General features: G+C 64.7%; 54 protein-coding genes, 1 tRNA gene and 3 pseudogenes (2 of these 58 cut by a window edge). 31 read left to right on the top strand and 27 right to left on the bottom strand.

The window, feature by feature from the left end; translation table 11 throughout:
* On the bottom strand, positions 1-750 hold the 5' portion of the coding sequence (locus B586_RS18395; RefSeq protein ID WP_236971330.1) for a DUF7847 domain-containing protein. 423 nt of this gene lie to the left of the window's left edge; 750 of the gene's 1,173 nt are visible here — the first part of the coding sequence; its start codon is at positions 748-750; its stop codon lies beyond the left edge, outside the window.
* A 103-nt stretch (positions 751-853) separates the two neighbouring features.
* Here B586_RS18395 and B586_RS18390 point away from each other — a divergent pair, with 103 nt between their 5' ends.
* Positions 854-1,318 (top strand): GatB/YqeY domain-containing protein, encoded by a 465-nt coding sequence (locus tag B586_RS18390; RefSeq protein ID WP_047316226.1) that lies wholly within the window; start codon positions 854-856, stop codon positions 1,316-1,318.
* Positions 1,319-1,400: 82 nt separating this feature from the next.
* On the opposite strand, the pseudogene B586_RS18385 reads toward B586_RS18390, so the two are convergent.
* Positions 1,401-2,020 (bottom strand): annotated as a pseudogene (locus tag B586_RS18385) (iron-containing redox enzyme family protein); the annotation flags it as partial.
* Between the two features lie 79 nt (positions 2,021-2,099).
* On the opposite strand from B586_RS18385, the gene B586_RS18380 reads away from it, so the two are divergent.
* Positions 2,100-2,657, top strand: a complete 558-nt coding sequence (locus tag B586_RS18380) for a chloramphenicol phosphotransferase CPT family protein (protein ID WP_211141524.1) — start codon at positions 2,100-2,102, stop codon at positions 2,655-2,657.
* A 54-nt stretch (positions 2,658-2,711) separates the two neighbouring features.
* On the opposite strand, the gene B586_RS18375 is transcribed toward B586_RS18380, so the two are convergent.
* The 5 genes from B586_RS18375 to B586_RS18355 are packed head-to-tail and all read right to left on the bottom strand — an operon-like array spanning position 2,712 to position 7,310.
* Complete coding sequence (locus tag B586_RS18375) at positions 2,712-4,964, bottom strand: SpoIIE family protein phosphatase (RefSeq protein ID WP_047316228.1); 2,253 nt, start codon at positions 4,962-4,964, stop codon at positions 2,712-2,714.
* Complete coding sequence (locus tag B586_RS18370; RefSeq protein WP_054879188.1) at positions 4,961-5,587, bottom strand: SpoIIE family protein phosphatase; 627 nt, start codon at positions 5,585-5,587, stop codon at positions 4,961-4,963. Before B586_RS18370 ends, B586_RS18375 begins: the two co-directional genes overlap by 4 nt.
* Positions 5,580-5,996 (bottom strand): anti-sigma regulatory factor, encoded by a 417-nt coding sequence (locus B586_RS18365; RefSeq protein WP_231584656.1) that lies wholly within the window; start codon positions 5,994-5,996, stop codon positions 5,580-5,582. Before B586_RS18365 ends, B586_RS18370 begins: the two co-directional genes overlap by 8 nt.
* The gene (locus B586_RS18360; protein WP_047316230.1) at positions 5,989-6,387 is read right to left on the bottom strand and encodes an STAS domain-containing protein; all 399 of its coding nucleotides are present in this window, start codon (positions 6,385-6,387) and stop codon (positions 5,989-5,991) included. The genes B586_RS18365 and B586_RS18360 overlap by 8 nt, the downstream gene beginning before the upstream one ends.
* Before the next feature lie 20 nt (positions 6,388-6,407).
* Positions 6,408-7,310 (bottom strand): STAS domain-containing protein, encoded by a 903-nt coding sequence (locus B586_RS18355; RefSeq protein WP_054879189.1) that lies wholly within the window; start codon positions 7,308-7,310, stop codon positions 6,408-6,410.
* A gap of 169 nt (positions 7,311-7,479) precedes the next feature.
* Here B586_RS18355 and B586_RS18350 point away from each other — a divergent pair, with 169 nt between their 5' ends.
* Positions 7,480-7,848, top strand: coding sequence for an STAS domain-containing protein (locus tag B586_RS18350; protein ID WP_236971328.1), 369 nt, complete (start codon positions 7,480-7,482; stop codon positions 7,846-7,848).
* A gap of 64 nt (positions 7,849-7,912) precedes the next feature.
* Here B586_RS18350 and B586_RS18345 read toward each other — a convergent pair whose 3' ends face one another.
* From B586_RS18345 to B586_RS18335, 3 genes are all read right to left on the bottom strand, one after another.
* Positions 7,913-9,292, bottom strand: a complete 1,380-nt coding sequence (locus B586_RS18345) for a cytochrome P450 (protein ID WP_054879191.1) — start codon at positions 9,290-9,292, stop codon at positions 7,913-7,915.
* Between the two features lie 89 nt (positions 9,293-9,381).
* On the bottom strand, positions 9,382-9,864 hold the full coding sequence (locus B586_RS18340) for a nitroreductase family deazaflavin-dependent oxidoreductase (RefSeq protein ID WP_047316234.1): 483 nt from the start codon (positions 9,862-9,864) through the stop codon (positions 9,382-9,384).
* Between the two features lie 282 nt (positions 9,865-10,146).
* A complete protein-coding gene (locus B586_RS18335) occupies positions 10,147-10,575 on the bottom strand; it encodes a MerR family transcriptional regulator (protein ID WP_236971326.1) in 429 nt (142 codons plus the stop codon).
* Between the two features lie 338 nt (positions 10,576-10,913).
* Here B586_RS18335 and B586_RS21505 point away from each other — a divergent pair, with 338 nt between their 5' ends.
* Positions 10,914-11,255 (top strand): hypothetical protein, encoded by a 342-nt coding sequence (locus B586_RS21505; protein ID WP_168162488.1) that lies wholly within the window; start codon positions 10,914-10,916, stop codon positions 11,253-11,255.
* A 29-nt stretch (positions 11,256-11,284) separates the two neighbouring features.
* Here the strand turns inward: B586_RS21505 and B586_RS18325 are convergent, their stop codons facing one another.
* A complete protein-coding gene (locus B586_RS18325; protein WP_054879193.1) occupies positions 11,285-12,487 on the bottom strand; it encodes a PPE family protein in 1,203 nt (400 codons plus the stop codon).
* A gap of 581 nt (positions 12,488-13,068) precedes the next feature.
* Between B586_RS18325 and B586_RS18320 the strand changes: the two genes are divergently transcribed.
* Together B586_RS18320 and B586_RS18315 are read left to right on the top strand one after the other, a co-directional pair.
* Positions 13,069-14,442, top strand: a complete 1,374-nt coding sequence (locus tag B586_RS18320) for a cytochrome P450 (protein ID WP_082607693.1) — start codon at positions 13,069-13,071, stop codon at positions 14,440-14,442.
* A 424-nt stretch (positions 14,443-14,866) separates the two neighbouring features.
* Entirely contained in the window at positions 14,867-15,241 is a 375-nt protein-coding gene (locus B586_RS18315; RefSeq protein ID WP_047316239.1) for a VOC family protein, read from the top strand.
* A gap of 63 nt (positions 15,242-15,304) precedes the next feature.
* Here the strand turns inward: B586_RS18315 and B586_RS18310 are convergent, their stop codons facing one another.
* Positions 15,305-17,206 (bottom strand): neutral ceramidase, encoded by a 1,902-nt coding sequence (locus B586_RS18310; protein WP_054879194.1) that lies wholly within the window; start codon positions 17,204-17,206, stop codon positions 15,305-15,307.
* 150 nt (positions 17,207-17,356) lie between these two features.
* Here B586_RS18310 and B586_RS18305 point away from each other — a divergent pair, with 150 nt between their 5' ends.
* The gene (locus B586_RS18305; protein WP_054879195.1) at positions 17,357-18,049 is read left to right on the top strand and encodes an SDR family oxidoreductase; all 693 of its coding nucleotides are present in this window, start codon (positions 17,357-17,359) and stop codon (positions 18,047-18,049) included.
* 145 nt (positions 18,050-18,194) lie between these two features.
* Here B586_RS18305 and B586_RS18300 read toward each other — a convergent pair.
* The 4 genes from B586_RS18300 to ponA2 form a co-directional block, all read right to left on the bottom strand.
* Positions 18,195-18,268 (bottom strand) — tRNA-Pro (locus B586_RS18300).
* A 70-nt stretch (positions 18,269-18,338) separates the two neighbouring features.
* Positions 18,339-19,454 carry an L-cysteine desulfhydrase Cds1 gene (gene cds1, locus B586_RS18295; protein WP_047316656.1) on the bottom strand — a complete coding sequence of 372 codons (1,116 nt, stop codon included), beginning with the start codon at positions 19,452-19,454 and terminating at the stop codon, positions 18,339-18,341.
* Complete coding sequence (locus tag B586_RS18290) at positions 19,451-20,473, bottom strand: metallophosphoesterase (RefSeq protein WP_054879196.1); 1,023 nt, start codon at positions 20,471-20,473, stop codon at positions 19,451-19,453. The genes cds1 and B586_RS18290 overlap by 4 nt, the downstream gene beginning before the upstream one ends.
* Positions 20,474-20,539: 66 nt before the next feature.
* A complete protein-coding gene (gene ponA2, locus B586_RS18285) occupies positions 20,540-22,960 on the bottom strand; it encodes a transglycosylase/D,D-transpeptidase PonA2 (RefSeq protein ID WP_054879197.1) in 2,421 nt (806 codons plus the stop codon).
* A 358-nt stretch (positions 22,961-23,318) separates the two neighbouring features.
* Here ponA2 and B586_RS18280 point away from each other — a divergent pair, with 358 nt between their 5' ends.
* Positions 23,319-23,669, top strand: coding sequence for a WhiB family transcriptional regulator (locus tag B586_RS18280; RefSeq protein ID WP_047316659.1), 351 nt, complete (start codon positions 23,319-23,321; stop codon positions 23,667-23,669).
* 43 nt (positions 23,670-23,712) lie between these two features.
* Here the strand turns inward: B586_RS18280 and B586_RS18275 are convergent, their stop codons facing one another.
* Positions 23,713-24,858, bottom strand: coding sequence for an ATPase BagB (locus tag B586_RS18275; protein ID WP_047316660.1), 1,146 nt, complete (start codon positions 24,856-24,858; stop codon positions 23,713-23,715).
* Positions 24,855-25,880 (bottom strand): ATPase BagA, encoded by a 1,026-nt coding sequence (locus tag B586_RS18270; RefSeq protein ID WP_047316661.1) that lies wholly within the window; start codon positions 25,878-25,880, stop codon positions 24,855-24,857. Before B586_RS18270 ends, B586_RS18275 begins: the two co-directional genes overlap by 4 nt.
* Positions 25,881-25,999: 119 nt before the next feature.
* Here B586_RS18270 and B586_RS21200 point away from each other — a divergent pair, with 119 nt between their 5' ends.
* From B586_RS21200 to B586_RS18260, 3 genes are read left to right on the top strand one after another with little or no spacing between them, the layout of a single operon-like run.
* The gene (locus B586_RS21200) at positions 26,000-26,161 is read left to right on the top strand and encodes a DUF4177 domain-containing protein (RefSeq protein ID WP_156147256.1); all 162 of its coding nucleotides are present in this window, start codon (positions 26,000-26,002) and stop codon (positions 26,159-26,161) included.
* On the top strand, positions 26,158-26,613 hold the full coding sequence (locus B586_RS18265) for a RidA family protein (RefSeq protein ID WP_168162561.1): 456 nt from the start codon (positions 26,158-26,160) through the stop codon (positions 26,611-26,613). Before B586_RS21200 ends, B586_RS18265 begins: the two co-directional genes overlap by 4 nt.
* Positions 26,614-26,618: 5 nt before the next feature.
* A complete protein-coding gene (locus B586_RS18260) occupies positions 26,619-27,407 on the top strand; it encodes an MBL fold metallo-hydrolase (RefSeq protein WP_047316663.1) in 789 nt (262 codons plus the stop codon).
* 179 nt (positions 27,408-27,586) lie between these two features.
* Here B586_RS18260 and crp read toward each other — a convergent pair whose 3' ends face one another.
* Both crp and B586_RS18250 read right to left on the bottom strand, forming a co-directional pair.
* Positions 27,587-28,261 carry a cAMP-activated global transcriptional regulator CRP gene (gene crp, locus B586_RS18255; RefSeq protein ID WP_047316664.1) on the bottom strand — a complete coding sequence of 225 codons (675 nt, stop codon included), beginning with the start codon at positions 28,259-28,261 and terminating at the stop codon, positions 27,587-27,589.
* 108 nt (positions 28,262-28,369) lie between these two features.
* Entirely contained in the window at positions 28,370-28,765 is a 396-nt protein-coding gene (locus tag B586_RS18250) for a hypothetical protein (RefSeq protein ID WP_054879198.1), read from the bottom strand.
* 115 nt (positions 28,766-28,880) lie between these two features.
* On the opposite strand from B586_RS18250, the gene nth reads away from it, so the two are divergent.
* The 4 genes and pseudogenes from nth to marP all read left to right on the top strand — a co-directional run bounded on the left by nth (position 28,881) and on the right by marP (position 32,482).
* The gene (gene nth, locus B586_RS18245; protein ID WP_156166535.1) at positions 28,881-29,618 is read left to right on the top strand and encodes an endonuclease III; all 738 of its coding nucleotides are present in this window, start codon (positions 28,881-28,883) and stop codon (positions 29,616-29,618) included.
* A gap of 49 nt (positions 29,619-29,667) precedes the next feature.
* Entirely contained in the window at positions 29,668-30,315 is a 648-nt protein-coding gene (locus B586_RS18240) for a TlpA family protein disulfide reductase (protein WP_047316666.1), read from the top strand.
* Positions 30,312-31,151 (top strand): annotated as a pseudogene (locus tag B586_RS18235) (NUDIX hydrolase); the annotation flags it as partial. The gene B586_RS18240 and the pseudogene B586_RS18235, both read left to right, overlap by 4 nt.
* A 137-nt stretch (positions 31,152-31,288) precedes the next feature.
* Entirely contained in the window at positions 31,289-32,482 is a 1,194-nt protein-coding gene (gene marP / locus B586_RS18230) for an acid resistance serine protease MarP (RefSeq protein WP_168162602.1), read from the top strand.
* Here marP and B586_RS18225 read toward each other — a convergent pair.
* Together B586_RS18225 and B586_RS18220 are read right to left on the bottom strand one after the other, a co-directional pair.
* On the bottom strand, positions 32,475-33,449 hold the full coding sequence (locus B586_RS18225; RefSeq protein WP_047316669.1) for an alpha/beta fold hydrolase: 975 nt from the start codon (positions 33,447-33,449) through the stop codon (positions 32,475-32,477). The genes marP and B586_RS18225 overlap by 8 nt on opposite strands.
* Positions 33,450-33,995, bottom strand: a complete 546-nt coding sequence (locus B586_RS18220) for a phage holin family protein (protein ID WP_047316670.1) — start codon at positions 33,993-33,995, stop codon at positions 33,450-33,452.
* Between the two features lie 198 nt (positions 33,996-34,193).
* Here B586_RS18220 and B586_RS18215 point away from each other — a divergent pair, with 198 nt between their 5' ends.
* The gene (locus tag B586_RS18215) at positions 34,194-34,892 is read left to right on the top strand and encodes a chymotrypsin family serine protease (RefSeq protein WP_197079976.1); all 699 of its coding nucleotides are present in this window, start codon (positions 34,194-34,196) and stop codon (positions 34,890-34,892) included.
* A gap of 7 nt (positions 34,893-34,899) precedes the next feature.
* Here the strand turns inward: B586_RS18215 and acs are convergent, their stop codons facing one another.
* Positions 34,900-36,852, bottom strand: coding sequence for an acetate--CoA ligase (gene acs, locus B586_RS18210; protein ID WP_047316672.1), 1,953 nt, complete (start codon positions 36,850-36,852; stop codon positions 34,900-34,902).
* Positions 36,853-36,916: 64 nt separating this feature from the next.
* On the opposite strand from acs, the gene B586_RS18205 reads away from it, so the two are divergent.
* The 6 genes from B586_RS18205 to B586_RS18180 all read left to right on the top strand — a co-directional run bounded on the left by B586_RS18205 (position 36,917) and on the right by B586_RS18180 (position 43,466).
* Positions 36,917-37,477 (top strand): DUF4232 domain-containing protein, encoded by a 561-nt coding sequence (locus tag B586_RS18205; RefSeq protein ID WP_082607763.1) that lies wholly within the window; start codon positions 36,917-36,919, stop codon positions 37,475-37,477.
* Positions 37,478-37,577: 100 nt separating this feature from the next.
* A complete protein-coding gene (locus B586_RS18200; protein WP_156406921.1) occupies positions 37,578-39,221 on the top strand; it encodes a peptide ABC transporter substrate-binding protein in 1,644 nt (547 codons plus the stop codon).
* Between the two features lies 1 nt (position 39,222).
* Positions 39,223-40,149: an ABC transporter permease gene (locus B586_RS18195; RefSeq protein WP_054879201.1), complete on the top strand. Its 927-nt coding sequence runs from the start codon at positions 39,223-39,225 to the stop codon at positions 40,147-40,149.
* Positions 40,142-41,005, top strand: coding sequence for an ABC transporter permease (locus B586_RS18190; RefSeq protein ID WP_054879202.1), 864 nt, complete (start codon positions 40,142-40,144; stop codon positions 41,003-41,005). The genes B586_RS18195 and B586_RS18190 overlap by 8 nt, the downstream gene beginning before the upstream one ends.
* The gene (locus B586_RS18185) at positions 41,002-42,684 is read left to right on the top strand and encodes a dipeptide ABC transporter ATP-binding protein (RefSeq protein ID WP_054879203.1); all 1,683 of its coding nucleotides are present in this window, start codon (positions 41,002-41,004) and stop codon (positions 42,682-42,684) included. The genes B586_RS18190 and B586_RS18185 overlap by 4 nt, the downstream gene beginning before the upstream one ends.
* Positions 42,685-42,695: 11 nt before the next feature.
* Complete coding sequence (locus B586_RS18180) at positions 42,696-43,466, top strand: hypothetical protein (RefSeq protein ID WP_047316677.1); 771 nt, start codon at positions 42,696-42,698, stop codon at positions 43,464-43,466.
* Between the two features lie 444 nt (positions 43,467-43,910).
* Here B586_RS18180 and B586_RS18175 read toward each other — a convergent pair whose 3' ends face one another.
* Positions 43,911-44,768, bottom strand: a complete 858-nt coding sequence (locus B586_RS18175) for an HAD-IB family hydrolase (RefSeq protein ID WP_054879204.1) — start codon at positions 44,766-44,768, stop codon at positions 43,911-43,913.
* A 500-nt stretch (positions 44,769-45,268) separates the two neighbouring features.
* Here B586_RS18175 and ssd point away from each other — a divergent pair, with 500 nt between their 5' ends.
* From ssd to B586_RS18140, 7 genes are all read left to right on the top strand, one after another.
* Entirely contained in the window at positions 45,269-46,336 is a 1,068-nt protein-coding gene (gene ssd / locus B586_RS18170) for a septum site-determining protein Ssd (protein WP_082607762.1), read from the top strand.
* The gene (locus B586_RS18165; RefSeq protein ID WP_047316679.1) at positions 46,333-47,496 is read left to right on the top strand and encodes a TadA family conjugal transfer-associated ATPase; all 1,164 of its coding nucleotides are present in this window, start codon (positions 46,333-46,335) and stop codon (positions 47,494-47,496) included. The genes ssd and B586_RS18165 overlap by 4 nt, the downstream gene beginning before the upstream one ends.
* Positions 47,493-48,296: a type II secretion system F family protein gene (locus B586_RS18160; protein WP_054879206.1), complete on the top strand. Its 804-nt coding sequence runs from the start codon at positions 47,493-47,495 to the stop codon at positions 48,294-48,296. The genes B586_RS18165 and B586_RS18160 overlap by 4 nt, the downstream gene beginning before the upstream one ends.
* Positions 48,297-48,469: 173 nt before the next feature.
* Entirely contained in the window at positions 48,470-49,072 is a 603-nt protein-coding gene (locus B586_RS18155; RefSeq protein ID WP_211141521.1) for a type II secretion system F family protein, read from the top strand.
* Positions 49,073-49,096: 24 nt separating this feature from the next.
* Entirely contained in the window at positions 49,097-49,288 is a 192-nt protein-coding gene (locus tag B586_RS18150; RefSeq protein WP_047316687.1) for a DUF4244 domain-containing protein, read from the top strand.
* Positions 49,288-49,614, top strand: coding sequence for a TadE family type IV pilus minor pilin (locus B586_RS22310; RefSeq protein WP_082129644.1), 327 nt, complete (start codon positions 49,288-49,290; stop codon positions 49,612-49,614). Before B586_RS18150 ends, B586_RS22310 begins: the two co-directional genes overlap by 1 nt.
* A gap of 16 nt (positions 49,615-49,630) precedes the next feature.
* A complete protein-coding gene (locus B586_RS18140; RefSeq protein ID WP_047316681.1) occupies positions 49,631-49,975 on the top strand; it encodes an Rv3654c family TadE-like protein in 345 nt (114 codons plus the stop codon).
* Between the two features lie 133 nt (positions 49,976-50,108).
* Here B586_RS18140 and B586_RS18130 read toward each other — a convergent pair.
* From B586_RS18130 to B586_RS18120, 3 genes and pseudogenes are all read right to left on the bottom strand, one after another.
* Positions 50,109-51,595 (bottom strand): annotated as a pseudogene (locus B586_RS18130) (PE family protein); the annotation flags it as partial.
* A gap of 396 nt (positions 51,596-51,991) precedes the next feature.
* Positions 51,992-53,029: a PAS domain-containing protein gene (locus B586_RS18125; protein WP_047316420.1), complete on the bottom strand. Its 1,038-nt coding sequence runs from the start codon at positions 53,027-53,029 to the stop codon at positions 51,992-51,994.
* An 892-nt stretch (positions 53,030-53,921) separates the two neighbouring features.
* Positions 53,922-56,249 carry a DEAD/DEAH box helicase gene (locus B586_RS18120; RefSeq protein ID WP_054879209.1) on the bottom strand — a complete coding sequence of 776 codons (2,328 nt, stop codon included), beginning with the start codon at positions 56,247-56,249 and terminating at the stop codon, positions 53,922-53,924.
* 348 nt (positions 56,250-56,597) lie between these two features.
* Between B586_RS18120 and cspA the strand changes: the two genes are divergently transcribed.
* Entirely contained in the window at positions 56,598-56,801 is a 204-nt protein-coding gene (gene cspA, locus B586_RS18115; protein ID WP_007166602.1) for a cold shock protein CspA, read from the top strand.
* Between the two features lie 170 nt (positions 56,802-56,971).
* Positions 56,972-57,330 carry the 5' portion of a hypothetical protein gene (locus tag B586_RS18110; RefSeq protein WP_047316418.1) on the top strand. It continues 241 nt past the right edge of the window, so the window shows 359 of its 600 coding nt (coding positions 1-359); the start codon lies at positions 56,972-56,974; its stop codon lies off the right edge, out of view.

Here is a 57,330-nt window from a genome sequence, read left to right as displayed (position 1 = left end):
GGTGTACAGGTACACCAGCAATGCGATCATGGCCAGCACGACCGGGAAGCCCACAAGCAGAGCTAACGCTACGTGACCGACCGCGGCCACGATCGCGACGACTATCGCCACCAGCCCGACTAGAGTCGCCACTGCGGCGGCTTCCAACACGGCCAGGCCCAGCAAGGCAAGCAGCCGGCCACGAATCTTGGCCCACGTCTCGCGGATGGTGATTGACGATCCGAATACTGCCCGCCCGACGATGACGGTGAGCATTCCGCTCAGCAGCATGCCGCCCAGCCACGTGACCAGGACGCTGGCAGTCATGGAGGCTGTCCACGCACCCACGACGCCCAATGTCAGCTCGTTGTGTCGATGGGTGGATATCCTGCCGTAGGCCTCCAATGGCCCGAGCGTGGCGACCAGGGTGATGGTCTGCATGACCACAACCACCATCGCAGTCAATCCCAGTGTCGCCTTGGGATTGGCGCGGATGTAACTGACCGCGCCGTTGAAGATGTCACTCAGGGTCAACGGCCGCAGCGGGATAATCCCGGGTTTGGCCACTCCCGGGACCGGCCCATAGCCGGGCGGCGCCCCGTGCCCCAATGCTGGGCCGTAGCCAAACGGCCCGCTGTAACTGGGCGGCGTGGGATACCCCAGCGCAGGATAGGCGGCCGGCGGATACCCGGGCGGCCCGGGCGATGGGCCCACCGGATAGCCAGGGGGCGGCGTGCTCACTGTGGGGTAGCCGCCGTGGTCGTTGGTCATGGCTCCATAGTGTCGGCGGTCGGTGCTTTTCTCAACGTCTGTTCATGCAGGTCTGCTGCTGTCGGATAATTTCGCAAGTGATGTGGCGGGTAGCGTCTGGGGGATGGCCGAACTCAAATCCCGGCTCCGGGCGGACTTGACCGGGGCGATGAAGACCCAGGACAAGTTGCGAACCGCGACTCTGCGCATGCTGCTGGCCGCGATACAGACCGAGGAACTCTCTGGCAAACAGGCGAGAGAGCTCTCCGACGACGAGGTTATCAAGGTGCTGGCCAGAGAATCCCGCAAGCGTGGCGAGTCCGCCGAGATCTACACCCAAAACGGGCGCGGTGAGCTCGCCGCCAACGAGCACGCCGAGGCGCGGATCATCGACGAGTACCTGCCGACGCCGCTCACGGAAGCTGAGTTGGCCGACGTCGCCGACACCGCGATCGCCGAGGTGGCCGAGAAACTCGGGCATCGACCCAGCATGAAGGAGATGGGGCTGGTAATGAAGGCGGCCACCGCGATCGCGGCAGGAAAGACTGACGGGGCGCGCTTGTCCACGGCGGTCAAAGAGCGCCTCTAGTCAACAGATCACCCGCGTGTTGGCGTCTGGTGCTGGATCCGCGGTGCGAGTCAGTGTCAAAACTGTTGTGCCAAGGGAGTTCCCTGCTCCCGAATACGACTCCGCGGTCGAGCTGCGGCTCGCGAGCGACGAGGTCGCCGACCACGTAGCGCACCATCTGTTCATGTACCGCGTCGGCCTCCACGTGCTCGCGGTAGAACGTGATACAGGCGGGCGGTGCGTCCATCCGCTGCAGAGCCTGGACCATCCGTCGAGAGCCTGGCGGCGAGGTGATTTCCGTCGACGCGAAGTGCCCAATTGCGGCGCCGCGCATCCAGCGATGCAAGCCGAATAGCGACATTAGGTTCACCGCGTCACTAGCGATTCCGCGGGAACGACGTCGAGATAGCCCAGATACGCCGAATCCAGATCGGCCGCGGCCAATAGATCAGCGAAGAGCTGTTGGTACAGCCTCGGGCCGTGCCCCGCGGGGGGTTCGATTGGACCGACGTCGTGGCGCACGCCTGCCAAGAAAGCCCGCTCCAATTCCGCACGTAGCTACAGGTCGAGGCCGTAGGGGTCCGAATCACGTGCGGATGCGCTGATGCCGGCGAGTTGGTTGCGTGGCGCGGGGCGGGTCAAGATGCGACGCACGGCCGTCGATAGCGGTCCGTTTGCCGCCGGCAGGAAGGGCTCGGCCTGGGTAATCGATGCGTGAGTCACATTCGTCTGGTACCCGCTGCGCGTCCACGCAAACGGTTTGCTCGTGCGGTAGCGTCGGAGGAGCTCATATGATCACGGCGTGACCGCACGCTATGACGTGATCTTTCTGCATGGCGGCTCCAGTTCAGGAAAGACGGGCATCGCTCGGTGCCTGCAAGCGCTCCTGCCTCGACCGTGGTTGCGCACCGGAGTCGACGTCTTGCTTGACACCATCCCAGCGCGCCTGCAGGGAGCCGAGGACGGCATTCGCTTCCGTCCCGACGGCGGGATCGAGGTGGGTGCGGCGTTTCGGCAACTCCGCCACGCCTGGCGAGCTGGCGTGGTGGCCACCGTGTGTGCCGGTGTTCCCATGATCATCGATGAGGTTTTCCTGCGAGGCTGCGCCGAACAACTCGAATGGCAGCAGGCTCTTGCTGGTCTTCGCACGCTGTGGATCGGGGTGCAGTGTGCAGCTGATGTCGCCGAAGGACGAGAGCTAGCCCGTGGCGACCGCGTAGTGGGCATGGCCCGCGCGCAAGCCGTCCTAGTCCACGCCGGCGTTAGCTACGATCTGGTAGTTGACACCACCCACACCGAAGCCCTGGAATGCGCTCAGCGGATTGTCAACGAGCTCAACGAGACAACAAGCCAGCTCTGACTAACTACCTCGTATGGCGGTGACTGCATCGAAATCAGTTGTGCTGCTGTTTTTTCAGTGAGTGACCGGCTCGGCTGCCGCCGGCAGTTGAAAGCGGATATCGAGCGTGGTTCCGGGTGGGGACTTGTCCAGTTCTACCGAGTCGCTGATGGTCCTGATTAGTATCAAGCCTCGTCCGCCGCTCCTCGGGTCGACGGCCGGTTCCTTCCACGAACCGGAATCGGCCACCCGAGCGTGGACTTCGCCATCGACGGCCTCGACTTCGATCAGCATTGTCCCGACATTATGTCCGCGGTATGCGTGCTCGACGCTGTTGGTGCATGCTTCGTTGACAGCGAGCACGATGTCGGCTGCCAGTGCATCGGGAACGCCAGCGGCCAGCAGCCACCGGGCAAGCCGGTGCCGGATCGTCGCTAATTTATCAGGGGAGGCATCGCTTTCGATTCGAAGCGGCGCCTGTTGGTGTCGGTATATCACCATCGCGACATCGTCGTCATATCCCGCCGTTGGAGCCAGCTCGCGAAGCACCGCATCTGCCACGGCATTTAGCGGCAACTTCATCGTATCTACTAATGCGTTTGCTGCGCGGGCGATTCCGTCGTCTATCGACTCGTGCTTTCGCTCGACCAAGCCGTCGGTGAAGAGCATCAGTGTCGAGCCAGACGGTAGTATCTGAAAGGCTTGCGGACGAGGTTCATCGCGGCGGACCGCGAGCGGCACGGACGTGGCACCGGTCAATACCGCTGTGCCGACGCCGGAACCGGACCCCGACCCAACCCCAGCGAGCACGGCGGGCATGTGGCCAGCGTTGCTGTACTGCAGGATCCCGGATTCGGTATCCAGGGTCGCCAGGAACACCGTGGTGCAGTACGCATTTGGAATGAGCGATGCCGCCGAGTCCAGTTGTTCGAGTAACACTGCGGGTTGGGCGCCGGTGAGCAACAGCGCGCGCGCAGAACTGCGTAACTGGCCCATGATCGCGGCGGCTGGCAAACCGCGACCTACACAGTCGCCGACCACGATGCCGATGCGGTGATCGTCGACCGACAGCACGTCGTACCAGTCGCCCCCGATTTCCAACGGTGGGACAGCGGGTTCGTAACGCACCGTAAAACCCGGCGGCGGTTCGACGGGCGGCAGCAACGCGCGCTGCAACGTCATCGACGTCTCGCGCGCACTTTCGAACTGACGGACGTGCTGCATGGCCAGACTGAGGTGGCCGACGAGTACCGTGATCAGCAGCCGATCCTCCGCGCTGACCCAGCGAGGCACGCGAAGCTCCAGCCATAGCGCGACGTCCCCGGCGCCGGAGAGCATCGCGACCAATCCTTGTGCCTTACCCGGAGAGTCCGGCCGCTCGACCGTCTTGGCTGTCAATGGCAACTGGTGGCGTGCATCTTGAAGTGTCCTTCGCAACCACGGATCGAGTTCGCGCCACGTCGACTCGGAGCCCTCGCCCGCCACCTGGATGGTCGGCTCGCCTTGAAAATGCTGGTCCGGCGGCCACATGACCGCGATCACGCGCTGCACGTCGACCGCTGCTCGGCACTCGTCGAGCGTGATCGACAGCACCTCCGCCACGCTTTTGGCCACAGCCACGGCCGTAGCCAGGCGCAGGACTGCGCTTTCCCGAGCCGCAAACGCGCGTTCCGCGGTGATGTCGCGCACCGTCCCCACGTAGAAATCTTGATCGACTCCCGTTCCCCGGACCACATTGATGCTCACCGTCACCCACACGAGATGGCCGTCTCGATGGCGGATCGGTGTCTCGTACTCGGCGCTACCGTGCTTACGGACCAAGGTTTGTTGTTGGCTCGCCGCCTTTGTGTCCACCAACCACGGGTGGGGCCAGGGGTAGGGCACACCGTCCGCCGGATAGCCGATGATCTCAGCCAAGGCGTCATTCAATTCGACTACCGTACCCTCGTGATCGGCAACAAAGAACCCATCCTGCAAGGCATTCACCAGGGCGGTGCGGAACTTGTCGCGATCGGCGAGACCCTCGGCCCGGGCGCGCTGTTCCGCGTAACGTTTGGTGCCGTCGAGAAATCCCCGAGTTGCCACGTCGAGCGGCGCGAGGGCCTGCAACAGAAATTCCAGTGCGATCAGCGTGTCGACTCGGGCGTCCTTGGAGAGTTCTAAGATCAGCTGGACGTGATGCTCGATGATATCGAGCATGCTGATCCGTTCTTGCAAGGCTCGGCGCCCCAGCTCATGGCCGACGGCCAGGCTGTCCTCATCACGTGCAGTCAGATAGGACTGCAGCGCGGCGAAGTAACGGGCGTGAAAGTTGTCGGTGTCGGTCATCTCGAGGCACCTCGATGACGTGCGGCCAGCACCATCGCGTCGTCGGTTTCCTTGGCATGTTTACCCAGGATCTGTTCGGCTATAACCATCGTGGAGGCAGCAAAATCGATATTGTCCAGGTAATCGTCGGAAATGCCGTCGCTGGTAATGATGAGTAGGTCGCCGGTGCGCATCGAAACCACTTGTGCGGGTGAAATTTCCGGTATCCGGTAACCGACGATGCCGGCGGCCAGGCGCGCCGACGACCGGACGTAGATTCCGCGGGCAGTCTTGGCGACGAGGTTGGCGGTAACGTTTCCCACCCCTGTCCAGGACAGCATGTTGGTGTCGAAATCGACGCGCGCCAGGGTCATCGTGGCGCCCCGGGTGCGGCCCAGCACACGGTGACAGAGTTGGACCAAGACTTCGAGCCGTTCCTGGTGGGCGCGCTCCAAGGCCTCCATCGCGGCCAGTGCGGCGCCAGCGGCAGCCGGCCCGTGACCGAGCCCGTCGAGCACGCCGAACAGGGCAGCCCCACCCTCGACGCCGACTGCTATCGACCGGTCGCCACACAGTTGCTCCCCGGGCCGTGGACGTCCCGCCGTCGCCCACTCGATAGGCCCCAGTCGGCCGTGACTATGCATGAGCCGGAACCCATTTCCACATCTCGACGACAGTTCCGTGGCCGAGTGCGGATTCCACCATCAGCCGGTCCATCAGGCGGCGGGCCCCAGGCAAGCCCAGGCCCAGCCCGCGCGCGGTCGAGTAGCCGTCTTCCATTGCACGCTCGATGTCGGCGATGCCGGGACCATCGTCCTCGGCGCGGACCACCAACGCCTTGCGGCCCTCCCGGTCCTCGACCGCAACCCGAACCAAACCGTGGCCGGCGTAGCTGGTGATATTGCGTGCGACTTCTGAAATTGCCGTGGCGATCATGGTGACATCCGTCAAGGAGAACCCGAGATCAAGCGCGAGTTGATGTCCGGCCTTGCGCGCCGCGACAATGTCGTCGGGGTTGTCTATGTCAACGACCACAACTCCTGGGTCATCCACCACCGTCGCGCCCGATCGTTGATTTCGCCGACTTTGGAAGTCGCATTTGCCGATTCAGCAGCGCGATTCCTTCTTCTAGGTCCAACGCGGTGTTCATGTCGTCGAACTCGAGGCCGAGTTGGACCATCGCAAACGCTACCTCTGGCTGCAGACCCACAATCACGGTGTTTGCCCCCCGCAGCCGCGTCATGTGTGCGATCGTCCGCAGCGATCGGGCCGCAAAAGAATCCATCACATCGATGGCGGTGACGTCGACAACGATCCCCTGTGCGCGGAACCGGCTCACTTGTTCCATGAGATCGTGCCGAAGCCGCTCGGTGTCGGAGTCGGTGAGCGCGGCCTGCACCGAGGCGATAAGAATCGCGCCCTGTTTCAGGATTGGTACTGGCATGGGGTGCCCGTGCTATGCGTTCACCCGGTGGCCTCGCCAGCGCGCGTGACCTCGTAACCCAGCAGGCGTTCGGCTTCTTCGATACCGCCTTGCAGGTCACCGACCGCGTTCATCTTCGACAAATCCAATCCGATCGTCACCAGCGTTAGGGCAATTTCGGAGGACAGTCCGGTGATGATCACGCTTGCCCCCATCAACCCCGACGCGTCGACGGTCTGCACCAGGTGGTTTGCCACCGTCGAGTCAATGGTGGGCACACCTGTGATGTCGATGACGACGACTTTTGCGCGATTGGCTCGGATGGCGCGCAGCAGCTGTTCGGTGACCTGCCGCGCGCGCTGACTGTCGAGCACGCCGATGATTGGCAAAATCAGCAGCTGCTCACGCACCTGCAGCACTGGCGTTGATAGCTCGCGAATTGCCTCCTGCTGCTGGCGGATGATCCGCTCGCGTTCCTGCACGAAGCTGACGGCCACGGTATTGGCGATGCGGTTGGCCGCCGGCTCGTAGGCGTCCAGCACCCGGTTGAGCATGTCGAACTCGGTCTGGTACTTCTCGAACAGCGAGCGCGCGAGCACGTCACGCAGCAGCAGCACGATCCCGATCACCTCGTCCGTCTCCACACCCCGCGGGATAATGCGCTCTGACAGGTCGCGCGCGTAGGCCTGCAACGCCTCGACGCTACCGGTCTCGAGTACCTCGACATAATTGTCGTACACCGCGGTAGCTTCCGAAAACAGCTCTTCCGGTGTCATCGCGGTGAGCAATTTGGCCTCGGTAATTCTGCGGGCCCACTCTTCGCGCAGCGCGGTTCGATTGCGCCGCAAATGCTGGACCAGCTGTGGCAGCAAACCCTCGGTGGAAACGCTGACTGTCTGGGTGGCGGCGTTGGTACTGCTGCGATCCGTCGGCGAATCAGACATGTGGCCTCCCCAGGCCTCCAAATGCGTGTCGCGCTCTGCAGGGCGCGTGCTATAACGCGAGACTAGCCTGGGCCGCGCTAATGCGGAGTGTTGAGGTGTTCGTCTTCTCGCAGTTCGCAACGCGGGTTAGGCTTGCAGCACACCTAAAGACCCGGACAAAGGATCGCCATTGTCAGCACCTGATTCCATTACCACCGTGGTTGCGGACCACGACGGGGTGTCCGTGGTCAGTGTCAGCGGCGAAATCGATTTGGTTACCGCGCCGGCGTTGGAGCAAGCCATCGGCGCAGTGCTTGCGGACAGTCCGACGGCGCTGGTCATCGACCTGTCCGGGGTTGAGTTCCTCGGTTCGGTGGGGCTGAAGATCCTGGCGTCGACCTACGAAAAACTCGACAAATCCATCGAGTTTGGGGTGGTGGCACGTGGTCCGGCGACCAGAAGGCCGATCCATCTGACCGGTCTGGACAAGACATTTGCGATGTACCCGACGCTGGACGACGCGTTAACCGCCGTGCGGGACGGCAAGTTCAACCGCTAGCGCCGCGTGCGCCGAGATTTCCCGGTCGGTGTCGCTTCGATCAGCGACACGTTACCGCCGCGTGTCACGCCTGGTATTGCGGTCCATCGTCTGCGTGGTTGCGCCGCGACACCAGCCGCATTGGTACCGGACCGCGGGGCCGCAAGGTGATCTCCGCTTGCGCGGTGGGCATACCGCTAGATACCAGATCCAGGCGATATTCTTGGGTGATGCTGGCCAACAACAGTTTGGCCTCAAACATTGCGAAGCCAGCGCCCACACATATGCGGCGCCCGCCGCCAAAGGGCATAAACGCGTACCGGGGCCGGTCTGTGTCGGTCAGGAAGCGCTGTGGATCAAAACCTTCAGGGTCTGGCCAGAACTCCGGGTGCCTGTGCAGCAAATACGGTGGTACCACGACTGTTGTTCCGGCAGTAACCGGAATTCCGGCGACGTCGTCGACGTCGATGGCGTCGCGCTCTAGGGTCCACGCAGGCGGATAAAGCCGCATCGCTTCGTTGATGACCGCTTCGGTGAAACAGAGTCGATCGACGTCGTCGGCGTCGGCGGGGCGGCGGCCGGCGAGCACGTCGTCGGCCTCGGCCTCCAACCGACGCCGGGCGGCGGGGAAGCGGGACAGCAGCGCGAGAGCCCAGGTGAGCGCGTTGGAGGTGGTTTCGTGGCCGGCAAGCATCAGCGTCAGCACCTCATCGCGGAGCTCGGCGTCATCGAGTGTGGAATTGCCGCGATCGCCCGCGGTGAGCAGGAGGTCGAGCAGGTCACCGCCGCCGCGACGCGGTTGGGAGCGGCGCTGAGCGATGATCTCGGACACGATGCCATCGAGCCTGTTGGCGGGGCCAGCGACGCCGGGTATGCGGCGCAGCCACCCCCAGCTGAGCCGTTGCGGCGTGGCGCCTGCTAGCAGCACTCCGACGACCGTCGCATGTTGCACGGCGGCCAGAGCGTCGCCAACCCGCTGCGCGAAGCCGCCTAGCGGCGCGCCGAACAGCACTCGGCCGACGATCTCGAGGGTAAGGGCACGCATCTGGGCGGACACATCGACGATGTCGCCGTCGCGCCACATGGCCGTGCGGTGTTGGGCTGCCGCCACGATGTCGGGGGCGAACCCGCTGAGCTGACGGCGGGCGAAGACCGGCTGGATGATGCCGCGGTGCCGCTCCCATATCTCTCCCTCGCTGGTCAATAGCCCGGAGCCGAGGAAGGCGCGCAGCGGGCGATAGGTGATTGCCTTGACGTAGTTGCGCTGGTGCGCCACTAAGACATGTTCGGCATGTTCAGGCCGGCTTAGCAGCAACAGTGGCCGGTTGCGGCGAAATGGGATGCGCACCGCGTCGCCATAGGCTCGCTGAAGTCCGAGGTAGGTGGCCAGTGGGTTGCGGACCATGCGTGCCCACCATCGCAGCGCCTCGGCGCCACTGGGCCCGGGAACAGTCCCGCATTTCATCCGTTGTCCTAACTTTCCGGGCTACCAGACGACCCACGCCATTGCCTGTTTGCCCTCAGTTCGCATCCGGGCATCGCGGACCTGTCGGCTTAGGGCCGTGGGACGAATCGGATGAATGGCAGGTGCCTCCCCACCGCTTGGAAGTCGGCCTCGGAGCCATCGACCGAGAAGCCGAGCACCCGGGGGAGCAGATATTTCGCGGCCCTGCGGTGTTTCATCCCATACCTGGCAAAGGTTTCCGCGCCTTCGTCCTTGGTCAGCTGCACCGCTGTCACCGGTATGGTTCGCTGGCCGACCTGTATCGTGACCTCGGGCATGTGTACGACGTTGCGGTACCACGCGGCGGTCGGCCCCCATCCCGACGCGACGACAAAGCTGTCATCGGCTGGATCATGTTCGGCAACTTCGAGGATCGTTTGACGCTGTTTCCCCGATACTCGCCCGACATGACGAAGAAGCAACAGGCGTTGCCCGAATATCGGGCCGAGCCCCGCGCGATACAGGTAGATCGGAACGCGAAACAGCAACCGGGTCAACCCTGTTGGCGGGTGGACATTCTTGACGATCTGCACGATTCCGTCCTTTCAGCAACCGACTACGGCCGCTTCGCATGCGACGGCAACGACCGCCCGGGGCAGCCGCGACCAATTCTCGCCATTGGCGGGCGCCAATTCCACTATCGACTCTATTGCAACTATTGCCTAGAGCTATAGTAAGCCCCAACAGCGTCCGAAGCGTGGTCCAACGGGTACCGGGTCGTCGAAGAGTCGTTGTGGCGTAACGGATGTGCACAACTAACCGTCCGCCATCGAGCGGCTCAACACGCCGGATCGTCTTAGTCGCGATCCAGCCGGTCAACTCGGGTACGGTTCCGCCGGTTTGGAGAGGTCTTCAAGCACAACGCAGTCGGCGCCAGATCCACCGCGGCAGAACGTGTCCGAGGTTTCGATCAACCCAGCGATACGGTGCTCGAGCGCGCGCAGGTCCAGCAATTTCTCGCGCACTGCTCCAAGATGGGCCTCCGCTATGTCACGGGCCTCCTTGCAGGAACGGTCGTTGTCCTGATTCAGCGTTGCCAGGGTTCGGATCTGCTCAATCGAAAATCCGAAGTCGCGACAGCGCCGGACGAATGTCAGTCGCCGCACGTCATCTTCGCCATAGCGGCGCTGGCAGCCTACCCGGTGCGGGTGAGGTAGCAGGCCGATCTCCTCGTAGTAGCGGATGGCAGGTGCGGTCGTGCCGGCCGCCCGGGCGAGGTCACTGGTGCGTGAAGATCGCTGCAACCGTACTGATGGCCGGCGAGATGCGGACATTTCGCCTCGAGCAACTAACACCGAGGCATGGGAGTGGCTGTACGCGTGAGCGCGACCAAGCAGGGCACTACCTGGCCGCGTTAGCCACGCCGCTGCGCGCGTTGGCATTGCCGGCCACCCTTCGACCCCTCGCCATGCTGCCAGGTACACTCGCGGCCAGCGGCTCGAGAGCCAGGGCCGGAACAACAGCAATTTGAATAGTGCAGAAACAGTATCTCTGGGATATAGTTGCTGCGAAGCGTTCCCCAATGCGGTGGCATCGGTGAAGGCGGCGGCGCAACACCGGGTGCTTCTCCTGCACTTTCCTGTTGGCGGATATTAGCCGTTCGAATGGCGTTGTCTGGCAACCTATCTCGCTGGGAGTGATGATGGTTTATACCGGAAACAGCCTCGTCGACCCCGCGCCTGCCGCACCCGGCCGCACCAATGAATCCATCGAGAGCGGTGTCAGCGTGCCCGGTGTGATAGCGGCGGCGAGCTGGGCGGCCGGCCTGCTAGTGGGTCTTTTTGCGCTGGCAACCGGACATGCCGTGGTCGCGACCGTGGCCCTGGTGCTGGCCATAGTGGCGCCTTGGGTTGGGCTGGCCCGGGTGCAGCATGCCCGTCGTCGGGACAACCACGCGAAACTGTCCGACGCCGGCGGGCTGTGACTCGCGGCGCGGGCCGCACGTGACCGTGGTCATCCTCCGGCGAGGGGGCGTGACATTACGGTGACTTTTACCCCGTATCGGGGCACCACGCCGCCGCGCCCCGTCCCCGACGATGGCGTCCCGGGCAGTCCGGGCATCCCGGTCGCCGCAGTGTCGCCGGTATCCAGAGTGGTCAGCGGGGTGGCCTGAAATGTCTTGACATTAGTGACCGTCGCCGGTGCGCTCCACGAGGCCGGCACAGACATCTGTCCGATCGAACCCGCGTTGCGGTACGACGCGGACACCTCGCCCAGCCGTGCGCGCAATCCAGCGCCGGCCATCGCACGGTCGATGGAGTTCACCGAGGCAACTATTGGGTCCAGTCCTTCGGCCAGGGATTCTCCCGCCGCGGGCGCAGTGGTGCCAATAAGGCCCAAATTGTTCTCGGCGCCGATGAATCCGGTGCCCATCGAGAAGATGTTTTGGGTCGCAGAGATTGTTGCGTAAACAGCCAATATGCCATCAAGCATCGTGAAGTCATCAGCGAGGAAACTCGGAAAAGGTATTGCGTTAATGGCCTCGCCTGCCGCGATGAATATGGGCGACAACTCAGGGGCAATAGGTATGAGAAATGTTCCGATCTCTACCAGGAGGTTGCCCAGCCAGTTGCCATCGTCAGCGGCGGCCCGAGCGACCGCAGCGCTTTGCGCGAGCAGACCCTCGGGGTTGGCGTCTTGCTGCGGAGACGTGAACGGCGGCAACGTCGCCGAGGCGGCCGCTGAGGCGGCGGCGTAGTCGGTCATCGCGGCGCTGTCCTGGGCCCACATCTCCTGGTAGGCGAGCTCCGTGCTCGCGATCGCCGCGGTGTTCTGGCCGAAAAGGTTCGTCGCTATCAGCAAGACCAGCTGGGCGCGATTGGTCGCGATCACCACCGGGGGCACCGTCATTGCGAATGCATTCTCAAATGCTGTCGCTGCCGCCATGGCCTGGATGGCTGTTTGCTTTGCCTGGGCGGCGGTGGTGGCCAGCCACTGCGTGTAGGGGATGGCCGCAGCCGCCATCGCCGCCGACGAGGCACCTCGCCACTGCATGCTGGTCAGGCGCGACACCACCGACTCGTAGGTCTCGGCCATGGAGTGCAAATCAGCAGACAGTCCCTCCCAGATCGCCGCGGAGGCCCGCATCGAACCCGACCCCGGGCCGGCGTACATCCGGGCGGAGTTCACCTCCGGCGGCAACATCGTGAAACTCATCGAAGTGCTCCATCTCATGGTTGTGCAGGCAGTGGTGGGCCTCGTGGCCGCATTGCGTTCAGCGTCGATATCGCACCGGCAGCTGTGCAGCCGAGAAGGTCAGGAGATCCGTAGCCCCCGTTGCCCGATCAGCCGCTGACGGCGCCTGTGCCTAAAATCAACTGCTGCGCCCTAATCAGGGTCAGCGGTCGTGTCGCGACGCCGCTACCACCGCGCTCATCGCCGCCTACCTTGGCGAAGCCACTGCAACGTCACTAACGATCTTTGGTTCTTCTCCTCCCGAGGCGGTTCACGGGTCAAGTTACGAACCGACTGCGCAGCCGCGCGCGGCAATGTAACTCAAGGACATTATATCCTATAGGATATAATGTCCTTGAACGACTATTGATTGATGCAGTAACAAAGGCTACCGGATATTTTTGCCTCGTGCGACTCGGTTGAGCCATCGGCTCATGGGCGATGGATTGCCGGAAGTAGGGTTGGCGTTCGCTGATCCGACGTAAGCGGAATGTCGTTGCCTTGACCCGTCAGAAACGCCGTGTTTCGCTGTGATTAGAAACGGGTCATTTCTCGTTACTTTGATGGGAGCCGTTGGCGTGACATCATCCGCACTTCGGCGGAAGAGCGCACCGGATTGGTTGCCCTGCCCACCGGGCCTACCCGCCCCGCGCCTGTTTCGTCCGGCGTTTGCCGCAGCGTATGCGGTCGCCTATCTGGTGGGCGGCGAACGCCGGATGCTGCGGTTGATACGTCGGTACGGACCGATCATGACGATGCCCATCCTCAGCCTAGGCAAGGTGGCGATCGTGTCAGACCCGGAGCTGGCTAAGGAGGTTTTCACCGCGCCGGCAGATGTTCTGCGTGGGGGAGAAGGCGTGGGACCCGCGGCGGCGATTTACGGGTCCGGTTCGATGTTTGTGCAGGAGGAGCCAGAACATCTGCGGCGGCGCAAACTCTTGACGCCTGCGCTGCACGGTGCTGCGCTGCGCAGTTATATGCCGATCATGGAGAACTCCGCCCGCGCGGCTATGCGCAGCTGGCCCGTTGATCGTCCGTTCGAGATGTTGCAGGCAGCGCGGTCGCTGATGCTGGACGTGATCGTCAGGGTCATCTTTGGAGTTGATGATCCCGACGAGGTGCGACGAGTGGGCCGGCCATTCGAACGTCTCTTGAATCTGGGTGTTTCGGAGCAATTGACTGTCCGCTACGCGCTACGTCGCCTCGGTGCGTTGCGGGTATGGCCTCAGCGGGACCATGCCAACAGGGAGATCGACGACGTCGTCATGCCGCTCATCGCTCGGCGGAGACGCGATCCGCGACTGAATGAGCAAGTCGACATTCTGGCGTTGCTCCTGTGCGCTCGTGGAGACGACGGAGAACGGTTGACAGACAGCGAAATTCGAGACGATCTGATCACCCTGATGCTGGCCGGTCACGAAACCACCGCGACCACGTTGGCATGGGCGTTCGATCTTCTGTTGCACCATCCCGATGCGCTCCGACGCGTGCAATCCGAAGCCGTAAATGGTGACGAGGCCTTTACGACTGCGGTGATCAACGAGACTCTGCGGATACGTCCACCCGCGCCCTTCACGGCCCGTGTTGCTGCGCAGCCGTTTCCCATTGGCGGCTACTGTGTCGATGCCGGCACGCGAATTGTCATCCATATCATCGCTATTAACCGCAACTCCGATACCTATCAGCAGCCAAACGAGTTCCGTCCCGAGCGGTTCCTTGGCATCCGACCGCAAACCTATGCGTGGGTTCCGTTCGGCGGCGGCCTCAAACGCTGTCTGGGCGCGAGCTTTTCCATGCGGGAGTTGATCACCGTGCTGCATGTGTTGCTGCGCGGCGGCGAATTTATCGCTGTCAACGAAAAGCCCGAGAAGATCGTGCGCCGCTCCATCATGCTTGCACCCCGCTGCGGCACCATGGTGCAGTTCCGTCCGCTTTAGAGGTAGTTGCGAACCAAGTTGGAAACCGCCACCGCGGTCTTTCGATTGCTACGGGTCGTTCCCCTGCCCCGCTACCGCCGATTGAACAGCCGGCGGTCAATGGGGCCGGCGATGTTGGGGCTGGTCCCACAGTTACCCACCACCACAGGCCCGAGTGCTCCTAGGTCGCAGCGCCGGGGCTTCAGCGTGATGAAACAGTATCTGCAGCAACTACATTGACACTGAGATATCTCAGACGAGGAGTCTTCATATCGTCGGCGGAATTGTGTGCGATGGAATGCCGTCGATGATGAAAACGATGATGGGACCCGGGATGATGGGGTCCCACTAAGTCATCAAGCCGGGTAGGGCAACCGACGGCGGTTTCTTGGCGGTTTTCTTAATCTGCCAGCGAGCCAGCGACGTGTAGGGAACAATCCAGAGCATGTTCGGGGGGCTGCATCACGTACAGCTGGCGATGCCTGCGGGCCAAGAAGACCGTGCACGGCATTTTTTCATCGACGTTCTCGGGATGACCGAGATCGCTAAACCTTCAGTTCTCGCCGAGCGTGGTGGCGCCTGGTTTCGGGCCGGTGACCTCGAACTTCATCTTGGCGTCGAGTCCGAGTTCCGGCCAGCCCGCAAAGCGCACCCAGGCATCCTCGTCAGTGACATCGATGCGCTGGCTCGGCGAATCGCGGCCTCCGGCCATCAAGTGCAATGGGACGACGACTTTCCCGGTCTTCGGCGTTTCTGCGCCGCAGACCCGTTCGACAACCGGTTGGAGTTCCTCCAACCGGTTCCAGGGCTGATCGCTTGACTCTCAACGTGATCGGAGATTTGCGACGGTGGGCTCCGTGGCCGGGGCCCTTGGGCGCCGCCCTCAGGAAACCGTGAATTCGCGAGTCCTGCCGGTGAATGCCTGCCGCCTGCCATCGCGGTTGCGTGCGGTCCCGTGATGGACGATGCGATATTGCCCGGGCGTGGCCGCGCTGGGAATCTCCCAGCGGATGGTGACGCGCGACCCGGCCCGTCCTTGTCGCTGCCACCGAAAACTCGTTGACCAATCACCATCGTCAGCGATTCGCACCCAACTTGCGCCCACCTGACGGATCACTTCGAGGTAGGTGCCGTTGCGCCGTAAATCGTTATTCGGTAGCGCGCTGACGAACACGGCTTCTACCACCTCGCCGGCTCGGTAGGTCGCCGACGGCTCAGCGATGACGGTGCCAAAACGACCGTTATCGGCTGGGGCGTCGCGCACCCAGCTCAGTGGTTGATGGGGTGGCGGCCGGTCGCCGGGTAACGTCGGACGGCCGTCTCGCATTGCCTCGGCTAGTCCGGCCACGGTTTGCATGAGAGCGGGCAGCTCCCATCGGCCAAACAGTGTGCTGCCGCCCTCGTAGCGTTGTTCAAGATACTCTTCAGGTGTTGTCACGTAATGGATGTAGGCGTTGCTGTAGCCCACGCAGAGCACGTCGGCAAGTTTGGCGCCCACAATTGAAGCGACGGTGCGACGAAGCCGAAGCCCCGCGACAATGGTCGGTTCGCCGGGGATGCCAATCAAATAGAGCCGACCGATCCGCATGAGGTGAACAGGAACGACCTCCTGGACAAAGGGATGCATCCGGTTCAGCAGGCGGGCGGGTATCACGATGCCCTTCGGGGCATGTACCGCCCGTACTGATGTAGCCAACCGGTAGATAGCGTTAGATATCCTGTCCCAGAACGGGTTTCGTCCTTGATAGAAGCCGCCGAACCCGGCGCCGTCATCGGTACCCGCGATGGTGGCGGCGGCAATCATTGGGCGCCCGGTACGGTGCGGTTGGCGGTCGGGGGTGTATTCGCCCTGCGCGAGAACACAACTGAGATCGACGTAGGTGAACCGCGCATCAACACCTGTGCCGATGGGTGCCGCGCTGCCCAACTGCTTGACGGCATCCTCGAACTGGCGTAACCCCACCCGGCGCGTGCCCTCTATCCCATGGTCCGGGCTGGCGGCGGAAGTGCTGGCCCCATCGACGCGCGGGCTCATGTCGCCGGGGTTGGTCTGTGCGAAGGCCGCGATGAAGTCGGGCTGACCGGCGAGGTAATCCCCGCCACCGACGCTGCGCTCCCAATGGTAGGCGGCGAAGCCTTTGTTGTCTCCGGAGATGAGGCGGTTGCGGTTGGTCATACTCGTGCCGTGGGTGGCGAAGAAATGGATAGCGCCCACCGGGCGGTCGCCCCTTTCGATACCGACCAGCGTGGTGTGCGGATCGATGCGGTGTGGGAAGAAGGCCCTATCGGTTGCGGGGTTGCGGTCGAACGACGATGGCGAACGGTTGATGCTCGCGTTGTGCAGCTCCCCGTGCGACAGCGTCACCGTGGCGGGTGCCATGTCGCGGTGCGCATGTCCCACCGATTCGACGATTCCGTCAACGATCGCGGCGAATGTCACCGGCCTAAAGCCGCTCGTCGTCAGGTTGTACAGCAGCTGTCCGCAGTACCCGCCGGGCCCGGAGTGGGTATGCGTCGTCGTGATCAGCGTGTTCTGCTCCGAGTAGGCGCCGCCATACAGATCGGCCAACTGGCGCAGCACCTCGTCAGTCACGCTTTGCATGGGCAGCGGTAGGTCGGCAACAACCAGCAGTAACCGGGCATGTCCGTCGTCGAAAATGAACGCCCGGGACCGAAGTCGAAAGTGGATACCGGCGGTGCGCTGATCGGACTTGCCGTAGCCGAGCATGCCGCAGTCCGCTGACTCACCGGTGATGTCGGCGATACCGCGGCCCACATTGAACATGGCCTAGCCTATCCAGCCGCGAAAGTGCAGTTGCCGACCTATTCCTTCCTGTGGGCGTCGCCAGTTGCACTCTCGCGATTCAAGCGGCTCTCTGCGTATGATCGGAGCCAGCCTCCAGCGTCTCGGCAACGATTCCGACAGGAGGAAACCGTGAAGATCGTCGTGATTGGTGGCACTGGGGTCCTCGGGGCGCACGTGGTCGACAAATTGCGCGACCACGGCGACGAGGCGGTGGCAGCGTCGCCCAGGACTGGAGTCAACACACTTACCGGGGCAGGTCTTGCTGACGCGCTGACTGGAGCCGACGTGGTCGTTGATGTCTCTAACTCGCCCTCATTCGACGACGGACCGGTGATGGAGTTTTTCACCAAATCGACGGCTAATTTGGTGGCTGCCGCGACGGTAGCTGGCGTCGGACACTACGTCGCGGTGTCAATCGTTGGTGCCGACCAATTACCCAAAAGCGGCTACCTGCGGGCGAAGCTCGCCCAAGAGAAGCTCATCGAAGAATCCGGGATTCCCTACTCGATCGTGCGCGCCACCCAGTTCGCAGAATTCACCGATGCGATCACAGCGTCGCTCACGGTCGGCGATGAAGTACGGGTACCGGACGCGCTGATCCAGCCCATCGCTGCCGCAGAACTCGCGGCCGAGGTCGCCCGCGTGGCAGCAGGCGAACCACTGAGCGGCATCGAGAATGTCGGAGGGCCGAGGAAGATCTCGTTCGAGCAGATGGCTCAGGAAGTCTTGGACCGGCAAGGCGAAGCCAAGACCGTCGTCGTCGACCCCGAAGCGGCTTACTTCGGGACGCCGCTGTCGATGAACAGCCTGGTCACCGCATAGGCGTGTCCGGCTTGCGCCGGCCGAGCTAGCGGTCATGGACGCGACGAGGCAGTCACGTTCACCGACGGTTAGCTAAATGAGGCCGTCGATGGCAACGATCGGCCGGGAAAGCTACCCAGGTACGCCTGCTACCAGGATCTTTGGGTCGGGGTGGCGGGATTTGAACCCACGGCCTCTTCGTCCCGAACGAAGCGCGCTACCAAGCTGCGCCACACCCCGCTTGAAGCCACGACAGCCTATCGCACCGGCCGCCCGACTGGCCAAATCCCGGTGCCCTGGGCAGTGCGAGTCAGCTCCAACGGCACGAGCGTTCGAACTCCACCAGCGCCTCAGCAGGCCCGTTGAGATCGAGTCCCTGGGCGCTGACCCAGTCGTCGTTGAAGTAGGTGTCAACGTAGCGGTCGCCACTGTCGGCGAGCAGAGTGACCACCGAACCGCTGCGGCCTGCGGCCACCATCTCGGCGAGCAGGCCGAACGCTCCCCACAGGTTGGTACCCGTCGACGGGCCCACCCGGCGCCCGAGCACGGCGCTGGCGTGGCGGGCGGCGGCGATCGACGCCGCGTCGGGAACCGCGACCATGCGGTCGACCACCCCGGGCAGGAATGATGGCTCGACTCGCGGCCGTCCAATGCCCTCGATGCGGGACGACGCGGGCATGACGATGTCGTATCGGGCTTCGGCGTAGGCGGGAAAGAACGCGGAATTCTCCGGGTCGACAACACACAATCGGGTCTGGTGTCGCCGATAGCGGATGTAGCGGCCGATCGTCGCGCTGGTTCCGCCAGTGCCCGCGCCGACCACAATCCATTCCGGGATGGGGTGCTGCTCTTCGCGCATTTGCATGTAGATCGACTCGGCGATGTTGTTGTTGCCGCGCCAGTCGGTCGCACGCTCGGCGTTGGTGAACTGGTCCAGATAGTGCCCGCCGGTCTGCTGCGCGACACGCTGAGCCTCGGCGTAGACCTCGCTTGAGTTCTTCACGAAATGGCAACGGCCGCCTTGTGATTCGATGAGCGCCACCTTGGAGGCGCTGGTCGCCTCCGGCATCACGGCGATGAACGGCAGACCTAGCAACGCCGCGAAGTAGGCTTCGGAGACCGCCGTTGAACCCGACGACGCCTCCACCACCGTGGTGCCGTCGTTGATCCACCCGTTGCACAGCGCATAGAGGAACAACGAGCGTGCCAGCCGGTGTTTGAGGCTGCCGGTGATGTGGGTCGTTTCGTCTTTGAGGTACAGCTCGACCTGGACACCGAGGCCATCGGTGCACCAGGCCGACGGCAGCGGGTACCGCAGCAAGTGGGTGTCAGCGCTGCGCCGGGCGTCGGCCTCGATCAGCCGGATTGCGTTGTCGGCCCAGTTTCGTGGCAGGCTGCGGACCACGATCTCGGTGCGCCCGTTCAACGCACTGCAGCCGTTGGTTGCGAACGGCCCAGATTCCTCCTGGACTCTCGACCGCCCATCGGGGCGGCGATCAACGTCAGCAGGGTGGCTTCGGGTCGGCAGCAGAATCGCACCGGCGCAAACGGTGAGGTGCCTATCCCCGCGGAGACATGCAACCGCATATCCGCACCCCAGCGTGATATCCCCTTCGCCCGAGACCGGTCCAGGCCGCAGTTGGTTACCAGGGCTCCGTAGAACGGCAGGCACAATTGGCCACCGTGCGTGTGGCCGGCCATCACCAGCTGATAGCCGTCGGCGGCGAAGCGGTCCAGCACCCGCGGTTCCGGCGAATGGGTCAACCCCAGCCGCAGGTTCGCGGCCGGGCTGGCTGGGCCCGCGATAGTGTCGTACCGGTCCCGGCCGACGTGCGGGTCGTCCACGCCTGCGGCGGCAATGTGCAGTCCAGCCACCTCGAACTCGCGGCGGGTGTGGGTCAGGTCGAGCCAGCCACGTTCGGTGAACGCCGCCCGCAGATCCTGCCACGGCAACGGTTCACCACGGACCCGGTGCCTCGGGTTGGTCAGGTAGTTCACCGGGTTCTTTAGGCGTGGCCCGAAGTAGTCATTGCTGCCGAACACAAAGACACCCGGGCGGGACAACAGATCACCCAGGGTTTGGATGACCGCGGGTACCGCCCTGGGATGCGCCAAGTTGTCACCGGTGTTGACCACCAGGTCGGGCTCCCAGGTGGCCAGGTCGCGGAGCCAGGCTTGTTTGCGGCGCTGGTGGGGCAGCATATGCATATCGCTGATATGCAGCACTCGCAGCGGCGTGGAGCCCGGTGTTAAGACCGGGATGGTCAGCTCACGCAGGACGAACGCGTTGCGCTCGACGATCGAGGCATAACCGATCCCTGCGGCGGTGGAGCCGAGCACAACGGCGCCGGTGCGGATCAGGATGGGCCACGCCCGGCGACCGCTAACTTTCGAGCGGGCCGCAGGACCGGTGCTAAACGGGGTAGTCGGGCGCGCGTCAGCCATGCAGGCAGCCTACTGCCGGTCGCGGACCGACAACGCAATTCCGGTGGTACATCGCCTTTTGAGGGTCTACGGGGGCGGCGGGGGCGCTAGTAACGGAATGGTGATCGGCGGCAGGCCAGGAATCTCGATGACCTGCGATCCGACTGGGGGCGGCATCGGCGGGCCGCCCTCCGGCGGCGGTGGCGGAGCCGGCGGGATGCCGTTGCTGGTTTGAATTGTGATGATCGAACCCGGAATTGTTTGGCCGCTGGGTGTGGTGCCGACCACCTCGCCGAGCTTGGCGTTGCTGTTGACCGAGGTGGGTTGATCGGCAACCTGGAAACCCGCCCCCTTCAGGCGCTGACGCGCCGCGTCCAGATCCAGTCCGGCCACGCTGGGCACCCGTGAACCGGGAGAGCCGTCGACGTAGCGCGGATCCGTCGGTGGCAAGCGCACCTCACCGAAGTTGGTGGCGATCGGCTTCATTGCGGTGAACCAGGTGCGGGCAGGCTCGTTACCGCCGTATAAGTCACCGTCACTGCAGTGGCGCAGCGGACCGGAGCACAGATCCGTTGGCGAGGTGGAGTCATCGTAGATGTAGTTGGCCGCCGCATAGTGGTTGGTGAAGCCCACGAAGCCGGCGGACCGGTGGGCTTCTGTGGTGCCGGTCTTGCCTGACATTGGCAGGTCCCAGCCCGCTGCCCCGGCCGAACCCGCCGCGGTGCCGCTGCCCACTGCATCTTTACTCATCGCGTTGGCCAACGTGTTGGCCAAACCCTCAGGCACCACCCGATCGCAGGTCTCAGTAGTAACCGCAACTTCGTTGCCGTTGCGGTCGAACAACTTGCCGATGGGGTTCGGCGGGCACCACACCCCACCGGATGCCAGCGTCGCCGCGACATTCGATAGCTCCAGCGCGTTGACCTCGATCGGTCCCAAGGTGAACGAACCGATGTTCTGCCGTTTGACGAAGTCCGCCAGGCTCTCGTTGCTGTCCGGGTTGTAGTCGCGGGCGGTGCCGGGGTTTGCATAGGACCGCAAGCCGAGTTTGATCGCCATGTCCACCGTGCGCGTCACCCCGACCTGCTGGATCAGCTTGGCGAACGCGGTGTTGGGCGAGGTGGCCAGCGCGTCGGTGACGTTCATCGACCCTCGGTAGTTACCGGCGTTGATCACGCACCAGGTTTCCTTGGGGCACCCTTTGGCTCCGCCGCTTCCCATCCCTTTGGCCTGGAACCGGCCCGGGACCTCGAGGGTGGCGTTGATGCCCATACCCATGTCCAGCGCGGCGGCTGCGGTGAAGATCTTGAAGACGGACCCGGCGCCGTCGCCGACCAAGGAGAACGGCTGCGGTCGCATGGTTTCGCCGGCATCGGTGTCCAGCCCGTACTTGCGGTTGCTGGCCATCGCAACCACGCGATGGGAATCCTTGCCCGGCGTGATGACGCTCATCACGCTGGAGATGCCCGCCAGGTTTGGGCTGGCGAACTTGTCGATGGCCGCCTTGACCGGGGCCTGCACGTCTGGGTCAAGCGTGGTGCGGATCAGGTAGCCGCCCTTGGCCAGCTGATCCTTGCTGATCCCGGCACGTGACAAATACTCCTGGACATAGTCGCAGAAGAATGCCCGGTCGCCTGCCGCGATGCAGCCCCGAGGCAGCTCGTTGGGCTGCGGCAATATCCCCAGTGGCTCGGCCTTGGCGGCGCGCAACGCGTCGGCATCGTGCGGCAGATTTTCAATCATGGTGTCCAGCACCACGTTTCGCCGGGCCAACGCACCTTCGGGGTTAGTGTACGGGTTGAGCGTGCTGGTCGACTGCACCATGCCCGCCAGCAGTGCCGCCTGTTGCCAATTCAGGTCGGACGCATTGACGCCGAAGTAGGTCTGCGCCGCATCTTGCACGCCGAACGAGTTGTTGCCGAACGACACCAGGTTCAAGTAGCGGGTCAGGATCTCGGGTTTGGTAAACGTCTTGTCCAGCGTGAGCGCCATCCGGATCTCGCGCAGCTTGCGCGCCGGGGTGGTTTCGACGGCCGCACGCTTTTCGGCGTCGGTCTGGGCGGTAACCAGCAGCTGGTAGTTCTTCACGTACTGCTGCTCGATCGTCGAACCGCCGCGAGTGTCCACGTCGCCGGACGCGTAGCCGGCCAGCCCGGTCAGGGTGCCCTTCCAGTCCACACCGCTGTGGTCGGCAAAACGCTTGTCCTCGATGGAAACGATGGCCAGCTTCATGGTGTTGGCGATCTTGTCGGTGGGTACCTCGAATCGGCGTTGCGAGTACAGCCACGCGATCGTGTTTCCCTTCGCGTCGACCATTGTCGATACCGCGGGCACCTCGCCCTCGAGAAGTTGGGCCGATCCGTTGGCGACCACTTCTGAGGCGCGATTAGACATCAGCCCCAGTCCGCCGGCCAACGGGAACATCATTGCGGTGGCGACGACGCCGGCCAACAGGCAACACCCCGCAAGCTTGAGGACCGTGAGGACGGCTGGGGGGCGCTCCGACATGCGTACTACACTAACCACCCCCAGTTGTGGCGACACGCGGTGAAGCCGCATAGAAATTTGAGCGGCCGGTGATCAGCGGCTTTATCGAGGCCCGCACCGAAGTTTTCGCTCGCGTCACTGGTCAGCCCCCTAAACGGGCCCGCAATGTTACTTCAATGTCCCAGGATCAGGGCGGGACGGCACGCGCGTCCCAAAAAAACCGTTATCAGACTGTTGCGCAATTGGCGGCTGACCACCTAACTTAGACACACAGTGAGATGTAGATAACAGCAATGAGGATGGTGTGGCGTAGATCGCAGCAGGGTCTGCACCCGAGGAGGGCGGCCGTGAATTGCGGCCGGGAGGAAGGGAACAGCTCGTGTCAGAATCACGACCGGCCGCGCGTAGAACAAACCTGTCCGCCGCCAGTGCCCCTCTCCACAGCGTCGACGCTGAGGAGCGCATTGCCTGGGTCTCCAAGGCGCTGTGCCGGACGACAGATCCGGATGAGCTCTTTGTCCGGGGTGCCGCCCAACGTAAAGCCGCGGTGATCTGTCGTCACTGCCCGGTAATGCAGGAGTGTGGCGCGGACGCGTTGGACAACAAGGTTGAGTTCGGTGTTTGGGGAGGCATGACCGAGCGCCAGCGCCGGGCACTGCTCAAACAGCATCCCGAGGTCGTGTCGTGGGCAGATTACTTCGACAAGCGCAAGCGCCGCAGCGTTGGTTAGATCCCGCACTTCTCATTACTTGATTGTTACGACTGCCCGGCTCCTAGCGGGCCGCAGTGAGCTGATCGGCGAGGGCGCGCAGCGCCTCTAGGTCCGAGACGTCGAACGGCAGCGACGGCACCCCGATGACCGGCACGTGTGGGTTAGCTCCGGTGAAGCGAGACAGCAACCGAATCTCGCGCTTGGCGGTTTGCCCGCGATCGGCATGAATCCTCAGCACTGCTGCCGCCAGTGATGCGGCCGCCGAATCGGTGACCTCGGCCCGCAGCGTCTCGCTGGCGTCGATCGCCCGCTCCACCGGCAACGCGCACAACGTCGGGTGGGTGCGATTCAACACCAGCCCGGCCAGCGGCATGTCTTCTTGCGACAGCCGGTCGACGAAGAAGGACGCCTCGCGCAGTGCGTCGGGTTCGGCCGCCGATACCACCACAAACTGGGTGCCGCGCCGCTTCAGCAGCGCGTAGGTGCGGTCGGCTTTTTCCCGGAAACCGCCGAATGTGGCGTCCAGCGATTGCACGAAAGCTGCTGCGTCGGCCAGCATCTGTGAACCGAGCACAGTAGACAGGGCCCTCATCGCCAATCCCATAGCGCCGGTCACCAGCCGCCCGATACCTCGCCCGGGGGCGAGCAGTAGCCGCCACAGCCGGCTATCCATGAAGCTGCCCAACCGTTTCGGCGCGTCCAGGAAGTCCAGCGCGTTGCGTGACGGAGGGGTGTCGACCACCACCAGGTCCCAGCGGTCCTGGCTGAGCAGCTGACCGAGCTTCTCCATCGCCATGTATTCCTGCGTGCCGGCAAGCGAAGTGGCGACTGTCTGATAGAATTGATTATTCAGAATCGCTTGTGCTCGTTGCGTTCCGGAGTATTGGACCACCATTTCGTCGAACGTGCGGCGCATGTCAAGCATCATCGCGTGCAACTCGCCAGGGACTTCGGGTGCCAGCGGCACCCGCTGCGGGGTGTTGCCGAGGTCGTTGACTCCCAACGCTTGTGCTAGACGCTTGGCTGGGTCGATCGTCAAAACGACTACGGTGCGGCCATATTCGGCCGCCCGTAATGCCATCGCGGCCGCAGTGGTCGTTTTGCCTACACCCCCGGCTCCGCAGCACACCACCACTCGATTGGAAGTGTCGGCCAAGATCGTTGCCATGTCGAGGGTTGGCGGCTTGTGGGAAGTGACGCCAGTCATCGAACCCCCTGTTGCGCAAGCGATTCGGAGAGCTCGTACAGGCTACCGAGGTCGACCCCGTCGGATATTGCCGGTAATTCTAGCCGTGGCACTTGTAACGCGTCGAGCTGTTGAGCCGCCTCGGCGCGCGTGGTGATTACCGTCGCATGCTGAATGGTCTCGGTCAGCAGGCCGGCGAAGTCTGCGTCGTTGAGCTTGATTCCGGCCATCGCTAACCCCTCCCGCACCGCGTCGGCGTCGACATCGCCCTCGGCCGCCTTTGCCAGGTCGTGGGGCTCTAGGTAGCACGGGATATTGCGGTTGACGATCACGCTGCCGATCGGCAGCTCCATGTCGGCGAGCTCCTCAATGGCTTCCAGCGTCTCCTGCACCGGCAACGCCTCTAGCAGGGTGACCAGGTGGATAGCCGTCTGGTCGGAGTGCAGCAACTTCACCACGCTCTGGCTCTGCGAGTGCACTGGTCCGCCCTTGGCTAAATCGGACACCGCTTTGGTGACGTCCAGGAAACGCGCGATGCGGCCGGTCGGCGGCGCATCGACGACTATCGCGTCATAGACCGGGTTCTTGGTTTCCTTGTTTATGCGCACCACGGACTCTTTGATCTTGCCGGTGAGCAGCACGTCGCGCAGGCCGGGCGCGATCGTGGTCGCAAACTCAATCGCACCGATGCGACGCATGGCACGCCCGGCGAGGCCGAGGTTGTAGAACATGTCGAGGTATTCCAAGAACGCGGCCTCGATGTCGATGGCCAAGGCGTTGACCTGGCCGCCGCCCTCAGCGGTTGCGATCTTTAGCTCTTGGTACGGCAGGGGCGGGACATCGAAGAGTTGCGCAATCCCTTGGCGCCCTTCGACTTCGATGAGAAGGACTTTGCGGCCTCCTGCCGCCAGGGTTAGCGCCAAAGCGGCCGCAATCGTCGACTTTCCGGTACCGCCTTTGCCTGTCACAAAGTGCAAGCGCGCCTTGGACAAGCGGGTGGGCCAGCCGACGGAACTACCGCCGCTCGAGGTGGGTGCCACCATCGCATGCTAGCCCGCTCGCGCTGCGTTCCTTGCGAAGCGGGTAGGGACTTCCAACACGGGTACGTGGCTGGCCACCGGGTTGACCAGAGTTGTTTAAATCCGCCCGATAAGCTCGCGTCATGAGCCAACCGACCGCATGGGAGTACGTCACGGTTCCGCTGCTGACGCACGCCACCAAACAAATCCTCGACCAGTGGGGTGCCGATAGCTGGGAGCTGGTGGCGGTGCTGCCCGGCCCCACAGGCGAGCAGCACGTCGCATACCTGAAGCGTCCGAAGTGAGCGTATTGTCCCGGCTCGGGCAACTAGGTATCGAGCTTCCGCAAGTGGCGGCGCCGCTGGCCTCCTATGCTCCGGCGGTGCGCACCGGCAACTTGGTATACACCTCGGGCCAGCTGCCGATGGAGGGTGGACGGTTGGCGCGGACCGGCAAGGTCGGCGCCGATGTCAGCCCAGACGAGGGCAAGGCGCTCGCGCGGATCTGCGCGCTCAACGCGCTGGCGGCAGTGGATTCCTTGGTAGGTCTCGACTCGGTGACCCGGGTGGTCAAGGTCGTTGGGTTCGTCGCCTCCGCTCCGGGTTTTAACGGCCAGCCGAGCGTCGTCAACGGAGCCTCCGACTTGTTCGCCGAGGTGTTCGGCGACAAGGGTACGCATGCGCGTTCGGCAGTCGGCGTGGCAGAGCTACCGCTGGATGCACCAGTGGAAGTCGAGTTGATCGTGGAGGTCGGCTAGCCGCCGTGACCGAGGCTGCCGAGTCGCTGACCCATCCCGCATACGGCCGGCTGCGGGCGGTCACCGACACGGCGTCGGTTCTGTTGGCTGACAACCCCGGTTTGCTGACGTTGGAGGGCACCAACACTTGGGTGCTGCGCGGCCCGGGCAGCGATGAGTTAGTCATTGTGGATCCCGGGCCCGACGATGAGCACATCGCACGGGTTGCCGCGCTGGGCCGCGTCGCACTGGTGTTGATTAGCCACCGGCACCGCGACCACACCGACGGCATCGACAAGCTGGTCGAGCTGACCGGCGCACCGGTGCGCGCCGCAGACCCGCAGTTTCTCCGCGGCGATGGGGTGACTTTGACCGACCGTGAGGTGATCGATGCTGCCGGGCTGACGATTACCGTGTTGGCTACCCCGGGCCACACCGCCGATTCGGTGTCGTTCGTCCTCGCTGACGCCGTGCTGACCGCCGATAGCGTGCTGGGTCGCGGCACCACCGTGATCGACCCCGACGACGGCAGCCTGGCGGACTACCTGGAATCACTGCACCGGCTACGCGGCTTGGGCCGGCGAACGGTCCTGCCTGGGCACGGGCCGGATTTGGCCAACTTGGAATCGGTCGCGTCGGGATACCTGGTGCATCGGCAGGAGCGGCTGGAGCAAGTGCGCGCCGCGTTACGCGATCTTGGTGACGACGCGACCGCACGGCAGGTCGTCGAACACGTCTATGTTGACGTTGACGAGAAGCTCTGGGATGCGGCCGAATCGTCTGTTCAAGCGCAACTGGACTATCTGCGCCGCTGAGACTGTAGTTGGCGCGAGAAAGTGCGGGGCGGGTAGAGACCTCGCTAACTACAGACTCGGCGTAAGCGCGCTTACCTCGCTCGGGGTGGGATTCTCGCTCGGTTGCGCCCGCACTACGTGCGCGCTTACCTCGCTCGGGGTGGGATTCTCGCTCGGTTGCGCCCGCACTACGTGCGCGCTTACCTCGCTCGGCGGGCGAGTCGCTCGGAGTCCGAGATCAGCACGCTCTTGCCTTCCAAACGGATCCAGCCGCGGTGGGCGAAATCGGCCAGCGCCTTGTTCACCGTCTCTCGGGAAGCGCCCACCAATTGCGCGATCTCCTCTTGTGTCAGGTCGTGGGTGACCCGCATCGCGCCGCCTTCCTGGGTGCCGAAACGCTGGGCGAGCTGCAGCAGCTGCTTGGCCACCCGACCGGGCACGTCGGTGAAGATGAGGTCGGCCAGATTGTTGTTGGTCCGCCGCAGCCGCCGGGCCAACACCCGCAATAGCTGCTCGGCGATTTCGGGACGATCGGCGATCCATGCCCGTAGCGCATCGCGGTCCATCGACACCGCCCGGACTTCGGTGATCGTGGTCGCGCTGGACGTCCGTGGCCCCGGGTCGAAGATTGACAACTCGCCGAACATGTCCGACGGGCCCATGATCGTGAGCAGATTCTCTCGGCCGTCTGGCGAGCGGCGACCGATCTTGACCTTCCCCGAGGCGATGATGTACAGCCGATCGCCCGGCTCGCCTTCAGCGAAAACCGTGTGCCCGCGGGGGAAGTCGACAGGTTGGAGTTGCTTGGTCAGCGCGGCGACGGCGCTGGGTTCCACCCCTTGGAAGATTCCTGCCCTTGCCAGGATCTCGTCCACTTTGCCCCTTTAGCTTCCTGCGACGTGATATGGGTAGGCTAACCTCGGTTTGCCTCTGTTTCGCTGACGAGCCTAGAGGCTAGGGCCAACAGGTTCAATTTGCCAACGCTACACACGATCGACGTGTTGGGTCGCATTAAACTGCGGATTGACCCGCGAATGCTCGGGTACTGGCGCAGGCGGGCCGGCCTCGGCGGGATCGCCGAACTCGTCGACCAGGAACGGCGGGGCGTGATGCGTCGCGGGGTGGGAACCGGGCGGCGGCAAGTCGTGGAGTCGTTCGGCCTGGCGCTTATGGAGGTACGCCAGCGCTTCTGTCATGCCTTCCCGGGCCAACGTGTCTACATCCACGGCCTCGGCGTGCTCAAGAAACTCGGCGACGTCGGTCACGCTGACAGTGTCATGGGTCAGCTCCTTTTCAAGCCGCCCCAATCCAAGCGTTGCGAGCATTACCAGCCCCGGCACACAGGCCACCAGCAACCATGACACAAGGAGAGTAAACATGGTTTAGACGTGGCTCAGGTCTCAGCGGGATTACGAAATCAGTACTCTGTCGTAGGTGACAGCGGCAAAGTCGTCCGGGCGTTCTAAATCAATACCCTCCACGCCCGGCGCGGACGTGGCCCGGCGCTGGTCCGGGGAAACCAGACTGGGTTTGGTGCGACGGGCGCGGAGGATGAATCGTGCACTGGCGCAAGCATTTCCGCACGTGTACTGCGAATTGGATTTCACCTCGCCGCTGGAACTGACGGTGGCCACGATCCTTTCGGCGCAGAGCACCGATAAGCGGGTGAACTTGACGACGCCAGCTGTGTTCGCGCGGTACCCGTCGGCGCTGGACTACGCGCACGCGGATCGTGCAGAGCTAGAAAACCTCATACGCCCCACGGGCTTCTTCCGCAACAAGGCGGCGTCGCTCATCGGGCTCGGGCAGGCCCTAGTCGAGCGGTTCGACGGCGAGGTGCCGTCGACCATGGCTGAGCTGGTGACGCTACCCGGCGTGGGACGCAAGACCGCCAACGTCATTCTGGGAAACGCGTTCGGTATCCCCGGAATCACCGTCGACACACATTTTGGACGATTGGTGCGGCGGTGGCGTTGGACGGCCGAAGAGGATCCGATCAAGGTGGAGCATGCGGTCGGTGAACTGATCGAACGCGATCAGTGGACCCTGCTGAGCCACCGAGTGATCTTCCATGGCCGTCGGGTGTGCCATGCACGCAAACCGGCATGCGGTGTTTGCGTGCTTGCCAAGGACTGTCCCTCGTTCGGCCTCGGTCCCACTGAACCGCTGCTGGCCGCGCCCCTCGTTCAAGGCCCGGAAACCGAGCACTTGCTGGCCCTGGCTGGGCTATAAGTCAAGGTTGGAGACAACGACCGTCCAACTCTGCCGCGTTGGGATCGCAATGAAGACCTTGACCCCGAAAACCCGTTGGACCATCGCAATACTTGCGCTGGTGGCCGCGCTGGTGGCCGCGTTGGTGGGCCAGCTGCGCGACAACGCGCCAACCACTGCAACGATCCAGGCAACCATCGAGCGCGAACACCGTGACGCTGACACTCCGGCTGCGTTGGCGGGGCCACGGGAGCGTGCGAACCTGTCACCGTGTCCTGATGCCGGGAGGGGTCCAGGCCCGGCGGCATTGCGCGGTGTGGTGCTGGAATGCGCGTCGGACGGCTCAGCCGTCGACGTCGCTCGGGCGCTGGCCGGCCGTCGAGTGGTCTTGAACTTGTGGGCCAGCTGGTGTGCGCCGTGCCTGGGTGAACTGCCCGCGATGGCCGAGTATCAACGACGGGTCGGATCCGATGTGATGGTGGTGACGGTGCACCAAGATGAGAACGAGACGGCTGCGTTGCTGCGGTTGGCGCAACTCGGTGTCCGGCTGCCGACCCTGCAGGACGGTCGGCGACGTGTTGCGGCGGCGCTAGGGGTCGCAAATGTGATGCCCGCGACCGTGGTATTGCGACCGGACGGTAGCGTTGCGCAGACGCTGCCGCAGGCTTTCGTAAGTGCCGACCAGATCGCGGCTGCGGTGGGAAACGATGCGGGATGAGCGAGGTCGGCAACCCGGAACGGCCGGAGGCCGGGCAATTGGAGGCGCCGGTGAGTGCTGGGCGTACCGCCCGCGTGCGGGTGACGGTTCCCCTGGCGCCTGACGTCGGACCGTCGTGGCTGCGTCCGCTGGTTGACAACATCGCCGCGATGCCGGACGCATATCGGCGTCGGCTGCCTGCCGACGTGCTGGCAATGGTGACCGCGGCCAGGGCGATGCCATCGATGGCCGTGCACCGCGACGGGCGCGAGGCCGCTGTCCTGGTGCTGTTCTCGGGTCCGGAGTCTGGGCCGCCGGACGGTGGCGTGCCCGACGACGCCGATCTGTTGCTGACGGTGCGGGCGTCGACACTGCGCCACCATGCGGGCCAGGCGGCGTTCCCCGGGGGTGCCTCCGATCCCACCGACGACGGGCCGGTCGCGACCGCCCTCCGCGAAGCGCACGAAGAAACCGGGATCGACCTCGCCAGGCTGCATCCATTGGTCACATTGGAGCGGACGTTTATTGCGCCATCACGGTTCCATGTGGTGCCGGTATTGGCCTACTCAGCCGATCCCGGGCCGGTGGCCGTCATCAACGAGGCCGAAACGGCGATCGTGGCGCGGGTTCCGGTGCGTGCCTTCATTAATCCGGCCAACCGGCTGATGGTGTACCGCCGTGCCCACGGCCACCGCTGGTCCGGTCCGGCGTTCCTATTGAACGAGATGCTGGTGTGGGGATTCACTGGCCAGGTGATCTCTGCGATGCTCGACGTGGCCGGCTGGGCTGTGCCCTGGGACGCCACCATCGTCCGCGAGCTGGACGAGGCGATGGCGCTGGTCGCCCCGCAACCAGACCAGGGGCGATCGCAAGCGCGGCGGAGCCGGGCGCAACGGGTCGCCCCGCAACCAGACCAGGGGCGATCGCAAGCGCGGCGGAGCCGGGCGCAACGGGTCGCCCCGCAACCAGACCAGGGCGATCCGCGATGAGTTCGATGACCCCGTCGCAGTGGCTGGATATCGCTGTCCTAGCGGTCGCGTTCATCGCTGCCATTTCAGGCTGGCGTTCGGGCGCGTTGGGGTCTTTGCTGTCGTTCATTGGCGTGCTGCTCGGCGCGATGGCGGGTGTGCTGCTGGCGCCGCACATCGTTAGCCACATCAGCGCTCCGCGCGCCAAACTATTCGCCGCCCTTTTTCTGATTCTCGCGCTGGTCGTGGTCGGTGAGGTCGCCGGTGTGGTGCTGGGGCGTGCGGTGCGCAGCGCGATCCGTAGCCGGACAGTCCGATTTGTCGACTCGGTCATTGGGGTCGGGGTTCAGCTCATTGTGGTGCTGACCGCGGCTTGGCTGTTGGCGACACCGCTGACCCAGTCGAAAGAGCAGCCAGAGCTGGCGTCCGCGGTCCGGGGTTCGCGGGTGCTGGCTTCAGTCAATGAGGTCGCGCCACCTTGGCTGAAGACGGTGCCCAAGCGGCTCTCGGCGCTGCTGAATACGTCTGGCTTGCCCGCGGTGCTAGAGCCGTTCAGCCGCACCCCGGTCCTTCCGGTCGCGTCGCCGGACCCGGCGTTGGTCGACAATCCAGTGGTGCTGGCGACCCAGCCCAGTGTGGTTAAGGTCCGCAGTGTGGCGCCCAGCTGTCAGAAAGTGTTGGAGGGCACGGGATTCGTGATATCGCCCGACCGGGTGATGACCAACGCACACGTGGTGGCCGGGTCCAACGGCGTGCAGGTGTACGCCAGCGGCAGTCCATTTGACGCTACCGTGGTGTCCTATGACCCGTCGGTCGATATCGCCATCCTGGCTGTCCCGCACTTGCCGCCGGCGCCGCTGCTCTTCGACGACACTGAGGCCAAGCCGGGCACCAACGTGGTGGTGCTGGGGTATCCCGGCGGCGGTAACTTCACCGCGACCCCAGCCAGGATTCGGCAGGCCATCAAACTCACCGGACCCGACATCTACCGGGATCCGACGCCGGTCACCCGCGACGTATACACCATCAGAGCTACTGTGGAGCAAGGCAATTCAGGTGGACCGCTGATCGACCTCAACGGTCGGGTGCTTGGTGTGGTGTTCGGCGCGGCTGTCGATGACCCCGATACTGGCTTCGTGTTGACCGCTGAGGAGGTGTCCGGCCAGCTGTCTCGGATCGGCGAAACTCAGGCGGTGGCCACGGGGGCCTGCGTCAGCTGACCCGGGCGCCGTGCACCTGCGCGAGAAACCGCATCAGGTACCTGTTGATTTCCTCCGGCGCTTCTTCGTGGCTGAAATGTCCTGCACCGGCAACGGATACGTAGCGTCCGTGCGGCGCATAGCGCCGCGTGCGGTCGACCGAGTCGGCTAGCAGGTACGGATCAGCGTCGCCGCGTACGTGGAGCAGCGGCACGCTGAGTTGTCGAGACATCGATCTCATGAATCGACGGCCTTCGTTACGCAGCTGGCTGCGCACCGCCCAACGCTGGTACTCGAGTGCACAGTGCGCGGCCGCCGGAATCTGGATCGCTATCCGTAAATGGTCGATGGTGGCCGCGAAGTCTTCGCAGGCTTGCCATTTGGCACTGCTGCGGCTGCGAACCAGGCGTTCGATCTCCGCCGCGTTATTGCGGGTCAGCAAACGCTCCGGCCAAATCGGCAACTGGTAGCGCAGCAACGTCGGCAGCAGCGCGTAACCCTGATCACGGCGCGTCAGCATTGATCGTCGTAACGCTGCCGGGTGCGGTGAGTTGATCAGGGCAATGGCGCGCACCAGCCGTGGGTGCAGCAGCGCGGTGGCCCAGCACGCGAGCCCGCCTTCGGCGTGGCCAACCAGTGTCGCCGACGAGTGCCCCAACGCTCGGATGAGCCCGGCTGTGTCGCCGGCAAGTGTCCAGCCGTCATAGCCGCGAGGCGGCTTGTCGCTGCCGCCGTAGCCGCGCAGGTCGACCGCGACCAGTCGCGCCTCGGTCAGGCCGCGTAGCTGATGACGCCAGGACCACCAGAACGAACCGAAACCATGCAGCAGCATTACCAGTGGTCGCGCCGTGGCCGAGGAGGCCGCGTCCTGGCCGGCTGGCTGGGTGGGCACCGCCTCGACGACGTGGAACCGGATGCCATTAGCGTGCACATCCATATGGCGCCATGGCCCGACGATGCGGGTCACCGACGGGTCCGGTGCTGCCATCTACCAACCCGAAGGATCGGCGGGGGTCCTGCTGTCCGGGCTGCTTTCTGGCTTGGCATCGGGCCCGGTGAGCTTGCGCGGCCCGGCCTGCGCCTTGTCATGGCCGGGAGTGAGGGCGGTGCGTGTCTCCTTGACCGACTCGATGGTCTGGCGTGGTCCCCGGATCCGGCGGACCTTCAAGAAGCCCAATAGCGCCAGCGCGGCGGTGACCACGACCATGATCGCGAACACGATCAGGAAGGCCACCCAGCGCCATAGCCAGGTGTCGAGCAGCTCGGCGAGGAAAAAGAAGAAAAAGAAGGTCGAGTAGAACAACACCACCAGCGCGGCGATGAAGAACACGCTGCCGGTCAGACCCTTCTTCACGTCACGGATGATCTCGGCGCGGGCCAACTCAACCTCGGCCCGCACCAGCGTGGACACCTGAGTCGTCGCGTCTTTGATCAGATCACCGATCGACGGCTCAGCGGGCCCAGCGTGCGGGTCGACCAACGGAATCGTGGTCAGGGTGCTGGGCACACCGTTCTTTCGATCGCCTTTGCTCACAGCCGGTCCTCTCCGCTTCGCTGTCGTCGCGGTTCATGTTGCCATGCGGTCACGGTGCTAGACGAGGCCAGTCGAACCGACGGCAGAATTTGGGGTGGGTCAATTGACGGCCATCACAATGTGGACGGAACCGGTACTGCGCGGTGATCATTTAGACTGGCGCACCTGTGCTCCGACCAGGTAGAGGGGAGTGTGGTTTTGCCAAGGGGGCACTGGAGCGTTGTGGCGGCCTTAGTGGCCGTGCTCTTGGCCGTGGTGAGCATGCCCGCCAAGACCGCGGTTGCTGACGACCGGCTGCCGATGGGGGGCGGTGCGGGCATTGTCATCAACGGCGACACGATGTGCACCCTGACCACGATCGGCACCGATAGCGCCGCCGAGCTCATCGGCTTCACCTCGGCGCACTGTGGGGGTCCGGGCGCGCGGGTCGCGGCCGAGGGTGCGGAGAACAGAGGCCCGCTGGGAACCATGATCGCGGGTAACGACAACCTCGACTATGCGGTGATCAGGTTTGATCCGGCCAAGGTGATACCGGTCGCCAACTACAACGGCTTTGTCATCTCGGGCATCGGCGGCGATCCGGCGTTCGGCCAGATCGCCTGTAAGCAGGGCCGCACCACCGGCAACTCGTGCGGCGTCACGTGGGGGATGGGCGAGGCGCCCGGCACCCTCGTCATGCAGGTGTGCGGACGACCAGGGGACTCCGGAGCGCCGGTGACTGTCAACAATCTACTAGTCGGGATGATCCACGGGGCGTTCACCGACAACCTGCCGACCTGCATCATCAAGTTCATCCCGCTGCACACGCCGGCGGTGGTGATGTCGATGAACACGATTCTGGCCGACGTCAATAGCAAGAATCGGCCCGGCGCAGGATTTGTGCCGCAGCCGGTCTGACGCGCGGCTAACCGGCCTGGATCGCCTCGAACACACTGGGATCGAGCAACGTTGACGTGTCGCCCAGCTCGCGGTTCTCAGCGACGTCGCGCAGCAGGCGGCGCATGATTTTGCCGCTGCGTGTCTTGGGCAGTTCCGGCACGATGTGGACCTCTTTCGGCCGGGCGATGGGTGAGATTTCCCGGGCCACCTCGGCGCGCAGCTCGTTGGCGGTCCCGTCGTGGGCCTCGTAGTTGGCCCGCAGCACGACGAACGCGCAAATGGCGTGACCGGTGGTGTCGTCGGTAACGCCGACCACCGCCGCCTCGGCGACCGCGGCGTGACCGACAAGCGCCGACTCCACCTCGGCGGTGGAGATGCGGTGCCCGGACACATTCATCACGTCGTCGATGCGGCCAAGTATCCAGATCGCGCCGGCGGGATCGAAGCGGGCACCGTCCCCGGCGAAATAGAAGCCTTGCTCGCCGAACTTGGACCAGTAGGTATTCCGGTACCGCTCCGGGTCACCCCAGATGCCACGCAGCATCGAGGGCCACGGCTGGTCCAAGACCAGGTACCCGGTGACGTTCTTGGCATTGTCGGTGTCTGGCTGCAACGCATTGCCGTGGTCGTCGACGATCTTGGCCGAGATACCGGGCAGCGGCGTCATCGCCGAACCCGGCTTGGCCGCAGTGACTCCCGGTAGCGGTGAGATCATCGCGGAACCGGTCTCGGTCTGCCACCAGGTGTCCACCACCGGGAGCTTGCCGGCGCCGATGACATCGCGGTACCAGCGCCAGGCCTCGGGGTTGATCGGTTCGCCGACCGACCCCAGTAGCCGCAGGCTGGACAGGTTGTGGGCGTCGGGGATATCACGGCCCCACTTCATAAAGGTCCGTATCAGGGTAGGGGCAGTGTAATAGATTGTGACACCATACTTTTCGATAATCTGAAAATGCCGGTGCCGGTCTGGGGTGTCGGGTGTGCCCTCGTAGAGCACCTCGGTGATGCCGTGCGACAGTGGACCGTAGACACCGTAGCTGTGTCCGGTGACCCAGCCGATATCGGCGGTACACCAGAACACGTCACGGTCCGGCTTGACATCGAAAATGGTGTGCATCGTGTAGCGACACTGAGTGAGATAGCCGCCACTGGTGTGCACGATGCCCTTGGGTTTGCCGGTGGTGCCCGAGGTGTAGAGCAGAAACAACGGCTGCTCGGTGTCGAACGGCTCCGGAGTGTGTTCGGCGCTCGCGGAGTCGACAACGTCGTGCCACCACAGGTCGCGTTTGTCGTTCCAGGACACATCAATTCCGGTGCGCCGCACCACCAGAACATGCTCAACGGGGCTGGCCGTCCCATCGGCGTCTGGCGCCAAGGCTTCGTCGGCGGCGTCCTTGAGCGGCGCTGGCTTGCCGCGCCGGAACTGCCCGTCGCTGGTGATCAGCAGCTTCGCGTCAGCATCGGCGATCCGGGCCCGCAGCGCGTGTGCGGCAAAGCCGCCGAACACCACGCTGTGCATGATGCCCAGCCGCGCGCAGGCCAACATCGCGATCACGGCCTCCGGGATCAACGGCAGGTAGATGGCGACCCGGTCACCGGCGACCAGACCGAGGCCGGTCAGCGCGTTGGCCGCTTTGCACACCTGGATCTGTAGATCCGAATAGGTCAGCGAGCGACTATCACCGGGTTCGCCCTCCCAGTGGATGGCGACCCGGTTCCCGTGGCCGTCGGCGACATGACGGTCCACGCAGTTGTAGGCGACATTGAGGGTGCCGCCGACGAACCACTTGGCGAACGGCGCCCCCGACCAGTCCAGCACCTCGGTGAACGGCGTCGACCACGACAGCTGATTGGCCTGCTTACCCCAAAAAGCTAGTCGGTCTTTCTCGGCCTCGCGGTAGAGCTCGGCGCTGGCGTTGGCTTGCTCGGCGAATTGCGCCGACGGCGGGTACGACGACGGGCCGTCGGTTTCAGTCACTGGTTCGTCTCCTATGTCGTCAATCGTTGTGAGCCTAACGACCGCGTGGCGGATAATCACCGCTATGGCCGGAGCTTACGTGGGGCGCCCGCGGTGGCGTCGTCGCCGAGTGGTCGCCAGCTTTGTCGTGGCCGCAACAAGTTACGCCGCCACCGCCGGGTTGGGGCCACCCGCATTGGCCGCACCGGTTGAGACCAGCGACGAGGCGACGCCGTGCTGGGCGGACCAGATCGCGGTGACTGCCTCGCCGACCGAGGTTGCGGTGGGTCACCGCGCGCTGAACCTGATATTCGCCCTCGCCGGCGGCGCGGGGCCGTGCACGCTCACCGGCTACCCCGTGGTCGAGTCGGGCGCTGGTGGGCCGCAGATTTATGCCGAGCCCACGCTGCGCGGCTATATGGGTGGCTTGCCGGCCGCCGTCGACGTCCCACCCACCGTCACCCTGTCGCTCTCGCAACAAGCGCAGGCCATCGTGGAGGGGATGGCCATCGACGGCAGCGGCAACCCGTGTCCGACCTACACCGAGCTGCGCGTCAACCCTCCCGACACCGTCATGGCGTTCGCGGTGCCGGTCACCATCGAGGCCTGCCGATTGCAGGTGCACCCGCTGACCGCGGGCTCATGAGAGCGGCGTCTGACGGCGGCGTCGCGTCATCCGAGTCGGTCGCGGCGCGGCACGGCCGCTGAGCGTCGCCGCAGGCCCTAGGGTCGATGTTATGCGTCGGATGCGGGCCGTGTCGGCCTTGCTGGCTTCGGCTGCCGCCGGATTGCTGGTGGCCGCGTCGGTGGCCGGCTGCGGAGGTGGGTTGCTTAGCCCCGCGGTGGTGATCGTCAATGGCGGGGAACCCTCGAACCCACTGATCCCGACCAGCACCAACGACAGCAATGGCAGCCGGATCATCGATCGGCTCTTCGCCGGCCTGATGTCCTATAACGCCGCCGGCACGCCGTCGGCGGAGGTCGCCCAGTCGATTCAGACCACCGACAACGTCAACTACCGAATCATGCTGAAACCGGGTTGGAAATTTACCGACGGCTCCCCGCTGACGGCCCACTCGTTCGTCGACGCATGGAACTATGGGGCGTTAAGCACCAATGCCCAACTGCAGCAAAGCTTTTTCGAACCAATCGAGGGATACGACGAGGTTGCCGGCCTGGCGGGAGGTGGAAAGTCGGCTCCGCAACCGGGGCGGAACACGATGTCGGGACTACAGGTGGTCAATGACCTCGAGTTCACCGTGCGGCTCAAGGCGCCTGCGATCGATTTCACGTTACGCCTGGCGTCCAGCGCCTTCTATCCGCTACCAGCAGCGGCATTTCGGGACATGACGGCGTTTGGCCGCAACCCGATCGGCAACGGCCCCTACAAACTCGCCGATGGTTCGGATGACTCCAGCGCATGGGAACACGACGTCAAGATTGATCTAGTGCCTAACCCCGACTATCACGGCAACCGGATACCGCACAACAAAGGCTTGCGGTTCGAGTTTTACGGAAATCTCGACACCGCCTATGCCGACCTGCTGTCCGGTAATCTCGATGTCCTAGACACCATTCCGCCCAGCGCGCTACCGGTCTATCGGCGCGACCTGGGCAACAACGCCACCATCGGCCCAGTAGCGGCAAACCAGACCCTGGATACCCCGTTGCGACTGCCGCATTTCGGCGGCGAGGAAGGCCGGCTACGTCGGCTTGCGCTGTCGGCTGCCATCAACCGTCCCCAAATTTGTGCGCACATCTTCATCGGAACTCGCAGTCCAGCACGCGATTTCACCGCGGCGTCGTTGCCTGGTTTTGACCCGAACTTGCCCGGAAACAACGCGCTGGATTTCGATCCCGACCGGGCGCGGCGATTCTGGGCTCAAGCCAACACGATCTCGGCGTGGAGCGGCCAATACGCGATCGCCTACAACGCCGATGCTGGTCATCAGGAATGGGTGGACGCGGCGGCCAACAGCATCAAGAACGTGCTGGGCATCGACGCGGTCGGGGCGCCGCGGCCCACCTTTGCCGACTTTCGCACCCCGATCGTCAACCGCACCATCACAACAGCCTTCCGAGCCGGGTGGCAAGGTGACTATCCGTCGATGGTGGAGTTCGTTGCCCCGCTGTTTGCCACCGCAGCGGGGTCCAACGACGTCGGCTACTCCAACCCGGACTTCGACGCGGCGCTCGCGGCGGCCGAGGCCGCGCCCAGCATGCAGGAATCCTATGCGCTGACCAACGCCGCACAACAAATCCTGTTGCACGACATGCCCGTGGTACCGCTGTGGGACTACAACAGCGTTGTCGGGTGGTCGTCGGCGGTCAGCAACGTACACGTCACGTGGAACGGTCTGCCCGACTACGAGAACCTTGTCAAGGCCTGAGATGGGCTGGTACGTCGCGCGCCGGATCGCCCTAATGGTGCCGGTTTTCCTCGGCGCCACGCTGCTGATCTACGGCATGGTCTTCCTGCTGCCCGGTGACCCGGTGGCCGCGCTGGCCGGGGACCGACCGCTGACTCCCGCACTCACTGCGCAGCTGCGTGCCCGTTACCACCTCGACGATCCCTTCCTGCTGCAGTACCTGCGTTATCTGGGCGGCATCGCCCATGGCGACTTGGGCCGTGCCTATTCCGGTCTGCCGGTCAGTGCTGTTCTAGCACATGCATTTCCGGTGACGTTACGGCTGGCGCTGATCGCGCTGGCGGTGGAGTCCGTGCTGGGGATTGGATTCGGTGTGGTCGCCGGCCTGCGCACACATGGAATCTTCGATTCCGCGGTCCTGCTCACCGGACTGATCATCATCGCGATCCCCATTTTCGTGCTGGGCTTTCTGGCGCAATTCGTATTCGGGATCCGGCTGGGAATCGCGCCGGTCACCGTCGGCGAACGGGCAACGTTCGCGCGGCTGTTGCTCCCCGGGATCGTATTAGGTTCGGTGTCATTCGCCTACGTGGTGCGGTTGACCCGCTCGGCGGTGGCTGCCAATGCGCACGCCGATTATGTTCGTACTGCTACCGCCAAAGGGCTGTCTCGGCCGCGGGTGGTGACGGTGCACATTCTGCGCAACTCGCTGATCCCGGTAGTGACGTTCCTCGGTGCCGATCTGGGGGCCCTGATGGGTGGAGCCATGGTGACCGAAGGCATCTTCAACATCCACGGCGTCGGCGGCGTGCTGTATCAGGCCGTCACCCGGCAAGAGGCGCCGACGGTGGTCTCGATCGTGACCGTGCTCGTGCTGATCTATCTGGTCACCAATTTGATCGTGGATCTGTTGTATGCGGCCCTGGACCCGCGGATTCGTTATGGCTGAGCAGATCCCGGACCGGAGTGGCTTCTGGCGTGAACTTCGCCGTCGCCCGGTGTTCGTCGTCGCCGGCGTGCTGATTCTGTTCGTTGGGGTGGTCGCGGCTTTTCCAGGGTTGTTCACCGGAGCCGATCCAACCTATGCCGACCCTAGCCAGAGTCTGCTGGATCCGTCGGCGGCGCACTGGTTCGGTACCGACTTGCAGGGCCACGACATCTACGCGCGCACCATCTACGGTGCGCGGGCATCGGTCACCGTTGGGTTGGGGGCAACCCTGGTCGTGTTCGTTGTCGGCGGGGTACTGGGCGCGGTGGCCGGGTTCCACGGGGGCTGGATCGATATGGTCATCTCGCGTATCACCGATGTGTTCTTCGGATTGCCGTTGTTGCTGGCCGCCATCGTGCTAATGCAGGTTATGCATCACCGCACGGTATGGACGGTGATCGCCATCTTGGCGTTATTCGGCTGGCCTCAAGTGGCCAGGATCTCCCGTGGCGCGGTGCTCGAGATTCGGGCCAGTGACTATGTGCTTGCAGCTAAAGCATTGGGGTTAAGCCGATTTCAGATCCTGCTACGGCATGTCCTGCCCAACGCCATGGGTCCGGTGATTGCGGTGTCCACCATCGCCTTCGGCATTTTTATCGTTACCGAAGCCACGCTGTCCTACCTCGGGGTGGGTCTGCCGACGTCGGTGGTGTCTTGGGGTGGCGATATCAACATTGACCAGACCCGGCTGCGGTCGGGCTCGCCCATATTGTTTTATCCGGCCGGGGCACTGGCAGTTACGGTGCTCGCCTTCATGATGATGGGTGACGCCTTGCGTGACGCTTTGGACCCGGCATCACGGGCGTGGCGAGCATGAACTGCCGCACCGGCGACGATGCATCGCCGCTACTGTCCGTCGAGGGCCTGGAAGTCAGATTCGGTACGCATACTCCGGTAATTCGCGGCATGAATCTGAGGGTGCTGCGCGGTCAGACCGTGGCGGTTGTCGGCGAATCGGGATCGGGGAAATCCACTGCCGCCGCCGCGATCCTCGGGCTGCTGCCGCCCGGCGGCCGAATTACGGCGGGACGCATCGTTTTCGACGGGACTGACATTACTGCCGCTGACCGCCGAATACTCCGGTCGATCCGCGGCCGCCGTATCGGATACGTACCGCAGGACCCAATGACCAACCTCAACCCGGTCTGGAAGGTCGGCTTCCAAATCTCAGAAGCTTTGCGGGCCAATACTGAAGGCCGTGGGGCGCGACGAAGGGCGGTGGAGCTGCTCGCCGAGGCTGGTATGCCGGATCCGGCGCGACAAGCCGGCCGCTACCCGCATCAGCTTTCGGGCGGCATGTGTCAGCGTGCGTTGATTGCCATCGGGTTGGCTAGCCGGCCGCGGCTGCTGATCGCCGACGAGCCGACTTCTGCGCTGGACGTCACCGTGCAACGGCAGGTGCTCGATCATTTGCAGCGGCTCATCGACGACCTGGGTACCGCGTTGCTGCTGATCACTCATGATCTGGCGTTGGCCGCCGAACGGGCCGAATCAGTGGTCGTCGTCCATCGCGGGGTGGTAGTGGAATCCGGTGCAGTGCAATCAATCCTGCAAGACCCGCAACACGAGTACACCCGCCGGTTGGTCGCGGCGGCTCCGTCGCTGGCGGCGCGCAACAGGGGTTCGGCGCATCTCCGATCGCAGGTGTCCATGAAAGCCGCTGTGCGCGACGCTGTTCTGGTCGCCTCGGACCTGACCAAGATCTACCGAGAGTCTCGCGGAGCACCGTGGCGGCGGGCGGCGTTTTGTGCTGTCGATGCGGTGTCGTTTCGGCTACCACGGGCCAGCACCTTAGCAATCGTCGGAGAGTCTGGCTCGGGGAAGTCGACGGTGGCGAGAATGGTGCTCGGTTTGCTGCAACCTACATCGGGCACAGTGGTTTACCACGGGAACCAGGGCGCCCAGGGCTCTCTGGTCGTGGGTGAACTCAACGGGGATGAGGAGTTAGCGTTTCGTCGGCGAGTGCAGCCCGTGTTCCAGAACCCGTACAGCAGTTTGGATCCCAGGTACTCAGTGTTTCGGGCCATCGAGGAACCCTTGCGGATCCACCGGGTCGGTGACCGCAAGCAGCGTAAGCAAGCGGTGCGCGAGCTGCTCGACCAGGTGGCGCTGCCGTCGTCAGTGTTGGGTCGGCTGCCTCGTGAGCTTTCCGGTGGTCAGCGGCAACGGGTTGCGATCGCTCGGGCGCTGGCGCTGCGGCCCGAGGTGTTGGTGTGCGACGAGGCGGTATCGGCGCTAGATGTGGTGGTACAGGCACAGATATTGGACCTGCTGGCTGATCTACAGGCCCAACTAGGACTGACGTACCTGTTCATCAGCCATGACCTTGCGGTGGTCCGGCAGATCGCCGACGACGTGTTGGTGATGCGTGCCGGCCGGGTGGTAGAGCAGGCATCCACCGAGGATGTGTTCTCACGGCCTGCCGACGAGTACACCCGCCAGCTGTTGGAGGCCATTCCCCGGCGCGCTAATACCTGTAAGGAGGTAGGGCGATAGGTTGACAAGCTGTGACGGATGATCCGCTGGCTCCGCTGATGGAGCTTCCCGGCGTCGCCGCGGCCAGTGACCGGGCTCGCGACGCGCTGGGTCGGGCTCACCGGCACCGGGCAAACCTGCGAGGCTGGCCGGTGACTGCGGCCGAAGCGGCGCTGCGGGCGGCGCGGGCTTCATCGGTGCTCGACGGCGGGCCGGTGCGACTGGAAGACCTGCTGGGGGCCGCCCCACAGGACCGTGCGGTTAGCGATCCGGTGTTCGGCGGTGCGTTGCGGGTGGCCCAGGCGCTAGAAGGCGGTGCGGGCTCGTTGATCGGGGTATGGCAGCGGGCGCCGCTACAGGCACTGGCCCGCTTGCATATGCTGGCGGCCGCTGACCAGGTTGGTGACGATCGGCTGGGTCGCCCACGAACGGATGCTGCGGTGGGTCCACGGCTGGAGTTGCTCGTGGATGTGGTGAGCGGTCGCACCGTGGCGTCGGCACCGGTGGTCGCTGCCGTCGCACACGGAGAACTGCTGACGTTGCAGCCATTTGGCAGTGCCGATGGTGTGGTGGCTCGTGCTGTGTCGCGGTTGGTGACCATCGCCACCGGGCTGGATCCGCACGGGCTCGGCGTGCCCGAGGTGAGTTGGATGCGTCAAGCCGCCGCATATCGCGACGCGGCACGTGGATTCGCTGGCGGGACACCGAAAGGTGTTGGTGCCTGGCTGGTGTTGTGCTGCCGGGCATTACAAGCCGGCGCGCAGGAGGCTTTGTCGATTGCCGAATCGCTGCCCAGTCGATAAGCCGCTATCGGTAGCCGACGGGCGTCAAAAGGCATCGGATAATTTGTCGTTGACATGTAAAGCGGGCGGCGTTCCGAACGATTCGGTCCGCCGCCCGCTAACACGGAACTCGGGTACCAAGCGTGCATCTTTGGGCTGCGTGGGTGGCCTCGGCGATTTTGCGACACTTCCGGCTGCAGCCCCACCCAAAGGGCCGTCGTGACCATCCGCTCTTCGCAATTACGCAGGCCCGCAACACTTCTGCCATTATCGCGGCTATGACTCCGCGTGGGTGCCGAGAACCGTGCTAGGGGCCCGGATCGGGAGATCGAACCTTCTCTTCCGGATCGACCTAGGCCTCACCGGGCTTCCGTGGTTCCTTTGTACTACTAGACCCTTAGCACAGCAAGGCCCAATTCGGTGAAAGTTGCAAAGCCGCATCGGATTGGGCGCGTGCGGCGTTTGCTAGAACGCGAAGCGGCGCAGCAGCGAGTAGGTTACCGCTCCGGCGGCCAACGCCGTGATACTCACCGCTGCGGTGGTCGCTATCGCCGCACCCGATGGTGCCGGGATGCGGTCGCGCAGCGAGACTGGCCGCGAGAACATCAGCACCGGCCAACCGCGCTCGGCGGCTTCTCTGCGTAAACCGCGGTCAGGGTTGACCACATTCGGGTGGCCTACGGCCTCGAGCATCGGCAGGTCGGTGATCGAGTCGGAGTAGGCATAGCAGTGTTCCAGCGGGTAGCCCTCACGGGCAGCCAACTCGCGGATCGCCTGCACCTTGCCGTCGCCGTAGCAGTAGAACGCCACTTCACCGGTGTACTTGCCGTCCTCGACGACCATTCGAGTCGCCATGGCATGGGTAGCACCTAGGGCTCGAGAGATCGGGGCCACGATCTCTTCTCCCGAGGCCGACACCACCACGACGTCACGGCCGCATAGCTTGTGGGCGGCGATGAGGTCAGCGGCTTCGGCGAATACCAACGGGGTCACGATGTCGTGCAGGGTTTCGTTGACGATCGACCTGACCTGCGCCGCATCCCAACCGGTACACATGTTGGTCATGTGACTGCGCATCCGGTCCATCTGATCATGGTCGGCGCCGGAGAGCAGGAAGATGAACTGGGCGTAGCTGGACTTGAGCACGGCGCGGCGGTTGAGCAGTCCCTGGTCGAAGAATGGTTTGCTGAACGCCAGCGTGCTGGACTTGGCGATAATGGTCTTGTCCAGGTCGAAGAACGCGGCGGTGCGGGCGTGGGCAGCGGTGGTTGCCGTTGTTTGCGGTGGGGTTTGCTGCTGAGCGGCCGAGTCGGAAACGGTCACCGATCCAGCATAGGTCGGTTGTGATTCGACGGGGCCCCGAGCCCGCGCCCACCATGGCCGGCCAGAGAGCTGCAGTCGACCGCGTCCGAAGGCGTTTTTGCGGCTCACGGTGTTTTTTTGATTGTTCGAGTACTTGCATGAGCGCGCGCTTTCGTGTGTATAGTAAGCAGTACTCGGCCTGAGCCGAGGGTGTATCAGTCCGACCCCCCGGGGCTGATGCACGACGACCCTCGCCTCCTCCCCCCCTGGCGGGGGTCGTCCCTTTTGTTGGCTGAAATTTTGCAGGTGTCAGGTTCCTCCGCCGGCCTACCTGCGCGCGATCGCCGGATCGTACTGGCCATACACCGTGTGGACGCTGGGCCGACGAGTTTGTGCACAGAGGCGTCTCTTTCCACAAATCCGCACTTTGAGACTGGTGCTACCTCGCCGCGTCGCCGCACGGTAGGTGGGTGACTAGAACTACCGGCACCCGACTGACGGGCTCGTCAGGCGTGTTGGCGCTGCTGACCGATGCACAGTTGCGCGACGAGCTGGACCGCGTTGCCGCAGCCGTCGGTGTCCGGGTGGTGCACGCTGGCGCGGAATCTCCAGTAAGTAGAAAGACTTGGTCGGCGGCCGCGGCGGTAGTGCTGGATCAAGTGGCGGCGGATCGCTGTGGTCAGGCCGGGCTGCCGCGGCGCGCCCACGTCAGCGTGCTTACCACTACTGAAGCAGCGACGGCGACGTGGGCGGCAGCCATCGCCGTTGCCGCCCAACACGTGCTGAGGCTGCCCGAGCAAGAGCACGAACTAGTCCGTGAGCTCGCCGAAGCTGCGGAATCGGCGCGCGACGATAGGCCGCGCGGCGAGGTTGTCGCCGTCGTCGGAGGCTGCGGTGGGGCCGGCGCATCGTTGTTCGCTGTGGCCCTGGCGCAGGCCGCCACCGACGCGCTGTTGGTGGACCTCGATCCGTGGGGCGGTGGCATCGATCTGCTGGTGGGCGGTGAAACCACCCCCGGTCTACGTTGGCCTGACCTAGCGTTACAGAACGGTCGATTGACCTGGTCGGCCGTGCGTGAGGCGCTCCCGCGGCACCGCAGGATCAGCGTGCTCTCCGGCACTCGGCGCGGGTACGAGTTGGACGCCGGGCCGGTGGATGCCGTCGTCGATGCTGGCCGCCGTGGGGGAGTGACGGTGATTTGCGACCTTCCTCGTCGTCTCACTGATGCCGCCGAAACCGCGTTGGATGCTGCCGATCTGGTCGTCGTCGTCAGCCGGTGCGATGTGCGGGCATGTGCGGCGACCACGACCCTCGCTCCGGTACTCGCGACGATCAATCCCAACCTCGGGCTGGTCGTGCGGGGGCCGTCGCCGGGGGGATTGCGGGCGGCTGAGGTTGCTGAAATCACTGGTGTGCCGCTGGTGGCGGCAATGAGGGCGCAGCCGCAGCTCGCCGAGCAGCTGGAACACGGCGGTCTGCGCCTGCGGCCGCGTTCGGCGCTTGCCGGGGCCGCGCGCCGGGTGCTTGCCGTGCTGCCGCGTGCGGGGTCCGGCGCGGCGGGGGTAACGCAGAATGGCAGCGCGGCGTGAGCGGTTCACTGATTGAACGTGTGCGTGAGCGGTTGGCAGCGGAATCCGCGCCGCTGCGACCCGACGTGGTGGCGGACGCGATCCGCGCCGAGTCCGGCGGGATGCTCGGGGACACCGAGGTCCTCGCCAACCTTCGGGTGTTACAGACCGAACTGACCGGCGCCGGCATCCTGGAACCGTTGTTGTGCGCAGCCGGCACCACCGACGTCCTGGTCACGGCGCCTCACGCGGTGTGGGTTGACGATGGAAACGGTTTGCGGCGCAGCGAGATTCGGTTTGCCAATGAGGCGGCTGTCCGACGGTTGGCGCAGCGGCTGGCGTTGGCCGCCGGTCGTCGTCTCGACGACGCGCAGCCCTGGGTGGACGGTCAGCTGACCGGCATCGGCGCAGGCGGGTTCGCGGTTCGGCTGCACGCGGTGTTGCCACCGGTCGCGGTCGAAGGCACCTGCCTGTCGTTGCGGGTGTTGCGGCCTGCCACTCAGGATCTGGCCGCTCTGATGGCAGCTGGGGCGATAGCGCCCCAGGCCGCCGCATTGGTTGCTGACATTATTGCCACGCGGCTGGCATTCCTGGTGTGCGGCGGAACGGGGGCGGGGAAAACTACCTTGCTCGCGGCGATGCTGGGCGCCGTCTCGCCGGGTGAGCGGATCGTCTGCGTCGAGGATGCCGCCGAGCTGGCGCCGCGGCATCCGCATCTGGTCAAGCTGGTCGCCCGGTGCGCCAACGTCGAAGGCGTCGGCGAGGTTCCGGTGCGCCAACTTGTCCGGCAGGCGCTGCGAATGCGACCTGACCGCATCGTGGTCGGCGAGGTCAGAGGTGCTGAGGTGGTCGATCTGTTGGCCGCGCTGAACACCGGTCATGACGGCGGAGCGGGCACAGTCCACGCCAACAACCCCAACGAGGTTCCCGCCCGACTAGAGGCGCTGGGCGCGCTCGGCGGTCTCGATCGGGCCGCTCTGCACAGTCAGCTCGCCGCGGCCGTCCAGGTGCTGCTGCACGTCGCACGGGACCGCAGCGGCCGACGGCGGCTCAGCGAGATCGCCGTGCTGCGCCAAACTGACGGGCGAGTTCACGCGGTCACGGCGTGGCACGCGGACCGGGGGATGACCGACGATGCGGGTGATCTGCACCGCTTGCTGCGTAGCCGGATGTCGGCATGAATGGCCCTTTGCTGGCCGCGCCGTTGTTATCGATCGCGCTGCTGGTGCTTCCGTCGTCACCGCGGCGCCGGCTGACGCCGGCGGTGCCTGTGCGTCGGCGGGTCCCGCTGATCGGCGCACGTTGGGTTGCCTGCATCATCGGGTGCGCGGCTGTCGCTGTGATGGTGTTGCTTCCGTTGACGACGGTGCTCGCGGCCGCGGTGCTGGGCACCACCATGACCCTGCGTTCCCGGCGCCGCCGCCGGCGCCGGGACGCTATGACCGAAGGGCGATCGTTAGAAGGCGCCCTTGATGTGCTGGTCGGCGAACTACGAGTGGGGTCTCATCCCGTCCATGCGCTCTGCGTCGCCGCCGACGAAACTGCTGGCACGGTTGCCGCCGCCCTACGCGCGGTCGCGGCGCGCGCCCGATTGGGCGCTGACGTGACTGCGGGCTTGTGGGCGGCGGCCGGTTTGTCGGCCCTGCCCGCGCACTGGGATCGACTGGCGGTGTGCTGGCAGCTAGCCAGCGATCAAGGGCTGGCAATAGCCACACTGGTGCGCGCCGCGCAACGCGATATCGTTGAACGGCAACGATTCTCGGCGCGGGTGACATCGGCGATGGCCGGTGCCCGCGCCACCGCTGCGATCCTGGCGGGCCTGCCGCTGCTTGGGGTGTTGCTCGGTCAACTGGTCGGGGCACGACCGCTGAGTTTCTTGCTCAATGGGCACGCGGGCGGCTGGTTGTTGGTCGTCGGCTTGGTGCTGGCCTGCGTCGGGCTGCTGTGGTCGGATCGGATCACCGATCGGCTTACGTGGTGAATCCGGCAGTGAACCCCGAAGGCGGCCGCGAGTGAGGATCGCCGCGAGGGATGAGCGAGCGGGAGCTGAGGCATGAGCCGCGCCGGCGACGATGCAGAGCGATGTGCGATGAGGTGGGGGCACGCCCCCACAAGTGGGAGGTACCCCCACCCGCTTGCGGGGGAGAGCGGCGCATGAGCACAGCGGCGGTGTTACTGGCCGTGGCGTTGTGGATCGGCACCGGCTCCTCGGCGGTGCGGGCGCACGCCGCGGTGCCGTCGCGTGCGCCTCGGTTGCGGCAAGGGCTGCTACGTGGGTCGGCACGCGGACCGGACCCGCTGGCGGTCGCGTCGAGTCTGGACGTGCTGGCGGTGTGCCTGGCGGCGGGTATGGCCGTGTCGACCGCCGCGGCCGCGACAGCCCCGTCGGCGCCGCCGACACTGGCCCGGGTGTTGCGCAGGGCCGCCGATCTTCTGGCGTTGGGCGCTGATCCGGCCGTCGCATGGTCGACGTCGCCCGATCTGCTGGCAAGCTCAGTCGACGCGCAGACCGATGCGCTGTTGCGGCTGGCGCGGCGTTCGGCGTCGTCGGGCGCGGCGCTGGCCGATGGCGTCGCCGACCTGGCCGATCAGGCGCGCCACGACGCCATACAGGCGGCCGGAGCCGCAGCGGAGCGGGCCGGGGTGTTGATCGCTGGCCCGCTTGGACTGTGCTTTTTGCCGGCTTTTGTGTGCTTGGGCATTGTTCCGGTGGTCGCCGGGCTGGCCGGTCAGGTCCTGCAGTCGGGTCTGCTATGAGAGAGGAATGTATTGGTGATCAACATGTTTCGTGTATGCGTGGCGCGAATGACGCTGTTGGCGACCGACGAGTCGGGTATGTCCACCGTCGAATACGCCATTGGGACCATCGCGGCGGCGGCCTTCGGCGCGATTCTGTACACCGTCGTCACCGGCGATTCCATCGTGTCGGCGTTGACCAACATCATCGGTCGCGCACTCAACACCAAGGTTTAGTGTCGAGTGCCGGCGCAAGCACCGTTGAGGCGGCACTGGCGATCACCGCGCTGGTCCTGGTACTGGTCTTGTGTTTGGTGGGTGTTAACGCAGTGTCGATGCAGGTCCGCTGTGTCGACGCTGCCCGCGAGGCCGCCCGGCTGGCGGCGCGTGGTGACGAACGGTCGGCGATCGCCGCCGCCCGCCGCGTCGCGCCTGATGGGGCGCGGGTCCAGCTGCACCAGGACGGCGACTTGCTGGTCGCTACGGTCACCGCACATTCAAAGCTGTTACCCACGCTGGATATTGCGGCCACAGCGGTCGCAGCGGCAGAGCCGCCGCGATGAGCGTGGCTCGGCCACGGTGCTCGCGGCCACGATGGTCGCGGTGCTGCTGTGCGCCGCGGTCGCCGGCGCCTACCTCGGAGCGGTCGTGGTGGCACGTCATCGTGCGCAGGCAGCAGCTGACCTGGCCGCCTTGGCCGCCGCTGCGCGGCTGCCGTTGGGAGCCCCAGCGGCGTGCGCCCGTGCAACGCTGGTGGCCCATGAAATGCGGGTTGATGACGTCGAATGCGGAATAGAAGACCTCGACGTCGTCGTCACCGTAGAAGTGGCAGTTGACGTTGCCCAGGCCCTTGCCGGCACTGCGCGGGCCGCTGCGCGAGCCGGGCCGGTCTATAAGGCTCAATGGGGTTATTCTGCCCCATAAGGGCCTACCAGGATGTCGCCCGGGATGGCTCTGGCTACGTAGCGCCATTGATCCCGTTCTGGCCAAGCAGCCGCCCGCCGTGGCCGCCGGTTCCGGGGGTGCCTGGGTGGGTCGTAGCGCCGCCGTTCCCGCCGTTGCCGCCGTCGCCGATCAGCACGCCGTTGCCGCCGTTGCCGCCGTCGCCGCCGTTGCTGCCCTCGGCCGAGGCTGCTCCGCCGCCACCGCCGTTTCCGCCGAGGCCGACCAGCCCGGCCTGACCGCCGGCCCCGCCTGCCCCGCCGTGGCCGGGAACGCTGAACCCTCCCGATCCGCCGGTGCCGCCGGTCCCGCCATCACCGAGCAGCAGGCCCGCGTTGCCGCCGCCCCACCGGCCCGCCGTCGAGGCCGGCAACACCGCCGGTGCCGCCGTCCCCGCCGGAACCGACCAGTCTGCCGGCCCCACCGGCCCGCCGGCCCCACCGCGAACGTGGCCAGCCCGCCGGTGCCGCCGTCCCCGCCGGAACCGACCAGTCCGCCGGCCCCACCGGCCCCGCCGGCCCCACCGATGCCCGGCTGGCCGCTAGCCCCGCTACCGCCGTCGCCGCCGGAGCCGAAGACCAGGCCCGCACGGCCGCCGGTGCCACCGGTCCCGCCGTTGATGCCGCCCGCTTGGCCGTTCCCGCCGTTGCCGCCGTCGCCGAACAGTCCTGCGGTCCCACCTGTCCCGCCGCCACCACCGTCTTTGCCGCCATAACCGCCTCCACCGCCGTCGCCGCCGTCGCCGTAGAACGCGCCGCCATGGCCACCAGTCCCACCGGCTCCACCCGTGGCCTGGTCGGATTGCCCACCATCACCGCCTGAGCCGCCGGCACCGAACAGCCCGCCAGTTCCGCCGCCCCCGCCGGTACCACCCGCGGCATTGGAGCTGACCCCACCAACGCCGCCGCTACCGCCGGAACCCAACAGCCCACCGCTACCGCCGTTGCCGCCTGCCCCGCCGGCGCCGTACAAAGAACTTCCACCGCCACCGCCGCTACCGCCGTTGCCCCACAGCCACCCGCCGGCCCCGCCGTGACCGCCATTTCCCACCGTTCCGTTCGACGTGGCGAACCCGCCGGCTCCGCCGGCCCCGCCGGTGCCGATCAGCCCGGCGGCGCCTCCGTTACCGCCGTTTTGACCGGGCGCACCCGACCCGCCGGCCCCGCCGTTGCCAATTAACCACCCGCCGGCCCCGCCGTTTTGCCCGGTCCCCGGAGCCCCGTTGGCGCCGTTGCCGAAGAGCGGGCGCCCGGTAAGCGCCTTGGCTGGCGAATTAATCACGCTGAGCATCTGTTGCTCGAGGGTCTGCAACGGCGAGGCATTGGCGGCCTCGGCGGCTGTATAGGTGCCCGCACCCGATTGCAGGGTCTGCACAAACTGGGCATGAGCCGCCGCGGCTTGCGCGCTAATCTCCTGGTAGGTTTGGCCATGCGCGGAAAAAAACGTCGCAACGAACGCTGACACCTCATCGAGCGCCGCGGGGGCTATCGCCGTTGTCGAGGCCGCCGCGGCTGCTGTGGACGCGTTGATTGTCGAGCCGATCTTGGCAAAATCCGTTGCCGCTGCCTCGAGCTCTGGAGGCGCCACTTTTAGAATTGACATGCGGTGCCTCCATCGATACAGCTTCAAACAACCCAGGTTAATACGTATTTAGTACGTATTAACCTGGGTTGTTATAGACATTGGTTACGTAATGCGTATTGCACTTATGTACAATACTGGTGCTGGCGACCCCTCTAGTTATGATTGCTGTCACAGCTGAAGGGGTCGTCCGCACGCCGCCGCCGCAATTAGCGTTCATCGCAAGCCTCGATGGCCGCTGCGCGATTGCAGCTGGTAGTTAGGGGCAGTTAGTACTATTGCGCAGTGCTGTGTGCTCATGTCGGCACTCGCTAATAACAAAATCAGTTGCACCTCTGCGCGGTGCGGGCGTGGCCTGACTTGAGCTAGCAGAGGCTTTTTGTGGCTGCCGGCGGCTGCCCCCAGGGATATGTGTGATCAGGCCTTGGTGCCGGTGGCTTTCGGCAGGCCTGCATCGGCGAGTTCACCATCGGTGGGCAGTCGCAGCGCGACCAGCCCGGCGAACGTGTCCGGTTCTAGTTCCACCCGGTTGACGGTGACATGTACCGGTACCCAATCGTTGTCGAACCCCCGCATCCGCAGTACGCCGCTGGTTGCCCCGTTGACGAATTCCTTTGTCATCGACGACATCACAGGCTGGTCGTCGGGATGTACCCGCGTCTTATCCAGATGACTGCCCCGCCAATCGTAGAATGGGCAGGGCGCGTCAAGCCATTTCAACAAGGTCCAATTGTTGAGGTCGAAGAGCGCCCGATGCACTCCCGCCTGTGCTAGCCCGTTAAGGATCCGCTTGGCCAGATCGTCGACGGATACTGATGGGCCCTTGAGCTCGGCACGCCAGTTGATTGCCCGCGCGATCAGGTGGTCACGACCGTCTGACCCCGGTTCCAGCGCACTGCGCGAGACGAATCCTATCCGGATCGGATTTCCCTGCCAATCGGTGAGATCCCAGGTGCTGCATAGCGTTTGGCCCGCCTCGGGCTTGACCACCATTGCAAGCACCTTAGTTTCGTTGTGGTTGAGTTCGCGCGAAGGAAGATCTTCCGCGAAGGCCCTGCCATAGGTGACTTCCACTTCGGGATTCTTGCCACTGTTGGCCAGCGACTCTCGGGTGTCGGTGGCCACGCCACAGGTCAGGTCCCACTTCAACGGGCCAGGGATCGGCCGCTCCGGCGGTTGCTCATCGGCAGGGCCGGTCCACACTTGCACACCGTGCACCCGGCCGTCGGACATAACCACAGGTTCGGTGCGGATCACGCGGTCGCGTTTGGTTGTGATGCTCGTGAGGCTCTGGCCGGTTTGCAGCGACTGGGCGATCGCTGTTCGGACGGCTGAGAGGTAGGGGCTGCGACGCAGGAATGTGGTGATCGGGACGAGGTTCTTGAGTTGGCGCCCCTGCGCGGCCACGACGGGTTCGTTCCCCAACGTCTCCACGAGTAGCCAGTCGTGGGTCATGCGGCCAAGTTTACGGCCGAGGCACATCTCGTTGCAGAGTCGGGGAGACCTGCTGGCAAATGCCGAGCTGTGCGTCCCTCGATTATGTTGCTGCGTGGGGCACGACACACCGCTGGGGCGTAGATCAAGCAGCACAAGATAATTGGCTGCAGCGACCGGTCGCGGGCCCGCCCGGTAGGAAGACGACCTGGCCCACCCGGGTGCGCTGAACATTCGCTTCGATGCTGCTGAGCGCGTTTACCTCGTCTGACTGCGGCGATTGCTGATCCGATGTTTGCTAGATCCGAAGCTACCTGCACAAACTTCGGCGGCCGGTTTTCGCACATAACTTGTGTCTCGACTTCGTGTCTGGTGGGCGAAACCGTTGCCGATCAGCGGGCGTCCCACCATTCGCCTGGGTGGGCGCGTTGATCACGTTGAGTAACTCTTACAGAGGATTCTGGATTACCGACACCACCCCGCCCTGCTGGTGCCGATCGCGCACGGTGGGCGGTCAACACCAAGCAAGCGATGCCTATCCTCGGTAGGGGCAACGTGGGTAAGCCTGTAACCGCGTTCGTGGTGAACTGAGTTGCGCACCCGGTCGTAGCCAGGTATTTTCCTGCTACGTCCCTATTTTCAGGATTACTGTGTGACGGCAGTTCGGCATTTCTTTGCACCGAGGAAGTGCGTTCGGGCGTCGTCACGACCCAGATCTGTGGACGTCGACCGTCGAGGGGTCGGTCGCCATCCGCCGTATTGCTCGGCGAGGATAGGTGATCCATCTCGCTGCAGCAGATCGGCCTCGTCCGTTGCGGTGCAACGCATCTGGAGGAGGACTGTCCGGCAGGCACCTCGCATCGGCTGCTGGGCTTCGCCGGTGGCGCAATCGACGGATGTTGGGCCTGAGCACTCAGCGTGACTCGTGGCCCAACTCGGTAAGCACCAGCCGCAGTACCTGCACCGCGCCGGCTTTGTCTAGCGGGTCGTTGCCGTTGCCGCATTTGGGGGACTGCACACACGACGGACATCCGCTCGGACATTCGCACGCCTGGATCGCCGCTGCCGTGGCGCCCAACCAGATACGAGCTTGTCGGAATCCGCGTTCGGCGAATCCGGCCCCGCCGGGATAGCCATCGTAGACAAACACACTGGGCAGTCCATCGGGGCCGATCGCGGTGGACATGCCGCCGATGTCGCCGCGATCGCAGCTGGCCAGCAAGGGTAGTAGTCCAATGGCCGCGTGCTCAGCGGCGTGCAACGACCCGGGAACTCGGGGTTGTTCAATACCGTTGCAGCACAACGCATCATCCGTGATACTGTACATGACCGCGGTAGTAGGTAGCATCCGCTCTGGCATCTCCAGTTCGACGAAGTCGACTACCTCTCCGGTAAGCCGGCGGCGCAGGTAACCGACAACTTGGTTGGTGACGGTCACCGGCACCAGACCCAAAGTGACTGGCCCAAAAGTCAATCGCTCACCGGTTCCGGTGACGGCGATTTCGGTGAGCTCGCGCGCAAACGTGGTATAGCCGGGATCCTCGGCGTGTACGAAGGCGATGCCGTCCTCGGTATCCAGCGCGTCGACGACGTAGCTGTCGCCCTGATGCAGGTATACCGCTCCTGGGTGCACCGAGGCCGGGGCTTGCCCTTCCCCGACACTGCCCAGCAGCCGCCCGGTGTCGGCCTCGACGATGAGGATTTGCCCGCCGGCCGAACCCCGGATGTCTATCGCGGCATGTGGTTCTAGGCCTGGTGCCGGGAAATATCTGCCGGATCGGTGCCGCAGCAACCCGTCGTCCACCAGGTCCTTGGCCACCTGCTCGGCGCCCAAGGACCGGACTTCGGCGTCGTCGAGCGGTAGTTCGGTGGCGGCACACAGCAGTTGGGGTCCCAGGATGTAGGGGTTGGCGGGATCGATCACGATGCGCTCGACCGGCTTGTCCAGCAGCGCGGTCGGATGGTGGACCAGGTACGTGTCCAATGGATCGTCGCGAGCGATCAGCACCACCAGTGCACCTTGGCCGCGCCGGCCCGAGCGGCCAGCCTGTTGCCAGAACGAGGCGACCGTCCCGGGAAAGCCGGCGAGCACCACCGCGTCCAGACCGGCGATATCGACGCCCAACTCCAGTGCGTTGGTGGTGGCCAGGCCGCGCAGCTGGCCCTGCGCCAGGGCATGCTCCAACGCGCTGCGGTCCTCGGCGAGATAGCCGGCGCGATACGACGCCACCGTGTCGGACAGCTCCGGGGCGATATCGTTCAGCCGCGCTGCCGCACCTAGCGCGGTGAGTTCCGCAGCGCGCCGCGACCGCACGAAGGTCAAGGTCTGCGCTCCCTCAGCGATCAGGTCGGCCATCACTCGTGCCGCCTCGGCGCCCGCGGAGCGGCGCACCGGGGCTCCGTTCTCGCCGGCCAGGTCGGCCCGTAGCGCGGGCTCCCACAACGCGACCGTGCGGGCTCCCTGCGGTGAGCCGTCGTTGACGACTTCCTCGACCGGCTGGCCGATGAGTTCGGCGGCCGTCGTGCCCGGCGAGTCCGTCGTCGCGCTGGCGAAGATCACCGTCGGGGCGTTACCTGGCTGGGAAGAATAGCGATCGCACAGCCGCAACAGGCGGCGCAGCACCATCGCCACATTAGAGCCGAAAACGCCACGGTAGTAATGACATTCGTCGACGATTACAAAGCGAAGGCCACGCAACAAGACGGCCCAGCGGGCGTGGTTGCGCAAGATCGATAAGTGGAGCATGTCGGGGTTGGAGAACAGCCACCGGGAGCGCTCCCGGGCAAAGCGGCGCACCTCGGCGGGACTGTCACCGTCGTAGGCGGTGGGTGCGACGTCATGTAGCCGCGGCACGGCGCTGGCCAGTGCGTGCGCGGCACGTAACTGGTCGTGGCCAAGCGCTTTGGTCGGCGACAAGTACAGGGCTCGGGCTCTCGGGTCTGTTGCCAGCGTATTGAGCACGGGAAGTTGATAGGCCAGTGATTTTCCCGACGCGGTGCCAGTGCTCACCACCACATGGCGGCCCGAGTGAGCCAGCTCAGCGGCCGCGGACTGATGTGACCACGGTGAGCTGATGCCGCGGTCGGTAAACGCGCGCACCACGTCGGGCTCGGCCCAGGCTGGCCAACGGTCCTGCCGGCCGTCGCGGGGTGGTAGCTCGGCAACGTGGCGCAGCGGATGCTCGTCTGGCGCGGTACCAGCGAGCGCGGCGGCAAGCAGTTCGCTGCCGAAACTCGCCATTTCAAACCCTCCTCGGTGCCTCGCGATGCCCCCGGTTTGGGGGCCCCGCAGCAGCGTCACGGCCCCCGAAATCCGGCGTCCGGATGACGCCGAGGTTAAGAGACCATCTCGTCAGCAATCACTCCACGACAAGAGTCTGTCGCCGAGACGAGGAACATGATTGACTGGTGGCGGTCGCAGCTTCTGTGTTCGTGTCACACTTTCGCAGGAACAACGTTGCGGTCGCGGTTCCTGCGAGGTGATTGGTCGGGTGAAGTTCCGGCGACTCCGCGAGGTATGGCGGTCGTACTCGGCCCGGAGCATCGAAAGGCGGTGCTCCGCACCCAGAAGAAAAGGAAAGATCGAGAGATGCCACAGGGAACTGTGAAGTGGTTCAACGCGGAGAAGGGGTTCGGCTTCATCGCCCCCGAGGACGGTTCCGCGGATGTTTTTGTCCACTACACGGAGATCCAGGGTTCGGGCTTCCGCACCCTTGAAGAAAACCAGAAGGTCGAGTTCGAGATCGGCCACAGCCCCAAGGGCCCCCAGGCCACCGGAGTCCGTTCGGTCTGACCCAGCAGATTCTGGCGAAAACCCCCTGTGTCCTCCCGCTTAGCGGGTGCGGCCGGGGGGTCTTCGTTATTTAGCTGCCCCTGGTCAGGTGCCGAAATGGTGCAGGCGCCGCGGTCGCCGCGCCGGATTGTTCAAGCCGTGGATCGCCGAGCTGGCCTACTGTCGGGGGCGTGAGTCAGCTCTCCTTCTTCACGGCCGAGTCGCTACCCCCCGCAATCGCCGATCTTTCCGGTGTGTTGGCGGCTTCCGGCCAGATCGTGATGGTTAGCGCTCCTAGTAAAAGTCCCGCCCCGGGCGCCCGGCTTTCGGTGGTAGTAGATCAGCCCTGGCGTGCCTCGGCGCTGGCCGAGATGATTCGCGAGGCTGGTTTGGCACCCGAGATCTCCCGGACTGAGGAAGACACCCCGCTGGTCAGGACGGCGGTGGACCCGCTGTTGTGCCCGATCGCCGCCGAATGGACACGTGGCGCGGTCAAGACGGTGCCCCCGCGGTGGCTGCCGGGGCCGCGCGAGCTGCGGGCCTGGACTTT

Origin of the sequence: Mycobacterium haemophilum DSM 44634 (assembly GCF_000340435.2) — a bacterium.
GTDB lineage: Bacteria > Actinomycetota > Actinomycetes > Mycobacteriales > Mycobacteriaceae > Mycobacterium > Mycobacterium haemophilum.
This window is presented reverse-complemented; position numbering and strand designations above follow the sequence as displayed.

What these genes read in the sequence shown, in the direction of transcription:
- B586_RS18345 (WP_054879191.1), bottom strand. Translation starts at nt 9,292, where the DNA reads ATGAAATGCGGGACTGTTCCCGGGCCCAGTGGCGCCGAGGCGCTGCGA.
- B586_RS18185 (WP_054879203.1), top strand. Translation starts at nt 41,002, where the DNA reads ATGAACTGCCGCACCGGCGACGATGCATCGCCGCTACTGTCCGTCGAG.
- B586_RS18200 (WP_156406921.1), top strand. Translation starts at nt 37,578, where the DNA reads ATGCGGGCCGTGTCGGCCTTGCTGGCTTCGGCTGCCGCCGGATTGCTG.
- B586_RS18325 (WP_054879193.1), bottom strand. Translation starts at nt 12,487, where the DNA reads ATGAGTTTCACGATGTTGCCGCCGGAGGTGAACTCCGCCCGGATGTAC.
- B586_RS18390 (WP_047316226.1), top strand. Translation starts at nt 854, where the DNA reads ATGGCCGAACTCAAATCCCGGCTCCGGGCGGACTTGACCGGGGCGATG.
- B586_RS18290 (WP_054879196.1), bottom strand. Translation starts at nt 20,473, where the DNA reads ATGGCTGACGCGCGCCCGACTACCCCGTTTAGCACCGGTCCTGCGGCC.
- B586_RS18150 (WP_047316687.1), top strand. Translation starts at nt 49,097, where the DNA reads ATGTTTCGTGTATGCGTGGCGCGAATGACGCTGTTGGCGACCGACGAG.
- B586_RS18275 (WP_047316660.1), bottom strand. Translation starts at nt 24,858, where the DNA reads ATGACTGGCGTCACTTCCCACAAGCCGCCAACCCTCGACATGGCAACG.
- B586_RS18160 (WP_054879206.1), top strand. Translation starts at nt 47,493, where the DNA reads ATGAATGGCCCTTTGCTGGCCGCGCCGTTGTTATCGATCGCGCTGCTG.
- B586_RS18195 (WP_054879201.1), top strand. Translation starts at nt 39,223, where the DNA reads ATGGGCTGGTACGTCGCGCGCCGGATCGCCCTAATGGTGCCGGTTTTC.
- B586_RS18370 (WP_054879188.1), bottom strand. Translation starts at nt 5,587, where the DNA reads ATGCATAGTCACGGCCGACTGGGGCCTATCGAGTGGGCGACGGCGGGA.
- B586_RS18355 (WP_054879189.1), bottom strand. Translation starts at nt 7,310, where the DNA reads ATGTCTGATTCGCCGACGGATCGCAGCAGTACCAACGCCGCCACCCAG.
- B586_RS18375 (WP_047316228.1), bottom strand. Translation starts at nt 4,964, where the DNA reads ATGACCGACACCGACAACTTTCACGCCCGTTACTTCGCCGCGCTGCAG.
- ponA2 (WP_054879197.1), bottom strand. Translation starts at nt 22,960, where the DNA reads ATGTCGGAGCGCCCCCCAGCCGTCCTCACGGTCCTCAAGCTTGCGGGG.
- B586_RS21200 (WP_156147256.1), top strand. Translation starts at nt 26,000, where the DNA reads ATGAGCCAACCGACCGCATGGGAGTACGTCACGGTTCCGCTGCTGACG.
- B586_RS18190 (WP_054879202.1), top strand. Translation starts at nt 40,142, where the DNA reads ATGGCTGAGCAGATCCCGGACCGGAGTGGCTTCTGGCGTGAACTTCGC.
- marP (WP_168162602.1), top strand. Translation starts at nt 31,289, where the DNA reads ATGACCCCGTCGCAGTGGCTGGATATCGCTGTCCTAGCGGTCGCGTTC.
- B586_RS18125 (WP_047316420.1), bottom strand. Translation starts at nt 53,029, where the DNA reads ATGACCCACGACTGGCTACTCGTGGAGACGTTGGGGAACGAACCCGTC.
- B586_RS18270 (WP_047316661.1), bottom strand. Translation starts at nt 25,880, where the DNA reads ATGGTGGCACCCACCTCGAGCGGCGGTAGTTCCGTCGGCTGGCCCACC.
- B586_RS18205 (WP_082607763.1), top strand. Translation starts at nt 36,917, where the DNA reads ATGGCCGGAGCTTACGTGGGGCGCCCGCGGTGGCGTCGTCGCCGAGTG.
- B586_RS18155 (WP_211141521.1), top strand. Translation starts at nt 48,470, where the DNA reads ATGAGCACAGCGGCGGTGTTACTGGCCGTGGCGTTGTGGATCGGCACC.
- B586_RS18225 (WP_047316669.1), bottom strand. Translation starts at nt 33,449, where the DNA reads ATGGCAGCACCGGACCCGTCGGTGACCCGCATCGTCGGGCCATGGCGC.
- B586_RS18120 (WP_054879209.1), bottom strand. Translation starts at nt 56,249, where the DNA reads ATGGCGAGTTTCGGCAGCGAACTGCTTGCCGCCGCGCTCGCTGGTACC.
- B586_RS18320 (WP_082607693.1), top strand. Translation starts at nt 13,069, where the DNA reads ATGGGAGCCGTTGGCGTGACATCATCCGCACTTCGGCGGAAGAGCGCA.
- B586_RS18310 (WP_054879194.1), bottom strand. Translation starts at nt 17,206, where the DNA reads ATGTTCAATGTGGGCCGCGGTATCGCCGACATCACCGGTGAGTCAGCG.
- B586_RS18360 (WP_047316230.1), bottom strand. Translation starts at nt 6,387, where the DNA reads ATGCCAGTACCAATCCTGAAACAGGGCGCGATTCTTATCGCCTCGGTG.
- B586_RS18240 (WP_047316666.1), top strand. Translation starts at nt 29,668, where the DNA reads ATGAAGACCTTGACCCCGAAAACCCGTTGGACCATCGCAATACTTGCG.
- B586_RS18250 (WP_054879198.1), bottom strand. Translation starts at nt 28,765, where the DNA reads ATGTTTACTCTCCTTGTGTCATGGTTGCTGGTGGCCTGTGTGCCGGGG.
- B586_RS18315 (WP_047316239.1), top strand. Translation starts at nt 14,867, where the DNA reads ATGTTCGGGGGGCTGCATCACGTACAGCTGGCGATGCCTGCGGGCCAA.
- cspA (WP_007166602.1), top strand. Translation starts at nt 56,598, where the DNA reads ATGCCACAGGGAACTGTGAAGTGGTTCAACGCGGAGAAGGGGTTCGGC.